At 71.9% G+C, this 55,034-nt stretch carries 51 protein-coding genes and 1 pseudogene; 26 read left to right on the top strand and 26 right to left on the bottom strand.

What is annotated here, in order from left to right; all coding sequences use genetic code 11:
• Positions 1–123 precede the first annotated feature (123 nt).
• The 8 genes from ACFVT2_RS35625 to ACFVT2_RS35590 all read right to left on the bottom strand — a co-directional run bounded on the left by ACFVT2_RS35625 (position 124) and on the right by ACFVT2_RS35590 (position 9,420).
• On the bottom strand, positions 124–1,605 hold the full coding sequence (locus ACFVT2_RS35625; protein WP_390024869.1) for an aldehyde dehydrogenase family protein: 1,482 nt from the start codon (positions 1,603–1,605) through the stop codon (positions 124–126).
• Positions 1,602–3,341, bottom strand: a complete 1,740-nt coding sequence (locus ACFVT2_RS35620; RefSeq protein ID WP_390024867.1) for an amidohydrolase family protein — start codon at positions 3,339–3,341, stop codon at positions 1,602–1,604. Before ACFVT2_RS35620 ends, ACFVT2_RS35625 begins: the two co-directional genes overlap by 4 nt.
• 203 nt (positions 3,342–3,544) lie before the next feature.
• Positions 3,545–4,678 carry an LLM class flavin-dependent oxidoreductase gene (locus tag ACFVT2_RS35615; protein WP_390024865.1) on the bottom strand — a complete coding sequence of 378 codons (1,134 nt, stop codon included), beginning with the start codon at positions 4,676–4,678 and terminating at the stop codon, positions 3,545–3,547.
• 161 nt (positions 4,679–4,839) lie between these two features.
• A complete protein-coding gene (locus tag ACFVT2_RS35610) occupies positions 4,840–5,625 on the bottom strand; it encodes an SDR family NAD(P)-dependent oxidoreductase (RefSeq protein WP_390024863.1) in 786 nt (261 codons plus the stop codon).
• A gap of 73 nt (positions 5,626–5,698) precedes the next feature.
• The gene (locus tag ACFVT2_RS35605) at positions 5,699–6,649 is read right to left on the bottom strand and encodes a TIGR03619 family F420-dependent LLM class oxidoreductase (RefSeq protein ID WP_390024861.1); all 951 of its coding nucleotides are present in this window, start codon (positions 6,647–6,649) and stop codon (positions 5,699–5,701) included.
• A gap of 263 nt (positions 6,650–6,912) precedes the next feature.
• Entirely contained in the window at positions 6,913–7,212 is a 300-nt protein-coding gene (locus ACFVT2_RS35600; RefSeq protein ID WP_390024859.1) for a hypothetical protein, read from the bottom strand.
• A 222-nt stretch (positions 7,213–7,434) separates the two neighbouring features.
• Positions 7,435–8,631 (bottom strand): helix-turn-helix domain-containing protein, encoded by a 1,197-nt coding sequence (locus ACFVT2_RS35595; RefSeq protein WP_390024875.1) that lies wholly within the window; start codon positions 8,629–8,631, stop codon positions 7,435–7,437.
• Positions 8,632–8,802: 171 nt separating this feature from the next.
• Positions 8,803–9,420: a DUF5753 domain-containing protein gene (locus tag ACFVT2_RS35590; protein WP_390024857.1), complete on the bottom strand. Its 618-nt coding sequence runs from the start codon at positions 9,418–9,420 to the stop codon at positions 8,803–8,805.
• A gap of 171 nt (positions 9,421–9,591) precedes the next feature.
• On the opposite strand from ACFVT2_RS35590, the gene ACFVT2_RS35585 reads away from it, so the two are divergent.
• The 4 genes from ACFVT2_RS35585 (at position 9,592) to ACFVT2_RS35570 (ending at position 11,661) form a co-directional block, all read left to right on the top strand.
• Positions 9,592–9,816, top strand: a complete 225-nt coding sequence (locus ACFVT2_RS35585) for a hypothetical protein (RefSeq protein WP_390024855.1) — start codon at positions 9,592–9,594, stop codon at positions 9,814–9,816.
• A gap of 43 nt (positions 9,817–9,859) precedes the next feature.
• On the top strand, positions 9,860–10,321 hold the full coding sequence (locus ACFVT2_RS35580) for a DUF6879 family protein (protein ID WP_390024873.1): 462 nt from the start codon (positions 9,860–9,862) through the stop codon (positions 10,319–10,321).
• A gap of 24 nt (positions 10,322–10,345) precedes the next feature.
• Positions 10,346–11,200 (top strand): helix-turn-helix domain-containing protein, encoded by an 855-nt coding sequence (locus ACFVT2_RS35575; protein WP_390024854.1) that lies wholly within the window; start codon positions 10,346–10,348, stop codon positions 11,198–11,200.
• Positions 11,201–11,445: 245 nt separating this feature from the next.
• Positions 11,446–11,661, top strand: coding sequence for a hypothetical protein (locus tag ACFVT2_RS35570; RefSeq protein ID WP_390024852.1), 216 nt, complete (start codon positions 11,446–11,448; stop codon positions 11,659–11,661).
• A 118-nt stretch (positions 11,662–11,779) separates the two neighbouring features.
• On the opposite strand, the gene ACFVT2_RS35565 is transcribed toward ACFVT2_RS35570, so the two are convergent.
• Positions 11,780–13,084, bottom strand: a complete 1,305-nt coding sequence (locus tag ACFVT2_RS35565) for an amidohydrolase family protein (RefSeq protein WP_390024850.1) — start codon at positions 13,082–13,084, stop codon at positions 11,780–11,782.
• A 636-nt stretch (positions 13,085–13,720) separates the two neighbouring features.
• Here ACFVT2_RS35565 and ACFVT2_RS35560 point away from each other — a divergent pair.
• From ACFVT2_RS35560 to ACFVT2_RS35540, 5 genes and pseudogenes are all read left to right on the top strand, one after another.
• Entirely contained in the window at positions 13,721–16,657 is a 2,937-nt protein-coding gene (locus tag ACFVT2_RS35560; RefSeq protein WP_390024848.1) for a BTAD domain-containing putative transcriptional regulator, read from the top strand.
• Positions 16,658–16,886: 229 nt separating this feature from the next.
• Positions 16,887–17,072 carry a hypothetical protein gene (locus ACFVT2_RS35555; protein WP_390024846.1) on the top strand — a complete coding sequence of 62 codons (186 nt, stop codon included), beginning with the start codon at positions 16,887–16,889 and terminating at the stop codon, positions 17,070–17,072.
• Between the two features lie 247 nt (positions 17,073–17,319).
• A complete protein-coding gene (locus ACFVT2_RS35550) occupies positions 17,320–17,496 on the top strand; it encodes a hypothetical protein (protein ID WP_390024844.1) in 177 nt (58 codons plus the stop codon).
• A 313-nt stretch (positions 17,497–17,809) separates the two neighbouring features.
• Positions 17,810–19,414, top strand: a complete 1,605-nt coding sequence (locus tag ACFVT2_RS35545; RefSeq protein ID WP_390024842.1) for a class I adenylate-forming enzyme family protein — start codon at positions 17,810–17,812, stop codon at positions 19,412–19,414.
• A gap of 75 nt (positions 19,415–19,489) precedes the next feature.
• Positions 19,490–19,657: pseudogene (locus ACFVT2_RS35540) on the top strand (maleylpyruvate isomerase N-terminal domain-containing protein); the annotation flags it as partial.
• 29 nt (positions 19,658–19,686) lie between these two features.
• On the opposite strand, the gene ACFVT2_RS35535 reads toward ACFVT2_RS35540, so the two are convergent.
• Positions 19,687–21,333: a FadD3 family acyl-CoA ligase gene (locus tag ACFVT2_RS35535; RefSeq protein WP_390024840.1), complete on the bottom strand. Its 1,647-nt coding sequence runs from the start codon at positions 21,331–21,333 to the stop codon at positions 19,687–19,689.
• Between the two features lie 109 nt (positions 21,334–21,442).
• Here ACFVT2_RS35535 and ACFVT2_RS35530 point away from each other — a divergent pair, with 109 nt between their 5' ends.
• From ACFVT2_RS35530 to ACFVT2_RS35520, 3 genes are all read left to right on the top strand, one after another.
• Positions 21,443–22,594 carry a lipid-transfer protein gene (locus ACFVT2_RS35530; protein WP_390024871.1) on the top strand — a complete coding sequence of 384 codons (1,152 nt, stop codon included), beginning with the start codon at positions 21,443–21,445 and terminating at the stop codon, positions 22,592–22,594.
• Between the two features lie 72 nt (positions 22,595–22,666).
• Positions 22,667–23,149 carry a Zn-ribbon domain-containing OB-fold protein gene (locus tag ACFVT2_RS35525; protein WP_390024838.1) on the top strand — a complete coding sequence of 161 codons (483 nt, stop codon included), beginning with the start codon at positions 22,667–22,669 and terminating at the stop codon, positions 23,147–23,149.
• Complete coding sequence (locus ACFVT2_RS35520) at positions 23,146–23,934, top strand: enoyl-CoA hydratase/isomerase family protein (RefSeq protein ID WP_390024836.1); 789 nt, start codon at positions 23,146–23,148, stop codon at positions 23,932–23,934. Before ACFVT2_RS35525 ends, ACFVT2_RS35520 begins: the two co-directional genes overlap by 4 nt.
• 37 nt (positions 23,935–23,971) lie before the next feature.
• Here ACFVT2_RS35520 and ACFVT2_RS35515 read toward each other — a convergent pair whose 3' ends face one another.
• Positions 23,972–24,547 (bottom strand): hypothetical protein, encoded by a 576-nt coding sequence (locus ACFVT2_RS35515; RefSeq protein WP_390024834.1) that lies wholly within the window; start codon positions 24,545–24,547, stop codon positions 23,972–23,974.
• A gap of 209 nt (positions 24,548–24,756) precedes the next feature.
• Between ACFVT2_RS35515 and ACFVT2_RS35510 the strand changes: the two genes are divergently transcribed.
• Positions 24,757–25,530: a hypothetical protein gene (locus tag ACFVT2_RS35510; protein ID WP_390024832.1), complete on the top strand. Its 774-nt coding sequence runs from the start codon at positions 24,757–24,759 to the stop codon at positions 25,528–25,530.
• A 12-nt stretch (positions 25,531–25,542) separates the two neighbouring features.
• On the opposite strand, the gene ACFVT2_RS35505 is transcribed toward ACFVT2_RS35510, so the two are convergent.
• Positions 25,543–28,056 (bottom strand): PQQ-binding-like beta-propeller repeat protein, encoded by a 2,514-nt coding sequence (locus ACFVT2_RS35505; RefSeq protein WP_390024830.1) that lies wholly within the window; start codon positions 28,054–28,056, stop codon positions 25,543–25,545.
• An 801-nt stretch (positions 28,057–28,857) separates the two neighbouring features.
• Here ACFVT2_RS35505 and ACFVT2_RS35500 point away from each other — a divergent pair.
• Positions 28,858–29,505, top strand: a complete 648-nt coding sequence (locus ACFVT2_RS35500; protein ID WP_100607574.1) for a TetR family transcriptional regulator — start codon at positions 28,858–28,860, stop codon at positions 29,503–29,505.
• Between the two features lie 334 nt (positions 29,506–29,839).
• Here the strand turns inward: ACFVT2_RS35500 and ACFVT2_RS35495 are convergent, their stop codons facing one another.
• Both ACFVT2_RS35495 and ACFVT2_RS35490 read right to left on the bottom strand, forming a co-directional pair.
• Positions 29,840–30,310, bottom strand: a complete 471-nt coding sequence (locus ACFVT2_RS35495; protein ID WP_390024828.1) for a nitroreductase family deazaflavin-dependent oxidoreductase — start codon at positions 30,308–30,310, stop codon at positions 29,840–29,842.
• A complete protein-coding gene (locus tag ACFVT2_RS35490; protein WP_390024826.1) occupies positions 30,310–31,674 on the bottom strand; it encodes an acyl-CoA dehydrogenase family protein in 1,365 nt (454 codons plus the stop codon). The genes ACFVT2_RS35495 and ACFVT2_RS35490 overlap by 1 nt, the downstream gene beginning before the upstream one ends.
• A gap of 221 nt (positions 31,675–31,895) precedes the next feature.
• On the opposite strand from ACFVT2_RS35490, the gene ACFVT2_RS35485 reads away from it, so the two are divergent.
• Together ACFVT2_RS35485 and ACFVT2_RS35480 are read left to right on the top strand one after the other, a co-directional pair.
• Positions 31,896–33,086 carry an acetyl-CoA acetyltransferase gene (locus tag ACFVT2_RS35485; protein ID WP_390024825.1) on the top strand — a complete coding sequence of 397 codons (1,191 nt, stop codon included), beginning with the start codon at positions 31,896–31,898 and terminating at the stop codon, positions 33,084–33,086.
• Between the two features lie 166 nt (positions 33,087–33,252).
• Positions 33,253–34,071 carry a pyridoxal 5'-phosphate synthase gene (locus ACFVT2_RS35480; RefSeq protein ID WP_390024823.1) on the top strand — a complete coding sequence of 273 codons (819 nt, stop codon included), beginning with the start codon at positions 33,253–33,255 and terminating at the stop codon, positions 34,069–34,071.
• 127 nt (positions 34,072–34,198) lie between these two features.
• Here the strand turns inward: ACFVT2_RS35480 and ACFVT2_RS35475 are convergent, their stop codons facing one another.
• The 3 genes from ACFVT2_RS35475 to ACFVT2_RS35465 all read right to left on the bottom strand — a co-directional run bounded on the left by ACFVT2_RS35475 (position 34,199) and on the right by ACFVT2_RS35465 (position 36,280).
• Entirely contained in the window at positions 34,199–34,687 is a 489-nt protein-coding gene (locus ACFVT2_RS35475) for a GNAT family N-acetyltransferase (RefSeq protein WP_390024821.1), read from the bottom strand.
• 162 nt (positions 34,688–34,849) lie between these two features.
• Entirely contained in the window at positions 34,850–35,362 is a 513-nt protein-coding gene (locus ACFVT2_RS35470) for a Zn-ribbon domain-containing OB-fold protein (RefSeq protein ID WP_390024819.1), read from the bottom strand.
• A 345-nt stretch (positions 35,363–35,707) separates the two neighbouring features.
• The gene (locus ACFVT2_RS35465) at positions 35,708–36,280 is read right to left on the bottom strand and encodes a TetR/AcrR family transcriptional regulator (protein ID WP_390024817.1); all 573 of its coding nucleotides are present in this window, start codon (positions 36,278–36,280) and stop codon (positions 35,708–35,710) included.
• A 71-nt stretch (positions 36,281–36,351) separates the two neighbouring features.
• Here ACFVT2_RS35465 and ACFVT2_RS35460 point away from each other — a divergent pair, with 71 nt between their 5' ends.
• The 5 genes from ACFVT2_RS35460 (at position 36,352) to ACFVT2_RS35440 (ending at position 43,046) form a co-directional block, all read left to right on the top strand.
• Complete coding sequence (locus ACFVT2_RS35460) at positions 36,352–37,245, top strand: NADP-dependent oxidoreductase (protein ID WP_390024815.1); 894 nt, start codon at positions 36,352–36,354, stop codon at positions 37,243–37,245.
• Positions 37,246–37,342: 97 nt separating this feature from the next.
• Positions 37,343–38,446, top strand: coding sequence for an FAD-dependent oxidoreductase (locus tag ACFVT2_RS35455; RefSeq protein WP_390024813.1), 1,104 nt, complete (start codon positions 37,343–37,345; stop codon positions 38,444–38,446).
• A 91-nt stretch (positions 38,447–38,537) separates the two neighbouring features.
• Positions 38,538–39,464 carry an NADP-dependent oxidoreductase gene (locus tag ACFVT2_RS35450; RefSeq protein ID WP_390024811.1) on the top strand — a complete coding sequence of 309 codons (927 nt, stop codon included), beginning with the start codon at positions 38,538–38,540 and terminating at the stop codon, positions 39,462–39,464.
• Positions 39,465–39,832: 368 nt separating this feature from the next.
• Positions 39,833–42,115 carry an acetate--CoA ligase family protein gene (locus ACFVT2_RS35445; RefSeq protein WP_390024809.1) on the top strand — a complete coding sequence of 761 codons (2,283 nt, stop codon included), beginning with the start codon at positions 39,833–39,835 and terminating at the stop codon, positions 42,113–42,115.
• A gap of 79 nt (positions 42,116–42,194) precedes the next feature.
• Entirely contained in the window at positions 42,195–43,046 is an 852-nt protein-coding gene (locus ACFVT2_RS35440) for an enoyl-CoA hydratase/isomerase family protein (RefSeq protein WP_390024807.1), read from the top strand.
• A 45-nt stretch (positions 43,047–43,091) separates the two neighbouring features.
• Here ACFVT2_RS35440 and ACFVT2_RS35435 read toward each other — a convergent pair whose 3' ends face one another.
• Both ACFVT2_RS35435 and ACFVT2_RS35430 read right to left on the bottom strand, forming a co-directional pair.
• Entirely contained in the window at positions 43,092–43,718 is a 627-nt protein-coding gene (locus ACFVT2_RS35435) for a hypothetical protein (protein ID WP_390024805.1), read from the bottom strand.
• A gap of 8 nt (positions 43,719–43,726) precedes the next feature.
• The gene (locus tag ACFVT2_RS35430) at positions 43,727–44,410 is read right to left on the bottom strand and encodes an RNA polymerase sigma factor (protein ID WP_390024803.1); all 684 of its coding nucleotides are present in this window, start codon (positions 44,408–44,410) and stop codon (positions 43,727–43,729) included.
• Positions 44,411–44,623: 213 nt separating this feature from the next.
• On the opposite strand from ACFVT2_RS35430, the gene ACFVT2_RS35425 reads away from it, so the two are divergent.
• Positions 44,624–45,241 carry a flavin reductase family protein gene (locus tag ACFVT2_RS35425; protein ID WP_390024801.1) on the top strand — a complete coding sequence of 206 codons (618 nt, stop codon included), beginning with the start codon at positions 44,624–44,626 and terminating at the stop codon, positions 45,239–45,241.
• 68 nt (positions 45,242–45,309) lie between these two features.
• Here ACFVT2_RS35425 and ACFVT2_RS35420 read toward each other — a convergent pair whose 3' ends face one another.
• From ACFVT2_RS35420 to ACFVT2_RS35410, 3 genes are all read right to left on the bottom strand, one after another.
• The gene (locus ACFVT2_RS35420) at positions 45,310–45,711 is read right to left on the bottom strand and encodes a hypothetical protein (protein WP_390024799.1); all 402 of its coding nucleotides are present in this window, start codon (positions 45,709–45,711) and stop codon (positions 45,310–45,312) included.
• Positions 45,708–45,941 carry a hypothetical protein gene (locus tag ACFVT2_RS35415; RefSeq protein WP_390024797.1) on the bottom strand — a complete coding sequence of 78 codons (234 nt, stop codon included), beginning with the start codon at positions 45,939–45,941 and terminating at the stop codon, positions 45,708–45,710. The genes ACFVT2_RS35420 and ACFVT2_RS35415 overlap by 4 nt, the downstream gene beginning before the upstream one ends.
• A 77-nt stretch (positions 45,942–46,018) precedes the next feature.
• Positions 46,019–46,513, bottom strand: a complete 495-nt coding sequence (locus tag ACFVT2_RS35410) for an ATP-binding protein (protein WP_390024795.1) — start codon at positions 46,511–46,513, stop codon at positions 46,019–46,021.
• 187 nt (positions 46,514–46,700) lie between these two features.
• Here ACFVT2_RS35410 and ACFVT2_RS35405 point away from each other — a divergent pair, with 187 nt between their 5' ends.
• Positions 46,701–47,552, top strand: coding sequence for a helix-turn-helix transcriptional regulator (locus ACFVT2_RS35405; protein WP_390024793.1), 852 nt, complete (start codon positions 46,701–46,703; stop codon positions 47,550–47,552).
• A gap of 10 nt (positions 47,553–47,562) precedes the next feature.
• Entirely contained in the window at positions 47,563–47,790 is a 228-nt protein-coding gene (locus ACFVT2_RS35400; protein WP_390024791.1) for a DUF397 domain-containing protein, read from the top strand.
• A gap of 106 nt (positions 47,791–47,896) precedes the next feature.
• On the opposite strand, the gene ACFVT2_RS35395 is transcribed toward ACFVT2_RS35400, so the two are convergent.
• Complete coding sequence (locus ACFVT2_RS35395; protein ID WP_390024789.1) at positions 47,897–49,228, bottom strand: MFS transporter; 1,332 nt, start codon at positions 49,226–49,228, stop codon at positions 47,897–47,899.
• Positions 49,229–49,349: 121 nt separating this feature from the next.
• Positions 49,350–50,078, bottom strand: coding sequence for a TetR/AcrR family transcriptional regulator (locus tag ACFVT2_RS35390; protein WP_390024787.1), 729 nt, complete (start codon positions 50,076–50,078; stop codon positions 49,350–49,352).
• Positions 50,079–50,217: 139 nt separating this feature from the next.
• On the opposite strand from ACFVT2_RS35390, the gene ACFVT2_RS35385 reads away from it, so the two are divergent.
• Positions 50,218–51,672, top strand: coding sequence for a serine hydrolase domain-containing protein (locus tag ACFVT2_RS35385; protein WP_390024785.1), 1,455 nt, complete (start codon positions 50,218–50,220; stop codon positions 51,670–51,672).
• A 137-nt stretch (positions 51,673–51,809) separates the two neighbouring features.
• Positions 51,810–52,547, top strand: coding sequence for an alpha/beta fold hydrolase (locus ACFVT2_RS35380; protein WP_390024783.1), 738 nt, complete (start codon positions 51,810–51,812; stop codon positions 52,545–52,547).
• Between the two features lie 100 nt (positions 52,548–52,647).
• Here the strand turns inward: ACFVT2_RS35380 and ACFVT2_RS35375 are convergent, their stop codons facing one another.
• Together ACFVT2_RS35375 and ACFVT2_RS35370 are read right to left on the bottom strand one after the other, a co-directional pair.
• On the bottom strand, positions 52,648–53,730 hold the full coding sequence (locus tag ACFVT2_RS35375; RefSeq protein WP_390024781.1) for a Zn-dependent alcohol dehydrogenase: 1,083 nt from the start codon (positions 53,728–53,730) through the stop codon (positions 52,648–52,650).
• The gene (locus ACFVT2_RS35370) at positions 53,727–54,926 is read right to left on the bottom strand and encodes an acyl-CoA dehydrogenase family protein (protein WP_390024779.1); all 1,200 of its coding nucleotides are present in this window, start codon (positions 54,924–54,926) and stop codon (positions 53,727–53,729) included. The genes ACFVT2_RS35375 and ACFVT2_RS35370 overlap by 4 nt, the downstream gene beginning before the upstream one ends.
• Positions 54,927–55,034: the final 108 nt, after the last annotated feature.

Here is a 55,034-nt window from a genome sequence, read left to right as displayed (position 1 = left end):
GGGGGTGTTTGTTTTTTTTTTTTTTTTTCCGCGGGGGGGGGGGGGGGGGGGGGGGGGGGGGGGGGGGGGGGGGGGGGGGGGGGCCCCCCCCCCCCCCACACCACCCGCGCGACCGCCCGCCACTCACCCCGGCCAGACGATCGCCTGGACCTCGCTGTACGCGTGCAGCGCGTACGAACCGACGTCGCGCCCCACCCCGCTGCGCTTGAAGCCGCCGAACGGCGCCTCCATGTTCCGCCCGACCGTGTTGACGCCGACCCCGCCGGCCCGCAGTCGCCCCGCCACCCGGAAGGCCCGGGCCACGTCACCGGACCAGACGTAGTCCAGCAGCCCGTAGTCGCTGTCGTTGGCCAGCTCGATGCCCTCCTCCTCGTCGTCGAAGGGGACCACCGTCACCACCGGCCCGAAGATCTCCTCGCGGACCGCCCGCATCCCGGGGGTGCAGTCCGCGAAGAGCGTCGGCGCCACGTAGAAGCCGCGCGCCGGCGCCGGACGCTCGCCCCCGGTGACCAGGCGGGCGCCCTCCTTCACCGCCAGTGCGGTGTACGCCTCGATGCGGTCCCGGTGCGCGGCCGAGATCACCGGGCCGACCACCGTGCCCGGCTCCCGCGGATCGCCGACGGTCAGCTGCTCCGCGTACCGCGCCAACCCCGCCACCAGCCGCTCGTAGATCCCGCGCTGGGCCAGTACCCGGGTCGGCGCGGTGCAGATCTGGCCGCTGTAGAAGGAGAAGGTGGTGCCGATCCCGGACACCGCCGAGGCCAGGTCGGCGTCGTCGAAGACCAGCGCCGCGCCCTTGCCGCCCAGCTCCATCAGCTGCCGCTTCATCCCGCGGCCGCACTCCTCGGCGATCCGCTGGCCGACCGCGGTGGAGCCGGTGAAGCTGACCATGTCCACACCCGCGGCCGCCACCGCCGCCTCGCCGACCTCCGGCCGCGCCCCGCTGACGACGTTGACCACCCCCGGCGGGACGCCGGCCTCCGACAGCGCCTCGGCCATCCGGTACACCGACAGCGGGTCCTGCGGGGCCGGCTTGACCACCACCGTGTTGCCCATCGCCAGCGCCGGCGCGACCTTCCCCGCCGGATTGGCCCACGGGTTGTTGTACGAGGTGATGCAGGTGACCACGCCCACCGGTCGGCGCACCGCGACCGCCCCGAAGACGCCCCCGCCGCCCATCGGCCCGGCCGCGTTGATCTGCGGCGGTATCGCGGTCTCCACCGGTTCCAGGGCCCCGCGGGCGTACCGCTCGAACCGGGCCGCGGACACCCCGACCTGGAGGGCCCGCGCCGTCCCGGTCGTCGCGCCGCTCTCCGCCTGCGCCAGCTCCGCGTAGCCGGCGGCCTCCCGGCGGATCACCCGCGCCGCCCGGTCCAGGACGGCCGCGCGCTCCTCGGGGGCGGTCCGCGACCAGCCGTCGAAGGCGTCCCGGGCCGCGTCCACGGCCGCCGCCACCTGCGCCCGGCTGGCCTCCGGGGCGGCCCCGACGGCCTCCTCGGTCGCCGGGTTGATCACGTCGTAGTGGCCGCCCTCGGGCGCCACCCACTCCCCGCCGATGAACAGCCGCTGCCCGTCCGCGCCGGCCGCGCGTCCGCCCGTGCTCACCTGGTGCTCACCGTCCTCGTGTCCCGCCCGGACCGCAGTACGGCCCCGGGCACCGCGCCGGTGACCGTGTCGTCCCGGATCGTCTCCACCCCGTTGACCCGCACGCTGACCACGCCGATCGCCCGGGAGTCCAGCCGCGGGCTGTCCCCCGGCAGGTCGTGCACCAGCGTCGCGGCCCCGGCGTCGATCCGCTCGGGGTCGAAGAGCACCAGATCGGCGTGGTAGCCCTCGGCGATCCGGCCCCGTTCGCGCAGCCCGAACAGTTGCGCCGGGTCGTCGGTCAGCATCCGCACCGCCTGCTCCAGCCCGACCAGCTTCCGCCCGCGCAGGCAGTCGCCGAGGAAGCGGGTGGTGTACGGGGCGCCGCACATCCGGTCCAGGTGAGCACCGGCGTCCGAACCGCCCAGCAGGACGTCCTCGTGCTGCCAGGTCTGTTGCCGCAGCGCCCAGCTGTCCGGGTCGTTGTCGGTCGGCATCGGCCAGAGCACCGTGCGCAGTGCGTCGTCGGCGCAGATCTCGACCAGGCAGTGGAAGGGGTCCTGTCCGCGTTCGGCGGCGATGTCGCGCACCACCCGCCCGGACAGTCCCGCGTTGGCCGGCGTGTAGGTGTCCCCGATCACGTACCGCGCGAAGTCGGTCAGTCGCCGGAACACCCCGGCTTCCTCGCTGTGCGCCCGGCGCAGCATCTCGGCCCGGACGTCGGCGTCGCGCAGCCGGGCGATCCGCTCGGGCACCGGGAGGCCGAGGACGTCGCCCCAGCCCGGGATGAGGTTGAGGGCGCAGAAGGTGCCCAGTGACATGTTCATCGGGGTGAGGATCGGCATGGTCAGGGCCACGATCCGGCCGCCGGCCCTGCGGGCCCGTTCGCTGGCGACGAGTTGCCGGGGCACCCGTTCGGGGACGGCGGCGTCGATGGTCAGCACGTTCCAGTTCAGTGGGCGTCCGGCCGCCGCCGACATCTCCACCAGCAGATCGATCTCGTCGTCGTCGAACCGGTCCAGGCAGCCGGCGACGATGGCCTCCAGCTGGGTGCCCTCGTGCTCGCCCACCGCCCGGGACAGCGCGAGCAGTTCGCCGGGGCGGGCGTGCCGGGAGGCGACCGGTTTGCCGTCGCCGTCGGAGTGGGTGGACGACTGGGTGGTGGACAGCCCCCACGCCCCGGCGGCCATCGCGTCGTGGAAGAGCTCGACCATCGCGTCGAGTTGGGCGGTGGTGGGCTGTCCGCCGATCGCGTCCGGGCCCATCACGTGGCGGCGTAGCGCGCAGTGCCCCACCATGAAGCCGGCGTTGACCGCGATCCGCCCCTCCAGCGCGTCGAGGTACTCGCCGAACGTGTGCCAGTTCCAGGGCGCGCCCTCTTCCAGCGCGACCAGCGACATCCCCTCGACCTTGCTCATCATCCGCCGGGTGTAGTCGGCGTCCTCGGGCCGGTCGGGGTGGAGCGGGGCGAGGGTGAAGCCGCAGTTGCCGCCGGCGACGGTGGTCACGCCGTGGTTGAGGGACGGGGTGGCGTACGGGTCCCAGAACAGTTGGGCGTCGTAGTGCGTGTGCGGGTCGATGAAGCCGGGGGCGAGGACCAGTCCCCGCGCGTCCTCGCTCGTCCGGGCCTCCTCGGCGACGGTGCCGGGCTCGGCGATCACGGCGATCCGCCCGTCCCGGATGCCGACGTCGGCCGCGAAGGCCGGCGCGCCCGTGCCGTCCACGACGGTCGCGGCCTGGATGAGGTGGTCGAGCATGGCGTGCGTCCTTTCTCGGGTGCGGGGCGAATGCGGGGCGCGGGCGGGGCGGGCGGGGTGCCGCGCGGCGGCGGGGCGGGCCCGGGCGTGGGGGCACGGCGGAACCAGCAGGACCGCCGCGCCACGGCCGGGGCCCGGGGACGCCCGGTTCGGCCGGCCGTTCCCGCTCGGCCGGCCGTCCCCGTTCAGCCGGCCGTTCCCGCTCAGCCGGCCGTCCCCGCGGCCCGCCGGAAGCGGGTGGTCCGGTGCACCGGATCGGTGTCGATCTTCGGGATGACGTGCTCGCCGATCAGTTTGATGGTGTTCATGGTGTCCTCGGCGGACACTCCGATCGGCAGTCCGAAGGAGAGCTGGTCGGCGCCGGCCTGCTCCCAGCGCTTGCACTGCCGCAGCACCTCGTCGGGGTCGCCGCAGATCATCAGTTCCTCGGCGATCAGCAGCTCGATGATCTCCTCGGTGTAGTCCGGGAGCAGTTCGGGCCACTGGGGGATGCCCTCCGGCCGCGGGAAGGTGTCGTGGTAGCGGAAGAGCAGCGACTGGAGGTAGTTGAGCCCGCCGCCGACCGCGATCTGCACGGCCTTCTCGTGCGTCTCCGCACAGATGGCGGTCGACGTCACCATCACGTTGTCGTTGACGAAGTCCCCGACCGGCTCGGCGTCCTTGACCGCGTTCTTGTACGAGTCGACGACCCACTCCATGTCGGCGACCTTCTGCACGCTGAAGCCGAGGACGCCCAGCCCCTTCTTCCCGGCCATCGCGTACGAGGACGGCGATCCGGCCGCGTACCACATCGCCGGGTGCGATGGCCCGTACGGCTTGGGCAGGATCTTGCGGGGCGGCAGTTGCCAGTGTTTGCCGTGGAACCCCTGGTACTCGTCCTGGAGCCACATCTTGGGGAATTCCGCGATGGTCTCTTCCCAGATCTCCTTGGTGTGGTTCATGTCGGTGATGCCCGGCAGGAACCCCAGGATCTCGTGGCTGCCGGCGCCCCGGCCTGAGCCGAACTCGAACCGCCCGGTGGAGAGGTGGTCGAGCATGGCGACCTTCTCGGCGACCTTCACCGGGTGGTTGACGGGGGCGAGCGGGTTGAAGATGCCGGAGCCCAGGTGGATCCGCTCGGTCGCGTGCGCGAGGTAGCCGAGGTAGACGTCGTTGGCGGAGAGGTGGGAGTACTCCTCCAGGAAGTGGTGCTCGGAGGCCCAGGCGTACTTGAAGCCGGACCTGTCCGCCTGGATGACGTACTCGGTCTCCTCCATCAGTGCGTGGTGCTCGGCCTCCGGGTCGGCCTGCGCTCGTGCGGCGGGCACGTAGCCCTGCACAAAGAGCCCGAATTCCAAGGGGTTCACCGTCCCTTACCCGCTGCTGCGGCTATTTCTGACGTACCGTCAGATTGGATGGCACCGACTGTTCCAGCGGCGCCGGGACCCGTCAATACCCGCAACCGCGCAAACCTGACGGCCCATCAGCTACGGGTTGGGCGCGCACCGGCCCGGCACCCTCAGAACGGGCTGACCCCGGCCAGCCACCCCCCGTCGATCACGAACGGCTGCCCGGTGATGTACGACGAGTCCTCCCCCGACAGGAACAGCGCCAGCCGGGCCACCTCCTCCGGTCGCCCGATCCGCCCCAGCGGCACCAGCTTCCGGTACAGCTCGTCCACGGCCCGCGCGCTCTCCACCGGGTCCGCCGACGGATCCAGCGCCGCCGGGTTCGTCATCGGCGTGTCCACCGCTCCCGGGCACACCGCGTTCACCCGTATCCCCTGCGCCGCCAACTCCAGTGCGGCGACCCGGGTCAACCCCACCACCGCGTGCTTGGTGGCGGCGTACGCCCCGACGAACGCCATCCCGGTCAGCCCCGCGTACGAGGCGGTGTTGACGATCGTCCCGCCGCCGGCCGCCGCGATCTGCGGCGCCACCGCCCGCATCCCCAGAAAGCAGCCCGTCTGGTTGACCGACACCACCTGCTGAAACTCCTCCAGCGGGGTGTCCACCAGCGTGTTGAACCGCAGGATCCCGGCGTTGTTCACCAGCCCGTCGATCTTCCCGAACGCCTCCCCGGCGGCCCCGACCAGCGCCGCCCAGTCCCCCTCCACCGCCACGTCCAGATGCACGAACCGGGCCCGTTCCCCGCCCAGTTCCGCGGCCAACTCCTCCCCCTGTTCGTCCAGCACGTCGCCGAGCACCACCCGCGCCCCCTCCGCCACGAAGAGCCGCGCCTCCTGCTCCCCCTGCCCGCGCGCCGCCCCGGTGATGACGATGACCCTGCCGTCGAGCTTGCCCATGCCTGCGCTCCTGTGGTGTGCGTACGGATAGCGATCTCTGCGTGCACGCTCAGCCCTCCAGCCGTTCAGCCGTTCAGTCATGCAGTAACGGCCCGACCTCGGCGCCGAAGGCCGCGATCTGATCGACCAGTTCCGCCCGCTCCCGACTGCGGAACCGCACCTGGATCTGCTGCACCCCCATCGCCCCGTACTCCCGCAGCGAGGCGGCGATCCGCTCCGGCGCCCCGACGAGCGTCCGCCGCCCGACGTCCCACCCGGGCTCCCCCACGTACACCGGCTCGACGATCGCCCCGATCTCGATCGGTTCGACCACCCCCGCTTCCTCCCGCAACCTCCGCACCTTCGCTATCTGCCGCGGAAGCCGCTCCCGCCGGTCCCCCTGCGGCAGCCACCCGTCCCCCTTCACCGCGGCCCGCCGTACGGCCGCCGGGGACGAGCCCCCCACCCACACCGGCGGGCGCGGCGTCTGCACCGGCCGCGGCGCCTGCCCCAACCCCCCGAACGCCAACCGCTCCCCCTTGAACTCGGGGAACTCCTCCTCCCCCAGCGCCACCTTCAGCGCGTCGATCGCCTCGTCGAGCACCGCTCCCCGCCGCGCGAAGTCCACCCCGAGCGCCTCGAACTCCTCCTGCACGTGCCCGGCGCCGACCCCGAGGATCAACCGCCCGCCCGACAGCCGGTCCAACGTCGCGTACTGCTTGGCGCTGAGCAGCGGGTGCTTCAACCCCACCACCGCCACATGGCTCAGCAGCCGCACGCGTTCCGTGACGGCCGCCAGATAGGAGAGCGTGGCCACCGGGTCGTACCAGACCGTCCCCATCGTCCCGGCCAGCCGCCGCGGTATCGCCACGTGCTCACAGCACGCGACGTAGGCGAACCCGGCCCGGTCCGCCGCACGCGCCACCGCCACCAGGTCCTCCGGCCCGGCCGCCGCCTCCCACCCCTCCGCGAAGATCACACTCTGCGCCTGCACGGGCAGCTGCATCCCGTACACCAACCGCCCCTGCGGCAACACCTGCACCATGCCCGCGCCCCTCACCCGACCCGACCCCTGCCGCGCCGCACTCGAAGTGCGGACATGGTGATACCTGACGGACCATCAGACAAGGGGTGCGGCCACGATGCCGGCCCCGCCCTCCCCGACCCTCGGGGCGGGCGGGGCCCACCTCCCTCACCACGCCACACCTGGCGCGGCACCCTTCAGGGGAACGCCCGGGACGCTCCCCGCAGGACGGACCGGGCCGCGGGCCGCGCCCGCCGACCCCGGTCGGGGGAGCTCCTAGCCGGCTAGCCGGGGACATCCCCCGGCTCACCCAGTCGAGCACCGCGACTCACCGCCACCCGACGAACGTCGCGCAGCGCGCACGTCAAATTCCCTGCCAGGAAACGGAGTTCCCGCTCCGACAACTTCGGCTCGCCGAGCATCCCGTCCGCATGCGCGACCAACTCATCGGCCATATCCAGCTGAACGGCCTCCACCCGATCCGCCATCCGGGACACGAACCCCTCCCCGTCCCCCAGGACGAAGCAGGTCTTCCCCTCCGGCGACACCCACGGCAGCAACCGCGGCGCACGCGCCTCGCTCACCGCCCCGCCACCTCCAGCCGGCGCCGTCCCGAGGCGGGCACCAACAACCGCAACAGCGGCTCGAAGATACGGGCGATACAGTGCGGCATGTCGACGCTCCTCTAAGGCGTTGGCCACGCCCCCGGGCCGTTCGCAGCGGTCGCGGGGGTCTTCGGTGGTCAGGTACTGAACGACCGTATGGCACCCGAGAAGGTCGAGGGGGCACAGTTTGTGCCCCCTTGCTCACGCCGCCAACATGCCGATTTTTACGGCCAGTTCGCTGGCTCGACGGCGCTGGGACGAGTTTCTGGACTCGGACTCCTCCAGGACGATGCGGCGGGCGTAGCCGTTGTAGCGGATGGTCTCCGGAGCGGCCTCGTACGCCTTGCCCAGAGTGGCCAGTGCCGCTTCCGGCTGACCGTCGAGCTGGTAGCCGCGGGCCTCCTCGATGCGGTGCCGAGCCCGGCGCGGGCGGGACGGCAGGGCGGCAGTGACGTCTGCGGCCGTTGCCTGCCGGACGCTCTCCGGGCCCGAGTGCAGCTCGACCGCGATGGTTACGGCGTGTGCGCCCATCACCGCGCGGGAGAAGGACGTCACGGGGTGGTAGTAGTCGCCGGCAAGCCGTTCGGCCACGGTGCGGGCGGTGTCCCAGTAACGCCAGGCCGTGCCCGTGTCACCGCGGCGGGCGGCGGTGTATCCGGCCTCGAACCGCAGCGCGCCCGTAATGGCGAGCACGTCCGCCCCCGCGTCCGGCAGCAGCGGTTCCAGGTAACGCAACGTCGCCAGGTTCACCGCATCCGCCGCATCGAAGTGGGCGTGCCCGCTGTCGCGGTGCGCCTGGGTCGCCAGCCATGCGGCGACACCGATGGCGTGCGGGTCCTCGGACTCCTGCGCGGCGACCATGCCGCGCTCCACCGCCCGCCACAGCAATGCCGGATCCGGCTGGTACGCGAGGAAGAACTGGCTCAGGCCGTACACCTCAGCGAGGAGTCCCTGCGCTGTGCGGCGCTCGCGGCCCGAGTCGGCCTGTAGGACCGCGAGCTGCGCGTCCTGGATGAGCTCCGGGAGGAGGACACCGATGACATCGCGGTGGTTCGGCGCGGAGTGCCGGGCCTGCCAGGCCCGCACCAGTCGCGCCCGCAGGTGCCTGGTGCTCGGCGCAGGGCGCCGCGAGGCCAGGGGGAAGGCGTCGATGGCCGCCCGCACCTGGGGCAGCCGCGGATGGCCAGGGCCGGTGAACATCGCGACGGACATGGACTGATCGCCGGTGAGGTCGGCCAGGTCACCGACGCGCAGGACCTCTGCGATCCGCAGGATCACCGGGAGCTTGGGCATCTGGAGGCGCCCGCCCTCCACCTGCTTGACCCAGCTAGGTGACTTGCCCAACAGTCCGGCGAGCACGGTCCGGCTCATACCGCGTCGGGTCCGGAGGATCTGCATGCGCTGACCGAAGACAACAGGTTCGACCACCGGGTCGGGCGGAGCATCAGATGTCACGGCCTTGCCCCTTTCTGGACAACTCGTCACTGCCAGCGTAGGGGCCTACACCGTCCGTATCGCCCCCGCGCGCAGACTGCGCACAGAGAACGGCACCGACGCACGGTCAGCCAGTCACTCCGGCCCCTCAAGTGCCGCCAACTCAAGACGAATCAGCGCCTTGGCCGCGTCACCATAGACGGCCGACCGCGCCAGGAGACTGAACGCTTCCTCATAGACCCTGACCTGCTCCGGATCGGTGTGCGTCGGAGCTCCCCCGTACAGCTCGACCTCCACGCGCTTCCCGTCGAAGATCCCGAACGAATGGCCTGGGTAGACGTGCTGCTCCGCCCGGTCGGGGGTGATGCCAAGCTTCAAGCCTGGGAGTTCGCACGATTCCAGAAGCCTGGCGAGCTGCCCTCGCATGACTTCGCACCCCCCGATGTTCGTGCGCAGCGCCTCTTGGGCGAGGACCACGTGGTACGTGCGCCCCTCCTTGCCGATAAGGCCAGCACGCGCGGTCCGGCCCTGAACGCCGGCTTCGATGTCATCGGGTGTTCCGTGGAAGTCAGCCACCAGACGCAGCATCGCCCTTACGTAGTCGGGGGTTTGGAGATTCCCCCAGATGACGTTCGTGCAATAGTGCTTCGTGTCCTTCGTGCTGCGCACCAGGTCGAGGAACGCCTGCTGCGTTGGCCCCATACCTTGACGGAGAAGGGCATCCCATCCACTGAACTCGTTGGCTGTGCTCATGTTCCAACCTTCCTTCGAGGCTTCCAGGCGCCAAGTCAACCTCAGACGGCAGCAGTGGCCTACGACGAGCGCGTTACAGGCGTGCAAGTTCGTGCAAGTCAAGTGCGAAGCGGGTCGAGTTGGGTGCAAGCTCCATCACGGAGATCCTGTTCCACAGGCGAGGAGGCCACCGTGTCGCTGCACATGCTGGGCAAAGACCCCCAGTCCAAAGAAGGTAAGTCCGCGACCGTCTACTACGACGACGTCAGGGACCGGTACCTGGTCCAGGGCCTGAAGGTGCTTGACGACGAGCGGCTGGCGCAGATGGACCTCCCGGACCATGAGACCGTCGTTGAAATCCCCAAGTACATGGTCGAATTCTTCCCGGAGGTGAACGGTGGCGGAAGCGTCGTTTGAGGACCTGTTCCGACAGGCCAAGCACTCTGCCGTACACCTGGAGATGAGGGACGGCTACATGCGGTCGGACTCTGAATTCATCTCCTGGTCGCGGGACCCCGACACCGTTCTGCCGGTGTGCGATCCGGAGTCGCGGTCCTGGCTGTCGTTGATGAACGAGATCACCGGCCGCGGCGTCGAGGTCCGCCGGGCCCGGATCTTTTCCGAGCCGATGAGCGACTACCTCCGCTTCGAGCACTATCTGACGCCACGCAACGTCGAGGCCGGCGAACAGGTCCGTTGGCTGCCACGCCGTAAGGCTTCGGATCTCGCGCTCCCCGGCAACGACTTCTGGCTGTTCGACGACAGCCTCGTTCTCTTCCTGCACTTCACCGGCGAGGGTGAGCTGTCCCCGGACGGAGACGAAGAGCGCACGACCGAGCCGTCGGTGGTGCGTCTCTGCGCCACGGCCTTCGAAGCCGTGTGGGAGCGGGCGATCGGCCACGAGGAGTACAGACCAGTTTGATCCACTGACAAGGTTGCTCACCCCGTGTCCCGTCCGTCGCCGCCATCCAGCATCCAGCAGGCCCGTGAGGCGCTGGGCAAGCGCCTACGCGAGGTCCGCCAGGACGCCGGCCTGACTGCTCGTGCTGTGGCGGCGACGGCAGGGTGGCACGAGTCGAAGAGCTCCAGGCTTGAGAACGGCAAGACAACGCCGTCAGACGAAGACATTCGCCTGTGGACTCATGTCTGCCATGCAGAAGGCAAGGCAGCGGATCTCATCGCGACGGCACGCGGCATCGACGGCATGTACGTCGAATGGCGTCGGCTGGAACGGGCCGGACTCAAGCACGTACAAGACTCCGTACTCCCCCTGTACGAGCGAACCCGCTGGTTCCGCTTCTACCAGTCCCAGGTCGTGCCGGGATTGCTACAAACACGGGAGTACACCCAGGAAATCCTCAGAACAGTTGTCGCTCTACGGGATGCCCCCGACGACATCGAGGAAGCGGTTGAGGCCCGCATGAGCCGTCAACGCATTCTCCACGGCGGTGGACGCCGTTTCGCCTTCCTCGTGGAGGAGTGGGTGCTCCGGTCGGTCATCGGCGGCCCGCACACCATGGTGAGCCAACTCGGGCATCTGATTGGCATGACTGCCACGCCGTCTTTGAGCATGGGTGTGATCCCCATGGGTGTCATACGCGGCCACGCCTGGCCGTGCGAATCCTTCTCCCTCTACGACAGCAATGAGGCTGCCTCCGAGCTGGTGTCCGCCAGCCTCACCGTCACGCAGCCAAGCGAGGTGGCCGAGTACGCCAAGACATTCGCCGAGCTGTCGACTATCGCCGTCTACGGCGCAGCAGCCAGGAAACTCATCGCGTCGGCACTCGATGCCCTCGGGTGAAGGCGCGCAAGTTCGTAGAAGTTCGTTGAGCGCGGGCTTCCGCTCTCCTTACCGTCGCAACGCCAGGCCGTTCCCCGTGCAGCGATCCGCGGCACGGACGGCCGACGTATGTCCCGCCCCGACCGCGGAAACCTGGACAGTCGAGCGGCCGGAGCGGGTGACCCAGCCGCAGGAACCCTGCGGGACCACGGGCCGTGCCTCGACGGTACGGCGGCACGGCCCTTCGGAAAAGAGGAGGTTGGTAGATGAGCGTCGCAGCGGTCGAGACGTACGAGACGCGCACGCCCGACGCCGAAGGCTGGCGCGGCACCCCGTTCCGGCACCCCCAGGACGGGCAGGTCGTCGCACAGGACGACGGCGGGAAGCACGACGGGGGCCCGATGCCCCCGGAGGCACCGCGCGACCCGCAGCCGCAGGGCGGCGACGGCGCGTGTCCCCCCGTCAGCCGTCCGCTCAGCTGAACGGGCCGAACCGGTAACTGGTTGAACCGGTCCCGTCCGTCCGCGTCGGCCGGACGGGACCCTCCCTGCGGACCGCTCACCCCCGCCGGCCCCTGCCGATGAGCCGCCCCCGCCCGGGTCAGCTTCCGCCCGCCGACGGCCCCCAGAGCCCCTCCCCCGTCAGCCCCAGCAGTTCGATCGCGTTGCCGCGGACGATGCGGTCGATGACGTCGGGGGCGAGGTGGGACATCTGGGTCTCGGCGACTTGTCGCGACTTCGGCCAAGTGGAGTCCGAGTGCGGGTAGTCCGTCTCGTAGAGGACGTTGCCGACGCCGATGGCGTCGAGGTTCTTCAGGCCGAAGGCGTCGTCGAAGAAGCAGCCGTAGACGTGGTCGGCGAAGAGTTCGGACGGGGGGCGGTGGACCTTGTCGGCGACGCCGCCCCAGGCGCGGTTCTCCTCCCACACCACGTCCGCGCGCTCCAGGATGTACGGGATCCAACCGATCTGCCCCTCGGCGTACATGATCTTGAGGTTCGGGAAGCGGTCGAACTTGCCGCTCATCAGCCAGTCGGTCATCGAGAAGCAGCAGTTGGCGAAGGTGATCGTGGAGCCGACGGCGGGCGGCGCGTCGGCCGACGTGGACGGCATCTTCGACGACGAGCCGATGTGCATGGCGACGACCGTGCCGGTCTCGTCGCAGGCGCGCAGGAACGGGTCCCAGTAGTCGGTGTGGATGCTGGGCAGCCCCAGGTGGGGCGGGATCTCGCTGAAGCAGACGGCGCGGACGCCGCGGGCCGCGTTGCGGCGGACCTCCTCGGCGGCCAGTTCCGCGTCCCAGAGGGGGATGAGGGTCAGCGGGATCAGCCGGCCGCCGGCCTGCGGGCCGCACCACTCCTCCACCATCCAGTCGTTGTACGCGCGCACCCCGAGCAGCCCCAGTGTGCGGTCCTTGGCCTCGGTGAAGGTCTGGCCGCAGAAGCGCGGGAAGGTGGGGAAGCAGAGGGCGGACTGGACGTGGTTGACGTCCATGTCGACCAGGCGTTCGGGGACCGAGTACGAGCCGGGGCGCATCTGTTCGTAGGTGATGCCCTCCAGCCTGATCTCGTCGCGGGAGTAGCCGACGGCGGTGTCCAGGCGGGTCAGCGGGCGGAGCAGGTCCTCGTAGATCCACCAGTCGGCTATCGGGCCGTCGTCGCCGGGGGCGCCCATCTTCGGGGTGAACTTGCCGCCGACGAAAGACATTTCCTTGACGGGGGCGCGGACGATGCGCGGGCCGGTGTCGTGGTACTTCGACGGGAGCCGGTCCCGCCAGACGTCGGGAGGCTCCACGGTGTGGTCGTCGACCGAGATGATCCGGGGGAAGGGCTCCTCGGGTCCCGCGGATCCCGCGGACCGCGTGGCCTCCGGGGATTCCGTGGATTCCTTGAGCTGCTGGGTCTCCATGGGCGTTACGGTAGCGTCGATCTGACGGTGCGTCAGTAATGCGGACGGAGTCGGCCGGACCGACACGGGAGGACGGGGCCGCATCACCGGACCGGCACCCGGCCCCGCACCCGACCCCGGCGCCCACCCCGCGACGAAAGCCGGCGGAAGGGCGGCCGAACGGCAGCGGAACGGCGGCCGAAGGGAGAACCGGCCCGCCCCCGTAGGACGTGTACGCAGGCGGGTCGGGCAGCCGGTACCGGGCCACCGGCAGAAACAAACCAGCCAGTCGGGGATGGCGTCCGGCACCTCGGGCAGAGGGGCCGGGGGCGTCCGGCCGGTGTACGGGGAAGGTGGCCGACACACGGCCAGTAAGGGGACGAGCGGGTGGCGGCGGGCCCGGAACACCGCGTTCAGCAGGGCAAATGCGCCGGGAAGACGCCGAGTCGGGGCCGGGGGAAGAGAACGGAAGGTTCCCCTCCGCGTCACCGGCGGAGCGCCGCTTCGCCCCATCCGCACCGCACGGGGAGGCTTTGTGCACGCTCCGGACCCCTACTGACGTAGGGGGCCGTGACAAGGCAGACTGACCGTTGCGCACAAGGTAAAGGCGCGGACGGCCAGGACAGCGCGGACGGACGGGACAAGGCAGGGGGAACCATGGACGACGGTCCGGGACAGGTGCGGGAGCGGCTCCGCTTCACCGTGCTCGGTCCCGTGCGGGCCTGGCGCGGTGAGACGCCGCTGGCTGCGGGTTCTCCGCAGCAGCGTGCCCTGCTCGCCGCGCTGCTGCTGCGCGGCGGGCGGACCGCGACCGCGCCCGAGCTCGTCGACGCCCTGTGGGGCGACGGACCGCCGCACGCCGCGCTGGCCGCACTGCGGACGTACGCCTCCCGGCTCCGCAAGGCCCTCGGTGACGACGCCGAGGCGCTGGTCAGCGAGTCCGGCGGCTACGCCCTGCGGTCCGTGGACGGCCTCCCCCTGGACCTCGACCACGACACCGCCGAGCAGTACGCCGCCGAGGCCGAGAAGGCCAGGGCCGCCGGCGACCGCGGCCGGGCCCGCGAACTCCTCGACGCCGCACTGGACCTGTGGGACGGCGAACCGCTCGCCCGGGTGCCCGGCCCGTACGCCGAGAACCAGCGGACCCGCCTCCAGGAGTGGCAGCTGTCGCTGACCGAGACCCGCCTCGACCTGCGCCTGGAGGCCGGCTGCCATGCCGAGGCGGTCTCCGAACTCACCGCCCTGACCGCCGCGCATCCACTGCGCGAGCGGCTCCGGGAGCTGCTGATGCTGGCCCTCTACCGCAGTGGGCGCCAGGCCGAGGCGCTCGCGGTGTACGCCGACACCCGCCGGCTGCTCGCCGACGAGCTGGGCGTGGACCCGTGCGCCTCGCTCTCCGAACTCCAGCAGCGGATCCTGCGGGCCGACGCCGAACTGGAAGCCCCGGCCGTCACCGACCCCGGCTCGCCCGAGGCCACCTTCGTCCGCCCCCGCCAACTCCCCGCCACCGTGGCCGACTTCACCGGTCGCGCCGCCTTCGTCACCGAACTCAGCGATCAGCTGGCGACGGCCGAGGGCAGTGTGATGGCGGTCTCCGCGGTCGCCGGTATCGGCGGCGTCGGGAAGACCACCCTGGCGGTGCACGTGGCGCACGCCGCGCGGGAGCACTTCCCGGACGGCCAGCTCTACGTCGACCTCCAGGGGGCGGGACACAACCCGGTCGAACCGGAGGCGGTGCTCGGCGCCTTCCTGCGCGCCCTGGGGACGCCGGACTCCGCCATTCCGGACGGGCTGGAGGAGCGGGCGGCCTTCTTCCGCTCCACTCTGGCCGGGCGTCGCGTACTCACGCTCCTGGACAACGCCCGCGACGCGGCGCAGGTCCGGCCGCTGCTCCCGGGGACCGAGGGCTGCGCGGCATTGGTCACCAGCCGCTCCCGGATGATCGACCTGGCCGGCGCGCACCTGATCGACCTCGACGTGATGAGCCCGGAGGAGGCCCTGCGGCTCTTCACCCGCATCGTCGGCGAGGAACGCGTCACCTCCGAGCGGCAGGCCGCCATGGCGGTCGTCGGCGCGTGCGGCTTCCTGCCGCTGGCCATCCGCATCGCCGCGTCCCGGCTGGCCGCCCGCCGGACCTGGACGGTCTCCACGCTGGCCAGCAAGCTCGTCGACGAACGCCGCCGGCTGGACGAACTCCGCGCCGGCGACCTGGCCGTGAAGGCCACCTTCGAACTGGGCTACAAGCAGCTGGAGCCCGCCCAGGCCCGCGCCTTCCGCCTGCTGGGCCTGGCCGACGGCCCGGACATCTCGCTGGCGGCCGCGGCGGCCCTCCTCGACCTGGACCTCGACGACGCCGAGGACCTGGTCGAATCCCTCGTCGACGCCTCCCTGTTGGAGTCCGCCGCACCCGGCCGTTACCGCTTCCACGACCTGGTCCGCCTGTACGCACGGGCCTGCGCGGAACGCGACGAGCACCCGCCGTCCGAGCGGGGCGCGGCGCTGTCCCGACTGCTGGACTTCTATCTGGCCACGGCCGCCCACATGTACGCCATGGAGCGGCCCGGGGACCGGCTGGTGGACCACATGGAGCGCCCCGACTACCCGGGCCTGGTCTTCGCGGACCGGCCCGCGGCGCTCCAGTGGCTGTTCGGCGAGGCGCGCTGCCTCCTCGCCTGTGCCCAACAGTCGAATTCCGAGGGAACGTTGCGCCGGTCCGTGGACCTCCTCCTGCTGACGCTGGACCTCGCCGAGTCCAGCGCGGACTCGCACCAGTACGAGCAGGCCAACGTGGCCCTGTTGGCCGCCGCCCAGGAACTCGGCGACCAGCGCGCCGAGGCCCGCCTGCACACCTCGCTCACCAACGTCCGCACCCTGGCGGGCCGACTCGACGAAGCCGACGCGCACGCCCAGTCGGCCATGCTGCTGGGCCTGGCCACCGGTGACGCGTTCTCGTCGTCGAACGCACCCAACGACCGGGGCATCATCGCCATCGTCCAGCAGCGCTACGCCGACGCCGAGCCCTACCTCAGCCAGGCGCGCACCGCCTTCCGCGACGACCACAACCCGCAGTCCGAGGCCAGTGCGCTGTGCAACCTCGCCCGCGTACACCTGGAGACGGGGCGTTTGGACAGCGCCATACAGCTCGCGGAAGAAGGCATCGCCATCTATCGAGAGCTCGGTGCCACGCGCCGGCTGGCCAATGGGATGTACACCCTCGGCCTCGCCTTCAAGCGCGCGGGCCGGCTGGGCGATGCCACCGGGCAACTCAGCGGGGCGCTGGCCATCTTCCAGGACAACCGTCAGCGGTTCTGGGAGGGCATGACCTTCTTCCGGCTGGGTGAGGTCAACCTGGAGAACGACCGCCCGGCCCAGGCCGCCAACCACGCCGAACAGGCCCTCGCGGCGCTGCGCGGGGTCGGCGGGGAGTGGTGGCGGGCCAACGCCCTCACACTGCTCGGTCGCGCGCTGAACGACATAGGGCACACCGGTCGGGCCCGGGTCTGTTGGCAAGAGGCGTTGCCCGTCTACGAGAAGCTGGGCGCGCAGGAGGGCCGTGAGGTGCAATCCCTGCTCACGCTGCCCGTCATCGCCTGACCTCAGCCCGCCCGTTTCCGCACGGCGCAGCAGGTGAGCGCGGCGTTTATCGATCGTTCATCGCGGCGGGCCATTCTCTGTCATGTCGATCCGCCGCCTCGGGGGGCAAGCGGCTCGGCTGCCAGGCCCCATCGTTAAGGTGAGCGGCCATGGAACGTCCGTCCGGCGGCCAACGGGGGAGTCGCCGGCCGGGCCTTCCGAAAGCGCCCACACACAGGAGTTGATTGTTGTGACGAACGAACAGGCACCGGCACGCAACGAGCGCGACATCATCAAGCCGATGGACAAGCACGCGCCGATCGCCACGCCCGGCCTCGGCAAGAAGGCACCCGTCAAGCCCGTGAACGCCGAGGCGGCACCGTCCGGCACCGTCACCGCACAGGACAAGCACGCCCCGCTGGGCGAGCCGCGCTGAACCAGACTGTTTCGGGGGAATCTCAGGAAATTCCGGGGGGGATTTTCCAGGGATTTCGGGGGACGGCAGGGGCCGGTCCCGATGGCATGGAGGGGAGCCATCGGGACCGGCCCCTGCTGCTTGTCCGGACACGGCCGCACATTCGGTCGCACTCCATCGCTTTCCGGCCACACCACCGAACATCTGTCCGGTCATGGTTAGCCTCACTTGGCAAGTGGCCATCCCATCTTCAGAAAAGGAGACCAGAGTGACCCGCACCTTTCACGCTGTAGCCCTTGCCACCGTCACCGTCGCCCTGCTCGGCACCGCCACCGCGCCGGCGCTGGCCGAGGCACCGCACACCCGGCCCACCCTCGTGCAGCCCTACGATCGCCACGCGCCCATCACCAGTGCCGTCACCCCGCAGGACCGCCACACACCCTGATCCGGGCACCCGGGACCGCAGGCCGGCCGCCCGGCCGCCCGACGCTCCCAGAGCACACCTCTTGTCCACCGCTCACCCGTCGCCCTCTTCGGCGCTTCCCGCCCGTTTCTCCGCTCTTTGTCTCCTTCGTTTCTCCGCCCTTGTAGACGACTTGTTCACACCACGCCGGCGGGGCCATGCGACCGCATGCCCCCGCCGGCGTCGTTCTTCACCTCCGCACTATCTGATGTTCCGTCAGATTGCGGTACAGTCACGCGACTTGGATCTGGTACGCCGGCGGCACCGCCCGCCCATCCACCCCAGGAGGCGCGCCGTGTTCGAACCCGCCCGTATACGCACGCTGTGGGAACTGGTCGAGTACCGGGCGCGGGCCTCCGGGGACGCGCCGATGTTCTTCGACGGGGACGGCGGGCGGACCGTGACCTTCGGTGCGGTCCGGGAGGCGGCGCTGCGTGCGGCGGCCGGGTTCCGGGAGCTGGGGATCGGGGCCGGTACGCGGGTGATGTGGCAGCTGCCGACCCGCGTCGACACGGTGGTCGCGTCGCTCGCGCTGGCCCGGCTCGGGGCCGTGCAGACTCCGGTGCTCCATCTGCACCGGGCGCGGGAGGTCGGGTTCGTCCTGGCCGAGTCGGCGGCGGAGTTCGTCCTCGTGCCCGGGGTGTGGCGGGGGTTCGACTATCCGGCGATGGTGCGCGGCGCGGTCGGGGAGCGCACCGGAGTGCGGGTGGTCCCGGTCGCGGACGGGCTGCCCGACGGGGATCCTGGCGCGTTGCCGGAACCCCCGGCAGGAGGGGACGACCACACGCGCTGGATCTACTACACGTCCGGAACGACCTCCGCGCCCAAGGGAGTCGAGCACACCGACGCCTCACTCATCGCCGGCGGTGTCGGGCTGGCCACCGCACTGGGGATGTCGGCCGACGACATCGGCTCGATCGCGTTCCCGTACGCGCACATCGCCGGGCCTGACTACGTCATCGCCATGCTGGTCAGCGGGTTTCCGGCGGTGGTGCTGGAGACGTTCGACGCGGCGCGGGCGGCCGAAGTCTACCGGCGCCACGGGGTGACCATGGCGGGCGGCAGCACCGCGTTCTACCAGGCGTTCCACGAGGCGTCGCGACGCCGCCGGGCGGCCACGCCGGACGCCGGCCGGCTGATCCCCTCGCTTCGGCTGCTGTCCGGCGGCGGTGCGCCGCTGCCGGCCGAGCTGTACCGGGCGGCCGGGCGGGAGTTGGGCTGCGCGATCGTGCACGGGTACGGGATGACGGAGTGCCCGATGATCGCGATGGGAACGCCGTACGACAGCGACGAGCAACTGACGCACACCGTCGGCAGGCCGGTGGCCGGCGCGCAGGTGCGGATCGTCCGGCCCGACGGGAGCGCGGCCGCGCCCGGCGAGACGGGTGAGGTGACGGTCACCGGGCCGATGGTCTTCCGGCGGTACACCGATCCCGCGCTGACGGCCGAGGCGTTCGCGGCGGACGGCTCCTTCCGCACCGGCGACCTGGGGCGGCTGCGCGCCGACGGCCACCTGGTGCTCACCGGGCGGCTCAAGGACATCATCATCCGCAAGGGCGAGAACATCTCCGCGCAGGAGATCGAGGACCTGGTGCACACCCACCCGGCGGTGGCGGAGGCGGCGGTGATCGGGCTGCCGGACCGGGAGCGGGGCGAGCGGGTCTGCGCGGTGGTCACGCTGGCCGGGGCGGGGGACGGCGGCGGTACGGGTACGCCCCGGCTCACCCTGGCCGACCTCACCGCGCATCTGCGGGCGGCCGGGCTGATGACGCAGAAGCTGCCGGAGCAGTTGGAGATCACCGATGCGCTGCCGCGCGGCGGACCGCTGAACAAGGTGGCGAAGGCGGCACTGCGGGAGCGCTACGGGAACGCTACGGACCGCAGCCGGGCGCGCCGATGAGTTCGCGGAGGGCCGGGGGTCTTCACTGGTGAGACCGGCCGCGGTGGCCGGTCCGGTGTGGAGAGGGCCCGGACCATGACCGAGAAGGCAGCGCGGACCGCGGTGATCGACTTCGCGGCGCAGACGCAGGAGGTGGCACGGCTCGCCGCGGGCACCACGGAGGAGCAACTGGCGGCGCCCACCCCGTGCTCCGCATACGCGGTACGGCACCTGCTGGGCCATCTGGTCGTGCTGGCCGCCGGACCGTTGCGGTCCGGATCTCCCGGGGGGACTCAGCCGGGCACGCCCCGGCCGGCGCCCGCAGCCCCGCTCCGCAGCAGCCCCTTGACCACCTTCCCGCTCGCATTGCGCGGGAGTCCGGCGACGAACTCCACCTCCCTGGGGACCTTGTAGTTCGCCATTTCGCGGCGGGACCAGGCGATCAGGTCGTCGGCGGTGAGGTGGGCCCCGGGGCGGCGGACCGCGTACGCCTTGCCGACCTCGCCGAGACGACGGTCGGGGATGCCGATGACGGCGGCCTCGGTGATGTCCGGGTGGCGGAGCAGGAGTTGCTCTATCTCGGCGGGATAGGCGTTGAAGCCGCCGACGATGAACATGTCCTTGATGCGGTCGGTGATCCGGAGGTTGCCGGCCGGGTCGAGGACGCCGACGTCGCCGGTGCGCAGCCAGCCGTCGGGGGTGATCGCGGCGGCGGTGGCGGCCGGGTCCTCGAAGTAGCCGGACATGACGTGGTAGCCGCGGACCAGGATTTCGCCGGGTTCGCCGGGCGGCTGCGGGCGGCCGGTGGGGTCCACGACCCGGACCTCGGTGTCCGGTATGGCCCGGCCCGAGGTCGACGCGATCGCCTCGGGCGGGTCGCCGCGGCGGCACATGGTGACCACGCCGGTGCTCTCCGACAGGCCGTAGGCCGTCAGGACGGTGGCCACCTTCAGCTCGCCGCGCAACCGTTCCACCAGCTCCAACGGGACGACGGCGGCGCCGGTGACGACCAGGCGCAGCGCCGAGAGGTCGTGCAGGGCGCGGTCGGGGTGGTCGAGGAGCTGCTGGTGGAGGGTGGGCGGGCCGGGGAGGACGGAGATCTGCTCGGCGGCGATGTTGGCGAGCGCGGTCTCCACGCTGAAGACCGGCTGTGGAACCATCGTGGCGCCGCGCAGCAGGCAGGCGATGATGCCGGCCTTGTAGCCGAAGGTGTGGAAGAAGGGGTTGACGATGAGGTAGCGGTCGCCCTCCTCCAGACCGGCCAGTTCGCTCCAGACGTCGTACGCGCGCAGGGTCTGGCCGTGGGTGATCACGGCGCCCTTGGGATGACCGGTGGTGCCGGAGGTGAAGATGATGTCCGAGGGGTCGTCGGGGCCGAGGGCGTCGGCCCGGGCGCGGACCGTGCCGGACGGCACCGCCGCACCGGCGGCGAGGAAGTCGCGCCAGGTGGTGAAGTCGGCGGGGGCGTCGTCGGCGAGCACCACGACCCGCTCCAGGTGCGGCAGTCCGGGCAGCGGGCCGCGGCCGTCGCCCTGTTCGGCGGCGCGGCGCAGCGAGGCGACGTAGGACGTGCCGAGGAAGGTGCCGGTGACGAAGAGGAGCTTGGCGCGGGTGCGGCGCAGGATGCCGGCCGTCTCGGCGCCCTTGAAGCGGGTGTTGACCGGGACGAGGACCGCGCCGGAGGTCACCGCGCCGAGGGCGGAGACGATCCATTCGAGGGTGTTGGGTGCCCAGACCGCGACCCGGTCGCCGGGGACGACACCGGCCGCGACGCAGGCCGCGGCGGCCCGCTCCACCCGCGCGCCCAGTTCGGCGTAGGACACCCGGGTGCGGCCCTCGACGACGGCCTCGCGGGGGCCGTACCGCGCGGCCGCCGCACGCACCAGGTGGGCCAGCGAACCGTACGCCATGTCCGCCCGCGCATCGAGCTGTTCGCCCATCGCTGCCTCCCGCTCCCGGCAAAAGACCCCGTACCGCATAGCTGACTGTCCGTCAGATTAGCGGTAGCCTCCTCCGCTGTCAGCAGTGACGCCGACCACGGAGGTGGCGATGGGGGCGACCCTCAAGGACGCTACGGCGATCGTCGGTATCGGACAGACACCCTTTGCCAAACAACTCCAGGAATCCGAGAAGACCTTGGCGTGCCGGGCGATCGTCGCGGCCCTGGACGACGCCGGGATCGCCCCGTCGGAGGTGGACGCCTTCGCCTCGTACACCATGGAGGAGACCGACGAGGTCGAGGTCGCCAAGTCCATCGGCGCCGGGGACGTCACCCACTTCTCCAAGGTCGGCTACGGCGGCGGCGGTTCCTGCGCCACGGTGGCGCACCTGGCCGCCGCCATCGCCACCGGGCAGGCGAGCGTCGGCGTCGCCTGGCGGTCCCGCAAACGCGGCTCCGGACCGCGGCCGTGGACCAACACCCGCGCCCAACTCCCCACCCCGGGACAGTGGACCCGGCCCTTCGGCCTGCTCCGCCCCGCCGACGAGATCGGCATGCTGGCCCGGCGCTACATGCACGAATACGGCGCCACCCGCGACCACTTCTTCAACGTCGCCCTCGCCTGCCGCAACCGCGCCAACCAGAACCCGGCCGCGATGATGTACGACCGCCCGCTGACCCGCGAGATGTACATGACCGCCCGCTGGATCAGCGAACCGCTCTGCCTCTTCGACAACTGCCTGGAGACCGACGGCGCGCTGGCCTGCGTCGTGGTCTCCGCCGAACGGGCCCGCGACTGCCGCCAGCGCCCCGCCTATGTCCACGCCGCCGCCCAGGGCCTGCCCGCCCAGCACCACGGCATGGTCAACTACTGGAACGACGACCCGCTCACCGGCCCGGCCTGGACCGCCGCCCGCCACCTCTGGAAGGGCGCCGACCTGGGACCGCAGGACGTGGACGTGGCGCAGATCTATGACGCGTTCACCCCCCTGATACCCCTCTCCCTGGAGGGCTACGGCTTCTGCGGACGCGGCGAGGGCGCGGCCTTCACCGAGGGCGGCGCCCTGGAGATCGGCGGCCGACTCCCCCTCAACACCGGCGGCGGCGGCCTCTCCGAGGCGTATGTGCACGGCTTCAACCTCATCACCGAAGGCGTCCGCCAGCTGCGCGGCACCAGCACCGCACAGGTCCCGGACGCCGCCACCTGCCTCGTCACCGCGGGCGAGGGCGTGCCCACCTCCGCACTGCTGCTGAGGAGTTGATACGCGATGCGCGCAGACCACTCCCCGGGCGGGACCGCCGCCGGGACCGGATCCGTAACCGTCCGTGATTCCATGACCACAAGCCTGCCACCCGCCACTGACAATCCCCCGGACCCCGGCGCTGACCTGCTACTTCCCGTCCCCGACGAGGACGGGGCGCCGTTCTGGGAGTACGCGGCCCGCGGCGAACTCCGCGTGCAGACCTGCACCGACTGCGACGAACCGCGCTTCCCGCCCCGCCCCTGCTGCCCGCACTGCCAGTCGTTCACCGCCCACTGGCAGCGGATGAGCGGCCGCGGCCGGATCTGGTCGTACGTCATGCCCCACCCGCCACTGCTGCCCGCCTACGCCGCCCAGGCCCCCTACAACGCGATCATCGTGGAGCTGGCCGAGGCCCCGCGGATCCGCCTGGTGGGCAACCTCGTCACCACCCCGGACGCCGCCCTGAACTCCGTCGACCCGGCCCGGCTGCGCATCGGCGCCCCGGTGAAGGCGGTCTTCCACCCAATGCCCGGCGGGGTGACCGTCCCCCGCTGGGTCCTGGAGCGGCCGTGACGTCCCCCGGGGTCCGCACCGAGACCGCCGACGGGGTCGCCCTGGTCACCCTGGACCGCCCCGCCCGGCACAACGCCCTCGACCTCGCCACCGCCGCCGAACTCGCCTCCCTCTGGCGGGAGTTCCGCTTCGACGACACGGTACGGGCGGCGGTGATCACCGGCGCCGGCGGCCGCGCCTTCTGCACCGGCATCGACCGCACCGCCGACGTGCCCCAGCCGTCCTCCCCGTTCTCCCTCGACGACCCGCTGCTCCGGATCGGCCCGAAGGCCAACGACCTGTGGAAACCGGTGCTCGCCGCGGTCGAGGGGATGGCCTGCGGCGGCGCCTTCTACCTCCTGGGCGAGGCGGAGTTCATCATCGCCGCCGAGCACGCCACCTTCTTCGACCCGCACACCACCTACGGGATGGTCAGCGCCTACGAGTCCATCCTCATGGCACAGCGCATGCCCTACGGGGAGATCGCCCGGCTCGCCCTGATGGGCAGCGCGGAACGGCTCGGGGCCCGGCGCGCCCACGCCATCGGCCTGGTCTCCGAGCTGACCCCGCCCGGCGCCGCCGCGGAGACCGCGCTGCGCCGCGCCGCGGTGCTGGCCGCTCAGCCCACCGAGGCCGTCCAGGGCACCGTCCGCGCCCTGTGGGCCGCCAAGGAAGCCACCCGGGCGCAGGCCCTGGCGCACGCCCCGCAGCTGATCGCGCTGGGCAACCTGCCGCCGGACCGCCAGACCGCCCTGTTCACCGCCCGCCCACGGAACACCGGGGACGCCCCGCCACCCGTCAGATGACCCGCCGCGCACCGGGCACGTCACCGCCGGACCGGCCTCACATCTTGGTCTTCTGCGCCCGGGTGATCTGGCAGGTGTACGAGAACGCCTGCCAGGACGACTGGTTCAGCGTGTACTTGGCGGTGTAGGTCTCGGTCGCGCCGGGCGCCACCACGACGCTGCGCTGGTGCTCCCCGTAGGTCGAGCCGTCCGCCGGCCGGTCCTTCATCCAGTCGATCCGCATGTCGTAGGAGTACGAGCTGGTCGTGGACGGGTTGGTGATGGAGAGCGTGTAGGTGAACTGGCGCAGCGAGGAGGAGAAGTCGCAGCCGCTGCCGCGGACGTCGGACCGCCCGTCCGGGTCGAAGGTCTCCTCCGTCGGCGACGGCGAGTAGCTGTCGTAGCCGGGCGTGTCCGTCGGCGTCGGGTGCAACGGGTCGTAGCTACTGGAGGAGGGCGACGCCGTCGCCCAGTCCGGCGGCGGCACGTTGACCTTGGGCCGGCCGAACGCACAGCCGGCGACCGTGGCGAGCGTGACCGCCGCCACCGCGACCGCGAGCCCCGCCCTGACCCCCCTCCGGACCCGGTCCGCGGTGCCTCCGGCGGCCGTGCCCGTATGCGTGCGCTGCTCCATGTTCTTCGCCCATCCCCCGTTGCTACGTTCAAGACCCGCCACCCTCAGGGTTGACGCGTGCACGGCACCCTAGCAAGAGCAGGGGACGCCCCGTACGGGCCCCTCAGCGGACTCGGGCCGCATCCGGCCGTGCTTGTCTAGCGGGGGCAGACGGGCAGGCGTAGCGTCGGTCACGGGACGACGGGACGAGTCGAAACGAGGCGACGCCGGTGGTGCGCAACGTTCTCGGCTCCCTGATCGCCCTCATCGGAGCGACGGCCGCCGTCTGGAGCCCCTTCCGTCCCTGGTACGACGGCCGTCACGGCAGCGACGTCCGGATCGAGGACCTCTTCAACGGCCTCACGGACAACGGCGCCACGCTCTTCGGCTCCCTGGTGCTCCCGATGGTCTTCGCCGGGCTGCTGACGCTGATCGGCGTGGCGCTGCGCTCCCGATGGGTCATCACCCTCGCCGGGCTGGTGGTCCTCGGCTTCACCATCCTGTGGATGGTCCGCCAGGGCCAGAGCGCGGGCGAACTCACCGCCGGCACACACGGGCTGGGCGTCGGCGTCGCCAACGCCATGGGCGGCGGCGCCCTGCTGATCCTGAGCGCCCTCGTCATGCGCGGGCGCACCCGCCGGGTCCCCGCGGACGAGGACGAGGACTACGAGGACTATGGGGGCTACGGGGACTACGGGGACCAAGCCGCGCCCCATCGCCCGCCGCCCGACACCTGGGACCCCGGCCACCAGCCCACCCAGGAGTGGCACCCGGAGCCCTACCGCCCCGCACCCCCCGCCGCGGCACCGACCGGGCCGACCCGACCGATCCGGCCGCATGCGCCGACGCCGCCCGTGGAGTGGGGCCGCAACCAGCGCCCACCGGGACCCGAGCACGGCCAGGACGACCGGCCGACCCAACCGACCCGACCGGACTGGCCGACCCCGCCCGACGGGCCGGAGGCACCGGGCGACCCCGGACCGACCGGTCCGCACCGGCCCTGAGGCCACGAGGCCCTACGGGCGCCGGGCCAGGCCCGTCCCCTTGGCGGCGTCCAGCGCGTACACACAGCGGTCCTTGCTGCAGGCGTAGACCACTCCGCCGACCGCCACCGGCGAACCGGTGATCTCACCACCGGTGGCCAGCTTCCAGCGCAGCTGACCGCCCATCGCGTCGAGGGTGTACAGACAGTGGTCGGCGGAGCCGAAGTGCACCCGGCCCTCGGCGACGACCGGGGAGCCCACCACCTCGGCGCCCGCCTGGAAGCGCCAGCGCGGGGTGCCGGTCACCGCGTCGAGGGTGTAGAGCGCCTTGCCGCTGCCCAGGTGGACGGCGCCGTGCGCGACCAGGACCGGTTCGCTGGACTGGCGGGCCTCGGTGGCGATCCGCCAGCGGTCCCGGCCGTCCGCCGCGTCGAGGGCGTAGACCGTGCCCAGATAGTCGGCGAGGTAGAGGCCGCCGCCGGTGACGGCGGGGCCGGGCGCGAAGGCAGGCGGGCTCAGGAAGACCGCGGGCGCCTCGAAGTGCCAGCGCACATCGCCGCGGGCGGCGTCGAGGGCCAGCACCCGGGTGCCGGCGACCACGTACACCATGCCGTCCGACGCCGGCAGCAGCCGCATCGGGACGCCGCCGCAGGACGCCGCGTCGCCCACCGGGTACGACCAGCGCTCGACGCCGGTGCGCGCCTCCAGCGCCTTCAGCCGGGCGTCGGCCCAGACGTAGACCGTGCCGTCGTGCTGCACGGGCGCGGCCTCGGGGCTCTCGAAGTCGGTCTGGGCGCCGGTGAGCTCCCACAGCAGCTCACCGGTGGTGGCCTCCCACGCCTGGATGCCGCCGCCCCGGGTGCTGGTGACGACGGTGCCGCGGTCGGCGGTCAGGGCGTAGATCCACCCCTCGCTGCTCAGCCGCCAGCGCTCGCTGCCGTCGTCGGCGTCCAGGGCGTAGAGGGTGGGGCCGTCCGAGGCGTGGATCCGGCCGTCGGCGACCGCCATCGCCCAGGCGACGTCGCGGGTCTTGAACTTCCGCCGGCCGCTCGCCACATCGAGGGCGTGCACCTCGAACGAGGTGACGTAGAGCAGCTCACCGGCGACCACCGGGGTGCCCCAGACGTCGTTCGACATCCGGAACCGCCAGGGGCGCCAACGGCCCGGCTCGGCGGGCGGTGCCTCCGGCGGGGCGGCCGGGGCGAGGTCACCTTGGCCACCGCTGCCCGTGGCCGCGCCCTGCTGCGGCACCCCGCCCGGCGGAGCGCCGGCCGGCGGCCGGACCCAGTTCGTCGCGGCGGCCGCTCCGCGCTGCTGCTGCGGGGTGTCGGTGGCGCGCGGTCCGGGCCCTATCGGGGCGGGCGAGCCGCCGAGCCGTACGGGACCGCCGGAGCCCTCCAGGGGCGGCGCACCCCCCAGGCCGGCGGCCTGCGGCACCGGGGCCGCCGCGCCGCGGGGGTCGGCGGCGCGGTGCGCACCGGGACCGGCACCGATCCGGCCGGGCCAGCCGTCGGCGGCCGGCCGGCCGCTCTCGGCCCGCTGCGCCACGGGCTGCGGCGGGGCCTGCGGCACGGGCGGCGCGGGCTCCGGGCGGCCGGCGTCGCGGGGCGCGGCGGCGGACCGCGGGGTGCTCGGCGCCACGGCGCCCCGGCCGCCGCCGCGCCGCCGCTCGATGAGCGCCACGGCGCCGGGCGGCAGCCAGGCCGACGCGGTGCCGCTGTCGTCGCTGCCGGAGCTGAAGAGGTGCGGTGCCAGTTGGGACTGGAGATCGGCCGGGGACGGCCGGTGGGCCGCCTCCATCTGCATACAGGAGTCCATGAGCGGCCGGAGGTCGTCCGGCAGTCCGGCCAGGTCGGGGCCTTCCCGCAGCAGCATGAAGACCGTCTCGACGGGGTTGGCGCCGTGGAACGGCGCGTGCCCGGTGGCGGCGAAGACCAGGGTGGAGCCGAGCGAGAAGACGTCGCTGGCGCCGGTGACGCTGCGGGAGTCGCGGGCCTGCTCCGGCGACATGTACGCGGGCGTGCCGACGGCCACGTTGGTCATCGTCAGCCGGGTGTTGGACACCCCGGAGGCGATGCCGAAGTCGATCACCCGGGGGCCGTCCTCGACCACCAGGACGTTCGACGGCTTCAGGTCGCGGTGGACGAGGCCGGCGCCGTGGATGGACTGGAGCGCCTCCGCGATGCCGGCGGCGAGCCAGCGCACCGCCTGGACCGGCAGCGGCCCGCACTCATTGACTATCTCTTCCAGGGAGGGCGCGGGCACGTACGCGGTCGCGAGCCACGGCACGGCAGCCCTCGGGTCGGCGTCGACCACGGCCGCGGTGTAGAAGCCGCTGACCGCGCGGGCCGCCTCCACCTCGCGGGTGAACCGGACCCGGAACAGCTGGTCCTCGGCGAGTTCGGTACGGACCGTCTTGATCGCCACTCGCCGGCCGGACGCCGACCGCGCCAGATAGACCAGGCCCATGCCGCCGGCCCCGAGACGGCCAAGGACCTCGAACGGGCCGATCCGCCGGGGATCGTGCTGCGTCAGCTGCTCCACCACTTGCCTGCCACCTCCCCGTGGGGCATAAAACGAGACTCTCAATAGCCACGAGCCGCCGAGAGCCACCGCCCCGCGCAGCGTCTCACCGCCTGGCCGAAACGGCCGTACGCACCCTGATTCTTCCTGGCCGGCCGGGCGGTTGCGAACCCGGGGCCTGTCGGCCGTGTCCCGACTCACCCCCTGCGGTACGCAACAAGGCCATTACCCGGCGTATTCCACCCCGCCCTGACGTGCTCCGATACGTCCGGGGACGGGCGATTGCCGCAGGGTTACCGGCCAGTTGCGGCCCGCCTAAGGGCGAGGTTCGCGGAATTTCCGCCGCTCATCGCCCCATCCGGACGGACGGATTCCGCCCGGGCGGTCGAGCGGCAGGACCCCCGTCGCCGCACCGGCACCGGTCGGACGTCCACACCGGCGACCGGTCCCCCGTGGCCGAAATCGTTCCATTTCCCCGCCCGTATCCGTACGCATGCCTTCCCCCGCGGCTCACTCTGCGTCAATGGATCAATTCTGCGCCGCCGACGGCGATTTCGCGGCTGTGACACCGCGCACGACGCAAGGATTCCCGCCCGACGGCCACCGGACGCCCGACACCCCCGCACCGACCTCTTATCCACCGAAGTTGTCCACAGCCTGTTGATAACAGCATTCACTGGATCGGACCAATGGTCGTGCACCTGGTTCCGGCGGCGACCAGGCCCGCAACCAGGGCGGGAACAGGCACCGGACGCCCCGAACTCCCCCGTCCCCATTTGCAGGCAGCCAAATCGCGCTCCGATCACCCCTCGGTAAGCTGACGGCATGACAGGACAAGTTCGAACCGTCGACGGCAGAGTTGCCGGCCGCCGCGGACAGGCGACGCGGCAAAAGCTTCTCGACTGCCTCAGTGAAATGCTCAGTTCGTCCCCCTATCGGGACGTCAAAGTCATCGATGTGGCCCGAAAAGCGGGCACTTCACCCGCGACGTTCTATCAGTACTTCCCGGATGTCGAAGGCGCGGTCCTCGAAATCGCCGAAGAGATGGCGAAAGAGGGCGCGAGCCTGACCAATCTGGTCGCCGAACGCTCCTGGGTGGGCAAGTCCGGTTGGCAGGCCGCCGAGGAACTGGTCGACGGCTTCCTCTCCTTCTGGCGCAAGCACGACGCGATCCTGCGCGTCGTCGACCTGGGTGCCGCCGAGGGCGACAAGCGGTTCTACAAGATCCGCATGAAGATCCTCAACGCGGTCACCAACTCCCTTACGGAGTCCATCCAGGAGCTCCAGGCCAAGAACAAGGTCGACAAGGACGTGAGCGCGGCGGCCATGGCCGGCTCCATCGTCGCCATGTTGGCGGCGGTCGCCGGCCACCAGAAGGGCTTCCAGAGCTGGGGCGTCAAGCAGGCCGACCTCAAGCCCAACCTGGCGCTGCTGGTGCACTTCGGCGTCACCGGCAAGAAGCCCACCAAGTAACGGGCCACCCGCACGCCCGGGCCCAGCGGGTCCGCGTCGGGATCACCGCACCACAGCACCACCGCGCAACAGCACCACCGAGATCGCCGCACCACCGGGATCGCCGTCACGCCGCTCCCATCGAGCCGAGCGCTGAGCCGCAACGCCGCGCCTCAGTCGCCGCTCCGCCGCCGAGGAAGCCACGGCCTCCTCGATGTCCCGGCGTTTCCGGGACAGTTCACGCTCCGTCCTGTGTCCGTCCTGCCATAGCCGTATCCCACACGCAGCGGGTGCCGACCGCCCTCCAGGGGCCGTACGGCACCCGCGCGTGCGTCACGGCCCGGGTCCGACCTGGTCAGCGCCGGTCCAGCCGGAACAGCCGGATCTCCCGTTCCACCCGCGCCTGATAGGCCGCGTACGGCGGCCAGAACTCCAGCGCCGCCCGCCAGGCCCGCTCGCGCTCCTCCCCGGTGAGCAGCCGGGCCCGTACCGGGATGTCCCGCCCCCGCCAACTGACCTCCGCCTCCGGATTCTTGAGGAGGTTCCCGGTCCAGGCCGGATGCCCCGGGCGGCCGAAGTTGCTGCCGATCAGCAGCCAACCCCCGTCGTCCTGCGGCATACAGGCCAACGGGGTGCTCCGCGGCAGCCCGCTCCGGGCACCGGTCGCGGTCAGTACGACGCCGGGCAGCATCCGGGTGCTGAGCAGTGTCTTCCCGCCGGACAGCCGGTGGACGGCGCGGTCCAGCACGGGGATGACGTGCGGCGCGATCCGCGCGAACGTCCGGGTCGAGGAGATCTTCTGCACCAGGCGGGTACGCCGGTCCATCAGGCACCGACCGCCGCTCGCACCGCCGGGCCGGCGAGGGCGTCCGCGCCCACCCCGGTGGCCGTCCCGTTCCCCGCCCCGAACAGGCCCGCCTGTTCGGCCGCCCGGGCCCGCAGCCGGTGCACCGGCCCCAGCAGCAGCTCGTCGCAGGCCGCCCGCTTGAAGTAGAGGTGCGCCGCGTGCTCCCAGGTGAAGCCGAGCCCGCCGTGCAGCTGCACCGCCTCGGCGGCCACCGCGCGCAGTGTCTCCAGCGCCTGGGCCAGCGCCAGTGCGCCCACCCCTGGTTCGGGGCGTCCGCCGCCGGCCGCCCAGGCCGCGTAGTACGCCGCCGAGCGCGCCGCCTGCACCGCCACGTACAGGTCGGCGAGCCGGTGCTGCACCGCCTGGAAGGAGCCGATCGGCCGGCCGAACTGGGTGCGCTCCTTGACGTAGCCGACCGTACGGGACAGCGCCGCGTCGGCCGCGCCGACCGCCTCGGCCGCCAGGCACGCGGCCGCCGTCGCCCCGGTGGCGGCCAGCGCCGCGGCCACCGCGTCCGCGGCGCCGTCACCCCCGGACGGGTCCTCCCCCAGCAACTCGGCTTCCACTTCGCGGAGTTCGATACGGGCCTGCGGCCGGGTCTCGTCCATCGCGGTCTGCCGGGTCCGCAGCAGCCCGGGCGCCTCTTTGCCGTCCGGCCCCGTCGCCCGGACGGTGAAGAGCAGGGTGCGACTGCGCGCGAAGCCGCCGGTGTGCGCGGCGACCACCAGGACGTCCGCGGTGTGCCCGTCGAGGACCTGCCCGGCCTCCCCGTAGAGCCGCCAGGCACCGCCCGCCCGTCGCCCACCACCACCGTTCGGCGACGACTCCCCCGGACTCTGTCCGCGGGTACCCCCATCGCGCTCCTGTGAGAACCGTGCCTGGATTCCGCCGGCCCGGCCGCCGCCGGCCCAGTCGCCGTCGTTGGGCCCGGTCAGCGCCAGCGCGGTGGCCAGTTGCCCGCCCGGTACGACGAGGGTGGCGGTCGACTCCCCGGCGGCGAGGGCCGGCAGCAGTGCGGCGCGCCGGCGCTCCCCGCCCAGCGCCAGGATCAGCGGTGCGGCGAGCACCGCGGTGCCGATCAGTGGGGCGGGGAGCACGGCGCGGCCGGTCTCCTCGCAGGCCAGGGCGAGTTCGGTGGGTCCGCAGCCGGCCCCGCCGTACGCGGTGGGCAGGGCGAGGCCGGGCAGTCCCAGCTGCCCGGCGAGCTGCCGCCACAGCGCCTCGTCATAGCCCGCCGGGGTGCGGACCGCCGCCCTGACCTCGTCCGGGCCGCAGCGTTTGTCCAGCAGTGCGCGCAGGGTGCGGCGGATCTCGTCCTGCTCCTCGGTGAACGCGGCATCCATCGGCGGGCTCCTCCCGGCCGTGCGGCGACGCCCGTCCGCTCGGACGGGGTCCGATCTGACGGGTCGTCATGTTAGGGGGGAGGGTGCCACTTTCCTAGAGAAGGGCGCCCGAAGCATCCCACTGGAGTACGCGCCTTCGGGGCATCTGCCAGGGCCGAGCGCCTTCCGTCGCCCCCTGCCCGCCCTGCCCGCCCCGCCAAATCTGATGTACCGTCAGATTCATGAGGCTGACGCCAGGGACCCCTTCCCGGAACCGCAAGGTCGCCGTCGCCGGAGTCGCACTGTCCGACTGCGGACGGGTGGACGAGGCCACCCCCTACGCCCTGCACGCCCAGGCCGCCCGCCGGGCGCTCGCCGACTCCGGACTCGACCGGTCGGTGATCGACGGCTTCGCCTCGGCCGGGCTCGGCACCCTCGCCCCCGTCGAGGTCGCGGAATACCTGGGACTGCGCCCCACCTGGGTGGACTCCACCTCGGTCGGCGGCGCCACCTGGGAGGTGATGGCCGCACACGCCGCCGACGCCATCGCGGCCGGCCACGCCAACGCCGTCCTCCTGGTCTACGGCTCCACCGCCCGCGCCGACATCAAGGCGAAGCGCCGCACCGCCAACCTCTCCTTCGGCGCCCGCGGCCCGCTCCAGTTCGAAGTCCCCTACGGACACACCCTGATCGCCAAATACGCCATGGCCGCCCGCCGCCATCAGCACCAGTACGGGACGACCCTGGAACAGCTCGCCCAGATAGCCGTCCAGGCACGGGCCAACGCGGCCACCAACCCGGACGCCATGTACCGCGAGCCGATCACCGTGGACGAGGTGCTGTCCGGGCCGATGATCGCCGACCCGTTCACCAAACTGCACTGCTGCATCCGCTCCGACGGCGGCTGCGCGGTGCTGCTCGTCGCCGAGGACTACGTGCCCGACCTCGCCAAACGCCCCGTCTGGGTACTCGGTTCCGGCACCGCCGCCTCGCACACCACCATGGCGGAGTGGGCGGACTTCACCGTCTCCCCCGCCGCCGTCTCCGGCCGGCTCGCCTTCCAACGGGCCGGCGTCCGCCCCGCCGAGATCGACCTCGCCGAGATCTACGACGCCTTCACCTACATGACCCTGGTGACCCTGGAGGACCTGGGTTTCTGCGCCAAGGGGGAGGGCGGGGCGTTCGTCGAGAAGGGGCGGCTGCTGCGGGACGGCGAACTGCCGGTCAACACCGACGGCGGCGGACTGGCCGCCTGCCACCCCGGCATGCGGGGGCTGTTCCTCCTGGTCGAGGCGGTCCGGCAGCTGCGCGGCGAGGCCGGCCCGGACCGCCAGGTCCGCAAACCGGACGGCGCCCTGCCGCAGCTCGCCGTGGCGTCCGGCACCGGCGGCTGGTTCTGCTCGTCGGGGACGGTGGTGTTGGGGCGGGGGTAGGCCCCGCCCCTGCCCTCTTACCTGCCGGAGGCCGGGGCGGCCCGCGCGATCACGCCCAAGGGCTGCCCCGCACCGGCGGCGGCTCCCGGTACGGCCGCGCCGGGCCCCACCGCCGCCTCCGGCCCGCGCCCCGGGCACCGCGGGCGCCCCGCGTACGCTGCCTGACATGCCCGATCACACGGATCACCGCGCCGCCGGGGCCACTCCGGAACCCGTCCCGTCATCGGACCCCGCCCGGTCAGCGGCCCCCGAGCCGGCACCGGAAGTCGACGCCCGGGCCGACGCCGACGCCAAGGCCGACAACGTCGACGCCAACGCCGACGCCGACACCCGTGCCTTCCGTACCCTGCTGCGCGGCCTGCGGGTCTGGGAGAGCGAGCTGCCGTCCTTCGCGGCTCGGCGGGCGCCCGCCGAGCCGTTGCCGCTCTTCCGACAGTGGCTGTCCGAGGCCGCCGAGGCCGGCGTTCCCGAGCCGCACACCATGTCCCTGGCCACGGCGGACGCGGCCGGCGACCCGTCCGTGCGGATCGTGATGCTGCACGATGCGGACGAGCACGGCTGGCACTTCGGCACCCACCGCGACAGCCGCAAGGGCCGCGAACTGGCCGCCCGCCCGCGGGCCGCGCTGGCCTTCTACTGGCCGGCGGTCGGCCGCCAGGTACGGGTCCGGGGCACGGTGACCGCGGCCGGCCCGGAGGAGAGCGCGGCCGATCTGCACCACCGCTCCACGGGCGCGCTGGCCGCCGCCCTGGTGGGCCGCCAGAGCGAGGTGCTCGGCTCGGCCGAGGAACTGGCCCGCGCCGCGGACGCCGCCTGGGAGCGCGCCGCGCGCGAACCGGACGCCCCGGTCCCGAGTTGGACGCTCTACGTGCTGCGCGCCGACGAGGTCGAGTTCTTCCAGGGCGATCCGCACCGGCGTCAGCACGTACGGCTCAACTACCGCCGTACGGAGGGTGGTTGGGAGAAGGAACTGCTCTGGCCGTGAGGTCGGCACACACCCCGGGCCGACAGGATGCGGCGGCGCGGTGGCGACGGGCGCGGTGGCGACACCTCGGGGCGTCGCCACCTCGGGGCGTCGCCACCTGCGGCTACGGGGACGTCGCCACCTGCGGCTACAACCGCTGGTACATGATGTGCAGCCCCACATAGCCCTGAGTGGGGTGATGGAAGCCCTCGGGGATGGTGGTCATGATCCGGAAGCCGAGGGACTGCCAGAGGGCGACCGCGCCGGTGTTGGCCGCCACCACCGCGTTGAACTGCATCCCCCGGTAGCCCTCGGCGCGGGCCCAGGCCAGTGCGTGCTCGCCCAGGGCCCGCCCGATGCCGCGCCGGCGGTACTGCGGGTCGACCATGAAACTGGCGCTGGCGATGTGCGCGGCGTTGCCCATCTGGTTGGGGTTCATCTTGGCCGAGCCGAGCACCGCCCCGGAGTCGTCTACGGCGACCACCGTGCGGCCGGGCGGTCGGAGCATCCAGAGGTCGCGGGCCGTCGGCTCGTCGATGTCCACGGGATAGCTGAAGGTCTCGCCGGCTCGTACGACGGACCGGAAGAAGGGCCAGATCGCCGGCCAGTCGGCCGCATTTGCCTCTCGGATCAGCACCGGGACAGCCTCCCCGAGACACCCCCGGGCCGCCACTCAATTACCCGACGCCCACCACCCGACGGGCATCGACACCCGGCTGTCGGCAACCGACGGGCGCCGACCGCCACCGGGCACCGACCGCCGGCGAGGCGCACCCCGGGCGGCCGCACCGGCGCGCCCTCACACCGGCCGGAACACCGGAATCGCGCACCCGCCGTCCCCCGCCGGACCGCCACCGCCCCCCACCCCGGACCCGGCGCGGAAGTGCACCGCGAGCGGCATCCCGATCCGCAGGTCCGGCTCCGCGCAGTCCGTGACCTCGGTCATCATCCGTGGCCCCTCGGCGAGTTCGACGACGGCCGCGACGTACGGGACCCGGTCGCCGAACGGCGGGAGGTCGTTGCGGTGCACGACGGACCAGGTGTAGAGGGTCGCGCGGCCGGTGGCCGGCTCCCAGGTGACGTCCTCGCTCCAGCAGTGCGGACAGAACTCGCGCGGGTAGTGGTGCACGGCCCCGCACCCCTCGGCCCGGCACCGGCGCAGCAGCAGCCGCCCTTCGGCCGCCGCGGCCCAGTACGGCCGGGTGAAGGCGTCCACCTCCGGCAGATCGAACCGCACCTCCGCGCGCCCCACCGCGCCCGCGCCCTGCGACCGCCCCGCGTCCCCGGCACGCGCCGTCTCCCGCGCAGTCATCCGGCCACCCCCCTCCACGCCCAACCCCTGAATCCTGACGGTACGTCAGTTCAGCCCATCGCCCGCCCGACCGCAAGGGGGCCGGCACGCCGACCCCCATCCCCACCCCGCCCGTGCAGGGTCTCGCGGCTGGTGTCGGAGATCGCCCTCGTGACCTGCAGGTTCTTCCGCAGTCTCACGTCGTGCCGGACGTCGGAGTCTCAACTTCGCATCGTTTCATCGACGGTCCGTCTTGATCGGATCGGATGTCATTCCGAGACGAGTTGGCTCGTGCGGAACCAGAGTTCGTGCTGAGGCCCCGTCCGGCTCTGGAATCACTGCTCGCCAGCAGCCTCACCTAGAAGGTCAGGTGACTTCCCAGGCCGCCTCGATCATCTGAAAGATCTCGTCCAGCGCGGCGTCCGGGTCGGCCGCCTCGTGGGCCAGCGCATAGGCGTCGATCACGAACCTCGCGATCGTCCGGCAGGCCGTTGCGCTCTGTGACAGGTCGGGATCGGCGACGAGGGCCGTGGCCAGCGACTCCGCGTAGCGCAGCCGCATCGACTCCTCGTACTCCCGCAGGGCACGTGACGCGTCGATCATGCGGTATATCGGGGCGGCGCCGTCCCCCGTGCAGTGCCGGACCATGGCCTGGATCTCGCGGCGCAGCGCGGGGATGAGTGGCTCGTGCGGCCTCCGGCCGGTGACCACCTGCGTGAGGCGCTGCTCGAAGTTCTCGTCCTGCTCGAAGACCAGGGCCTCTTTCGAGGCGAAGTGGGAGAAGAGCGTGGTGACGGCCACGTCGGCCTCGGCGGCCACGTCACGGATGCCCACCGCGTCGTACCCGCGCTCCAGGAAGAGCCGCAGGGCGGTATCGGCGATCTTCTGGCGGGTCGCGGCCTTCTTGCGTTCACGGCGTCCGGTCGTCGGCACGGTCATGCCGCTGACACTACCAAATCCAAAGGAGTAGCAGTTTCTAAACCATAACCGTTAGTGTTACGGTCGGCCGCATGAAGAGAGTGAGCTTCGCCGAGTTCGGCGGTCCCGACGTTCTCCACCTCGAAGACGCCGAGGAGCCCCACGCGGGCCCCGGCCAGATACGCGTCGCCGTGCGGGCGGCGGGCGTGAACCCGGTCGACTGGCGGATCCGTGAAGGCCAGTTCCAGAAGGTCCGCCCGGTCGAGTTGCCCGCCGGAGTCGGGCAGGACGCCTCCGGGGTGGTGGACGAGGTCGGCGAGGGCGTCGAAGGGGTCGAGGTCGGTGACCGCGTGTTCGGGCGAGGCTCAAGTACGTATGCCGAGTTCGCCGTCCTCGCGGCCTGGGCCCGGATGCCCGAGAGCCTGACCTTCGAAGAGGCGGCCGGGTACCCCTCCGTCGTGGAGACCGCGCTGCGCATCATCGGTCAGGCCGGTGTGCGGTCCGGGCAAACGCTGCTGGTCAGCGGCGCGTCCGGGGGAGTTGGATCGGCGGTCCTCCAGATCACCCACGAGCGCGGCATCACGGTGATCGGCACGGCCGGAGCCGCGAACCAGGAGTATCTGCGGAGCCTGGGCGCCCTCGCCACGACGTACGGCGAGGGCTGGGTCGAGCGGGTGCGGCGGCTGGGACAGGTCGACGCGGCGCTCGATCTGGCCGGGTCAGGCGTGATCCGCGAGCTCGTCGAGCTGACCGGGGATCCGCGGAGGGTGGTCTCCATCGCCGACCTGGGTGCGCCGGAACTCGGTGCCCGGTACTCCGGCGTGACCGGGAACGTTCCGCAAGCCCTCGCCGAGGCCGTCCGTCTCATCACGCGGGGAAAGCTCCACATACCGGTCGAGAAGTCGTACCCGCTCGCCGAGGCCCCGGCGGCACACATCGACAGCCAGGCCGGTCACACGCGCGGGCGCCGGGTCATCGTCGTCTGAGCCGTTCCCTGCCCGGTCGCACGGCCCGGCGAGCTGCCTTCCTTCCAGCGACCCTGCCGGGGCCCACCCGGCAGGTGTGCGACACGCAAGGAGCCCCATGCACACTCCTGTCACGATCATCGGCGCCGGACTCGGCGGCCTCGTCCTGGCCCGCGTCCTGCACCTCCACGGCATCCCGGTCACGGTCTACGAGGCGGAGTCCTCCCCGACGGCGCGTTCGCAGGGCGGGATGCTCGACATCCACGACCACAACGGCCAACTCGCCCTCAAGGCAGCCGGACTGATGGACGAGTTCCGCGGCCTCACCCTGGAGGGCCGCCAAGCGATACGGCTCCTGGACCACAACGGAACCGTCCTGTTCGACAAGGCCGACGACGGCACGGGCGAAAGCCCCGAGGTACAGCGCGGCGAGCTGCGACAGATCCTGCTGGACGCACTCCCCGACGGCACCGTCCGATGGGGCCACAAGGCCACTGGCGTCCGCGCCCTCACCGAGGGCCGCCACGAGGTGACCTTCGCAGGCGCCGCCGCCGTCGTCACGAACCTGCTGGTCGGCGCGGACGGCGCATGGTCACGAGTCCGACCGCTGCTCTCCGACGCCACACCCGAATATGTCGGCCGGTCCTTCGTCGAGACCTACCTGCACGACGCCGACACCCGGCACCCGGCCGCCGCGAAAGCGGTCGGCGGCGGGACACTCGTCGCGCTCGACCCGGACGGGAACGGGAAGTGGCTCGTGGCTCACCGGGAGAAGAGCGGGGTCCTCCGCACCTACATCACACTGGCCAAGCCGCAGGACTGGTTCGCAACCATCGATTTCACCGATGCCGCCGCAGCCGCCGAGCGGATCGCGGAGGAGTACGACGGCTGGGCACCGGAACTCACCGCCCTGATCACCGCCGGCCAGACCGCACCGGTCCTGCGCCCCCTCCACGCCCTGCCGGTCGGGCACCGCTGGGACCGGGTGCCGGGAGTGACCCTGCTCGGCGACGCCGCCCACCTCTCAACCCCCAACGGTGAAGGCGCCAACCTGGCCATGCAGGACGGTGCCGAACTCGGAAAGGCCCTAGCCGCACACCCCGACGACATCGAGACCGCCCTCACCTCATACGAACAAGCGCTGTTCCCCCGCAGCGCCGCGGGCCGCCGCCGAAGTCGCCCACAACCCCACGCCCCAGGACGTGATCAATTTCTTCACTGACCGGGACCAAGCGGGAATCTGACGGTCCCGCAGAGGTGAGCGACTGCAAGCTCTCCTGCTGAACGACTGACTACGCGTATGGAGGTTGTCCGTGTTTGCTATGCAATACCACCGCTACGGCGGTTCCGAAGTCCTCTGCATGGAGGAGGTCGAAGAGCCGCACGCCGGGCCCGGTCAGGTCCGCATCGCGGTGCGTGCCACCGGCGTCACCCCCGCTGACTGGTACCTGCGTTCAGGGACGCTGCGGGACATCGCCACCCTGGACTTCCCCCACATCCCCGGCATGGATGCCGCCGGAATAGTCGACGAGGTGGGAGAGGGGGTGACCGGCACCGCCGTGGGGGACGAGGTCTTCGGCCTCGTCCCCTTCGTGGATCAGGGAGGCGCCGCGGCCCAGTACGCCGTCCTTGAGGCATGGGCACCCAAGCCTCAGTCATGGTCTTTCGAGGAAGCGGGTGGCGCCGCGGGCAACATCGACACAGCCATGCGTGTACTGGAGGCCCTGGCAGCCGCCGAGGGCATGACCTTGCTGATCGATGGTGCCGCCGGAGGCGTCGGCACCATCACCGCGCAACTCGCCCAGGCTCGCGGCCTCGACGTGATCGGCACCGCGAGCGAAGGCAACCACGGCTTCCTCGACCAGCTCGGCGTCGTTCCGGTCACCTACGGGGCGGGGCTGGCCGATCGCCTTGCCCCACTGGCTCCGCACGGGGTCGACGTGGTTCTGGACGCGGCCGGTAAGGGCTCTCTTGGCGAACTGGTGGCCATCGCCGGCGACCCGCACCGCGTGGTGACCATCGCAGACTTCGACGCCGACCGACACGGAGTGCGGTACTCCCGCTCCCAAGCAGGAGAGTCGCCGGGCTGGGCAGGACTGCCACTGGCGGCCGATCTCGCCGACCGCGGACGCCTCACCGTCCCGCTGCACGCCGTGTTCCCGTTGAAGGAGACCGCCACAGCTCACGACGCCAGCGCCACCGGCCACGCGCGCGGCAAGATCGTCATCACCGTGCCCTGACAGCCGTGGGCCTGGTCGCGCTCGCCGCCTACCGCCTGGCGACCGGGTATGTCCCGTCGCAGCGCACCTGTCAGGTGGTGGTCCGCCGACCTGCCGGGGACACGAGAAGGTGCTTTCACTCGAACGAGGTACGGCAACGGCCTGCGAATCTCACGGCCAATGTCGGATCCGACTTGGATCCGACATTGGCCGTGAGATTCCGACACGAAATTTGAGACCCTACAGCCCGACCGCCGCCCCGAAGCTTTACCGCGCACACCCATTCCTGACACGACGTCAGTTCAGTAATCTGACTATGCGTCAGCTACTGCTGAGCGCGGTACGGCGCGCAGTCCACGAGAGCCGTCACACAGGAGCGGGCGTCTGCGATGCTTGGATCGACTCACGGCACCCTCACCACGCACTCCCGGCCGGCCCGCGTCGTGGCCTGCGGGGAGCACCCACCCCACACCGTCCACGGCATCAGCGACCCCGGCATCGCCGACGGCCCGCGGCTCGCCGGCGACGACGGCACCACCACCGGCCCGGCCGGCGCCGACCAGGACGTCAGCGGCCGCCCGTTGTACGCACCCGTACCCGACCTGGACCGCTTCTTCCGGCCCGAGTCGGTGGCCGTGATCGGCGCCTCGGACAGCGAGGGCCGACCCAACACCGGCATCACCCGCCAACTGATCGCCTGGGCGGAACGGGTCGGCGCCCGGCTCCACCCCGTCAACCCCGGACGCGAGCAGGTCTTCGGCCTGCCCTGCTACGCCGGTGTCGCCGACCTGCCGGAGACCGTCGACCTCGCGGTGCTGCTGGTCGGCGACCCGCTGCCGGTCATCGGGCAACTGGCCGAGGCCAAGGTGAAGTTCGCGGTCGCCTTCGCCTCCGGATTCGCCGAGACCGGCGAGGACGGCGCGGCCGCCCAGGCCCGGCTGGCCGACGCCGTGGCCCGTTCCGGCCTGCGGCTGCTCGGGCCCAACACCAACCTCAACGCCTTCGAGAAGTTCCGGCAGGACCTCGACGGTCCGGCCATCGCCCTGATCACCCAGTCAGGCCACCAGGGCCGGCCGGTCTTCACCCTCCAGGAACTGGGCATCCGCCTCTCGCACTGGGCCCCGACCGGCAACGAGGCCGATCTGGAGACCGCCGACTTCCTCTCCTACTTCGCCTCCCGCCCCGAGGTCGGCGCGATCGCCGCGTATGTGGAAGGGCTCAAGGACGGCCGCAGCTTCCTGCTCGCCGCCGACCGCGCCGCCCGCAACAAGGTGCCGGTGGTCGTCGTCAAGGTCGGCCGCACCGAGACCGGCGCCCGGACCGCCGCCTCCCACACCGGCAAGCTCACCGGCGCGGACGAGGTGGTGGACGCCGCGCTGCGGCAGTTCGGCGTGATCCGGGTGGACGGGCTCGACGAGCTCCAGGACACCGCGGCGCTGCTGGCCCGCGCCAAGAAACCCACCGCCGAGGGCGTCGCGGTCTATTCGATCTCCGGCGGCACCGGCGCCCACTTCGCCGACCTGGCGACCGCGGCGGGCCTGGCCCTGCCCACCCTGTCCGACGCCAAGCAGACCGAACTCCACCAGTGGATACCGGACTACCTCAACGTCACCAACCCGATCGACAACGGCGGGCACCCGGTGGGCGACTGGCGCGGCCGCAAGATCATCGACGCGATCCTCGCCGACCCGTCCGTCGGCGTCCTGATCTGCCCGATCACCGGCCCCTTCCCGCCCATGAGCGACAAGCTGGCGCAGGACCTCGTCGACGCGGCGGAGGAGTCGGACAAGCTGGTGTGCGTCGTCTGGGGCTCGCCGGTCGGCACCGAGGACGCCTATCGCCGCACCCTCCTCGGTTCCTCCCGCGTGGCGACCTTCCGCACCTTCGCCAACTGCATCACCGCCGTCCGCGCCTATCTGGACCACCACCGCTTCACCGCCCACTACCGCTCGCCCTTCGACGACGCCCCCCGCGTGCTCTCCCCCTCGGCCCGCAAGGCCCAGGCCCTGCTGCGCCCCGGCCAGCAGCTCAGCGAGCACGCGGCGAAGCAGCTGCTGCGCGCCTACGGCATCCGCGTACCGCGGGAACAGCTGGTGACCAGCGCGGCGGCGGCCGTCCGGGCGGCGAGCCTGGTGGGCTATCCGGTGGTGATGAAGGGCTCCGGTCCGGAACTGGCCCACAAGACCGAACTCGGGCTGGTCAAGGTCGGGTTGACCTCGGCCAGCCAGGTCCGGGACGCCTACCGCGAACTGACCGACATCGCGCGCTACGAGGACCTGCCGCTGGACGGCGTCCTCGTCTGCCAGATGATCGAACGGGGCGTCGAGATGGTCGTCGGCGTCACCCCCGACCCGCTCTTCGGGCCGACCGTCTCCGTCGGCCTCGGCGGGGTGCTCGTGGAGGTCCTCCAGGACCTCGCGGTCGGCGTCCCGCCCTTCGGAGAGGAACACGCCCGCACCATGCTCCGCGGACTGCGCGGCCACGCCCTCCTGGAGGGCGTCCGCGGGATGCCGCCCGCGGACACCGACGCACTGGTCGAAACCGTCCTGCGGGTACAGCGGATGGCCCTCGAACTCGACGGCGAACTGGCCGAGTTGGACATCAACCCCCTGGTCGTCCTGCCCCGCGGCCAGGGCGCGGTGGCACTGGACGCCCTCGCGGTGTGCCACTGACCGCAGGACCGCCGACGCCGGTACCGCTCCCGGCCCCGGCCGCGCCCCCGTCCACCCACTCCCCCGGAGCCACTCCCCCATGACACCCGCACCGTCCCCCCGTTCCGATCCCGCCTCCGAACCGACCGAACCTGCCGAACCCGCTGACTCCTTGATACTCCACGCCACTGACAACGGCGTCGCCCAGCTCACCCTCAACCGCCCCGCCGCCCTCAACGCCCTCACCTGGGACATGCGCGAACGCCTCATCGCCCTGCTCGCCGACGCCTCCGCCGATCCGGACGTCCGCGTCGTCGTGCTCACCGCGACCGGCAAGGGCTTCTGCGCCGGCGCCGACCTGCGCGGCGCGCCGGCCACCGGCGACCGGGTCGCAGGCGATGTCGCACGGATGATCCGCGGCGGCGCCCAACGCTTCATCGCCGCCGTACTGGACTGCGAGAAACCGGTGATCGCCGCCGTCAACGGCACCGCCGCCGGGATCGGCGCCCACCTCGCGTTCGCCTGCGACCTGGTACTGGCCGCCGAATCGGCCCGCTTCATCGAGGTGTTCGTCCGCCGCGGCCTGGTCCCGGACGGCGGCGGCGCCTACCTGCTGCCGCGGCTCATCGGCCCCCAGCGCGCCAAGGAGCTGATGTTCTTCGGGGACGCCGTACCGGCCGCCGACGCCGCACGGCTCGGCCTGGTCAACCGGGTCGTCCCCGACGGGGAGCTGGCGAAGACCGCCCGGGAGTGGGCCGAACGCCTCGCCGCCGGCCCCACCCGCGCCCTCGCCCTCACCAAAGCGCTGGTCAACGCCTCGCTCGACGGCGGCCGTGGGGCGTCCTTCGCGGCCGAGGCCACCGCCCAGGAGATCAACATGACGACGGCGGACGCCCAGGAAGGCGTCGCCTCCTTCGTCGAACGCCGCCGGCCTACGTACCGGGGCAGTTGACGCCCGCCCCAGTTCCCCCGCGCACCCGGCTCCCGCCCGTCGACCTCATCCGCCGTCCGCCGGACACTCCGGCACCTCCCGGGTATTACGGGTGCGCACCCCCGGCAGCCACCCCTCCGCCCCCTCCCCCGTGCGCACCCGGTACCAGCGGGAGGAGGTGACCCCCTCCTCGTCCCGCACCAACTGCCCGTCCGTCACCACGCACCGGGCCGCCAGCACCTCGCCGTGCCACACCCGCCCCGCGGTGTTGCCGCGCGCCGCGTACGCCCGGTGCGGGTCCTTGGCCAGCCGCAGCGCGCACTCCATGGTGTGCGGGGTACGGCACGCCGCCTCGCTGTTGTAGACCGTGAGCGGCACCGTCAGGGGCGGCCCGGCCGGCCTGACGTCCGCGGCCCCGGGTCGTAGCAGCACCCACCAGACGCCGAGGACGACCGCCGCCACGGCTGCCGCGACCGCCACCACGACGGCATACGGGTGCCACTGCGGCAACCACGCCACGACGAGCCGCCCCCTGGACTCCGAAGTGGCCGCCGAACTCCCGATCTCCGCCGGCTCCTTGACCCGCTCCCACAGCCCCCCGGGCGTCTCGATCTCCTCGTCGGCCGCCCGCAGCTTCGCCCGCAGCAGCGCCTCGACCTCGCCGTCCCCGCCGTACCGTGGCCCCGCGCCCATCGTGCCGCTCACCTCCCGGCCTGCCCGTGCTCCGATTCAACGAGGTACGCGCGCAGCCTGTCCAGGGCACGGGCCCGATGCCTGGCGGCGGTGCCGCGATGCACCTTCATGATCTTCGCGGCCTGGTCGATCGTGTACCCGTCCAGATCGACGAGGATCACGATCCCCGCCTGCCGGTGCGACAGCCGTCCCAGCAGCCGCACCGCCTCCAGCTCCGCGTGCCGCCGCCCCACCCCGCCGTCCCACCCGCCGAACCCGCCCCCGCCCCCCGGCACCGCACCGGCACCGTCCGCCTCGGCCACCTCCTCCACTCCCTCCACCAGAACCTGCCGCCGCTCCTTGCGGTAGGCGTCCCGGGCGACACTGAGGACGGCGGTGAAGGCGTAGGCGTACGGCTCCGGGTGGGCGAGGAAGCGCTGCGGGCGGGCGGCGAGCTTGAGGTACGCCTCGTGCACCACGTCCTCCGCCGACTGCCGCGTCCCGGCGAGCATCACGGCCCGCCGATAGAGCCGCGGCAGCAGTCCGCAGAAGACCTCGTCGAACGCCGCAGCCTCGCCGGGCCCGGCCCCGGCGCCCGGCGGTCCGGACGCACCGGACGGCGTCGACAGCGCGGACGGACCGACCGGCCCCTCCGGACGGGCCTCCCGGGGCCCGGTGGCCGACCAGGAGGTCGGCGGTGTCGCATCGGCCATGACCGGAACACTCCCCCGTGCTTGGCTACGGCGCGGCCGAGGTGGAAGTACCCGAGCGCTCGGCAGCCAATCAGGAACGCGGCCACCAATCTCCCCCGAACCACCATGATCCAGCCTGCGTTTCCCGACCAAACCACCCATGCGGGTGGCGCCCACCCCTTCCGATCTGACGCTCCATCAGTTTCAATGGGCGGCATGATGGGACACGCCGGAATGGCGGCCACAGCCATCCGCTACCTCCGCTCCGTCGGCGCCCCCACCACCGCCGCGCCGCCGGCCACCCCCGCCCGCGCCACCGCCGCGCGCCCCCCGTTGCGCGCCGTACGCGACGACGAGCGCGCCCCCTTGGACCCGGCCGAATTCCGCTCCGTACTGGGCCACTTCGCGAGCGGCGTCACGATCATCACGGCCCCCGGAGAGGCAGGCCCGGCCGGTTTCGCCTGCCAGTCCTTCGCCTCCCTCTCCCTGGACCCGCCCCTGGTGGCGTTCATGGTGGGCCGCACCTCGACGACCTGGCCGCGCCTCGCGCAGGCCGGCGTCTTCTGCGTGAACGTCCTCGGCGCCGCACAGGGCGACCTCTGCCGCGGGTTCGCCGTCAGCGGCGCCGACAAGTTCGCCGGCGTCCACCACACCCCGGCCCCGGCCACCGGCTCCCCCCGCCTCGCGGACGTCCCCGCCTGGATCGACTGCACGATCCACGCCGTCCACACCGGCGGCGACCACCACATCGTCGTCGGCCGCGTCGAGGCCCTCGGCACCGACCCGACCGCCGCGACGAACGGCCCACTGCTGTTCCACCGGGGGACGTTCGGACGGTTCACCACCCCGTAGGCCACCGGTAGCCCCCTCGGCCTACGGAGTCGGCAGCCCACAGGCCGCCTACCGGAACCCCGCGCCCGTCACCGACAGAACGTCGAAGCTGCCGGCGCCCGTTCACCCGCTCCCACACACCGCGGCCCCGTACGACTGACGACGGGCAGGAAGAGCACCGGCCGGGCCGACCACTCCACCCACACCCCGCCGCAGTCGAGCGCCAACCCGCACGACTCGCCCCGGTACAGCGCGGCAACCGCCCCCACCTGCCCGCCACCGTCGCCCGCCACCCGGCGCAACGCCCGCCACCGCGCCCGCCCACCGGCCACCCCGCCGACCAACCGCCGCGCATCCGCACGGATCGCCCGCACGGCACGCACCGGATCGGCGACGGCCCACGCCGACCACGACGCGACCTCCTCCGCGCGCACCGACCGGTACACCACCCGCTCGCACCACACTCCCGCCGCACCGAACCCCCCGCTCACGCCGCCAGCCACGCCGACCCCCGCACGTCCACCCAGGACACCCCCTCGCGCCGGGCGACCAGGTCATAGGCGCACCCGTCCCCGTCAACGACCGTCAGCCGTACCGGGCTTCCGTACTCCAGCGCACTCACCGCCGCCGCGAACTCCACCCCTTCCCCGAGCCACGCCGGCACCCCACCCTCGTACGGCGCGCCTAACTGCTGCGCCACCTGCCGCGCCCGCGTCCGCATCCACCCCACGGCCCGACGAGGCGAGGACGACGCCCACCCGCCGAGCCGGATCGTCGCCCCGTCCGGGCACCGCACCGTCACCTCCGCCCGATACCTGGCCACGCCCCCGATACGGCCAACTCCGCCCACACGATCTTTCCGATGCCGTCCGGCTCCACGCCCCAGCCACTTGCCAAGGCATCCACGAGCACCAACCCACGACCACATTCCGCGGCCTCCCTTCCCGTCTCTTCTGCCTCTTCCGCCTGCTTGCCGCTGCTCACGGGACGGCCGCCACTCCCGTCCCGCACCTCCAGCCGCACCCGCCGCCCACCGCCCTCCCACGCGAACCGGACGCCGACCCAGGTACCGCCGCCGGCCGCCTGTGCCCGCACGGCATTGGTCACCAGCTCCGACACCAACAGCTCGGCAGATCCGACCAGTTCACCGGGAAACCCCCACTGCTCCAGCTGCCGCCGCAGCTCTCTACGGACCCAGCCGACGCTGCGGGGTTCGCTCGGTAAGCGGTAGGCAACTGAGGTCGGCGTGGCAGATGCGACGCGTGATGCGGCTGGCCGAGCGCGTGTGGACATGGCTATCCCCTTGCTGCGCATGACGGAGCGACGAGCATTTCGAGCGGTCACCGAACGGACACGCTCTGCAACTGGGCACTAGAGTGCTCGGCGCTCACGGTTTTGGCAAGTGCGCCATTGTCACTAGTGCCAGTTACTTGGCCGACCGCTAGTGTTCGGGTAACGAGCCGCTCAGGAGGGGTACTTCATGGCCGGAACGCGTCCGACGGTCCGACGACGACGCCTTGCAGCAAAGCTGGTCGAGTTCCGGGAGCAGGCAGGAAAGTCTCCACAGGAGGCAGCCGAACGCATCGGATGCCACCGCACGAAGATCAACAAGATTGAGAACGCCCGACTGGGGATTTCGCTGGGCGAACTGCGCGATCTGCTGCGGTTCTACGAAGTGGACGATGCCGCCCAGGTCGACGACATGGTGGAGCTGGCCCGTCGGAAGAGGGAGCCCGACTGGGTCCAACGTGCGGCCCTCATCCGACCATCCATCGCGGACCTCATTCATTACGAGCAGACGGCCGCCTGCATCCGTTCGTTCCACAACACCCTCATCACCGGGCTCTTGCAAACCCCCGATTACGCACATGCCGTGCTTTCCACTCGGCCGACGACCCTTGGGGACGACGGGATAGAGGCATTGCTGGAGGCCCGCATGAAGCGGCAAGAGGTCTTGCAGCGAGCCGAACCACCTCGCCTGATCGTGATCGAGAACGAATCGGCGCTCCGCGTCGAAGTGGGCGGCAGCCAAGTCATGCGTAAGCAGTTGGAACATCTGGAGGGCATGGCTGATCACCCAGCAGTTGAGCTCCGGGTCATCCCTGATCGCGCAGGAGCTCATGCGGGCCTGAACAGCGCATTCGTGCTCTTCAGCTTTCGGAATCCGACCTATGCCGAGGTTACTTCCGTGGAGCACCGTACGGGAATGCTCTACATGGAGGACCAGGCAGAGACGTCCCAATACGCGGCCATCTTCGTTGAGCTCCAAGCGATCGCATTGAGCCCCGCGGACACACTCGACCTGATCGCGCGACTACGACGGGCACGATAACCACAGTTCCGTGAGAGAGGCAGCAATGCTGAACGTCCCCGATCTTGCCGGCATCACATGGCACAAGAGCAGCTACAGCTCTGATGGCGGAGACTGCGTCGAGGTCGCCGACGGCATCCCCGGCGTCATACCCGTACGCGACAGCAAGGACCCCATAGTTCCCCATCTCGCCTTCGGCGTTGCCGCCTGGGCCTCCTTCGTCGACGACGTGAAGCGCAGCGCGGCGACGGTCGGCTGAGGCGCCGGAGTGCCCCGCACCACCGAGCCCCGGTCCCTCTCGGACCGGGGCTCGCTGACGTGCGTGACCGGCAAAGACAAGGCGCGGCAGCCCAGATGACGCGCGCTCAGACTGTGACGGCCGCCGTCCTCCCCCGCAACACCAATGCCATCAGTGCCGCCACCGCGCACAGGGCGCCCGAGGCGTACCAGACCGGGTCGTAGGTGCCGAGGGCGTCGCGGGCCAGGCCGCCCAGGAAGGCGATGAGGGCGGCGCCGACCTGGTGGGCGGCGAGGACCCAGCCGAAGACGATGGCGCTGTCGTCGCCGTAGTGGGCGCGGCAGAGGGCGAGGGTCGGCGGGACGGTGGCGACCCAGTCCAGGCCGTAGAAGACGATGAAGAAGACCATCGGGGGATGGACGGTGGCGGAGAGGAGGAAGGGGAGGAAGAGGAGGGAGAGGCCGCGGAGGGCGTAGTAGACGGCGAGGAGGCGGCGGGTGTCGAAGCGGTCGGTGAGCCAGCCGGAGCCGATGGTGCCGGCGATGTCGAAGACGCCGATCACGGCGAGGAGCGAGGCGGCCGCCGTCATGGGCATGCCGTGGTCGTGGGCGGCGGGCACGAAGTGGGTCTTGACCAGGCCGTTCGTGGTGGCGCCGCAGATCGCGAAGGTGCCGGACAGCAGCCAGAAGGGGGTCGTGCGGGCCGCCGAGAAGAGGGCGCTCAGGGCGCGGCGGGCGGCGCCGCGCTGCGGGGGCGGCTTGGGGACGAACTCCTCGGAGCCGTAGGGGGTGGTGCCGACGTCGGCGGGGTGGTCGCGCAGCAGGAGCCACACCAGGGGGACGACGGCGAGGGCGGCGAGGGCGACGGTCACGGCGGCCGGACGCCAGGAGTGGCGCTCGACGATCATCGACAGGAGCGGCAGGAAGACCAGCTGGCCGGAGGCGCCGGCCGCGGTCAGGATGCCGGTGACCAGGCCGCGGCGGGCGATGAACCAGCGGTTGGTGACGGTCGCGGCGAAGGCCAGGGCCATCGAGCCGCTCCCCAGGCCGACCAACACGCCCCACAGCAGGATGAGTTGCCAGCTGGTGGTCATGAAGACGGTGAGGCCGGCGCCGGCCGCGATCACGGTCAGCGCGGCGGTCACCACCCGGCGGATGCCGAAGCGGTCCATCAGGGCGGCGGCGAACGGCGCGGTCAGCCCGTAGAGGGCGAGGTTGACCGAGATCGCGAGGCCGATGGTGCCGCGCGACCAGTGGAACTCCTCGTGCAGCGGGTCGATCAGCAGGCCGGGCAGGGAGGCGAAGCCGGCCGCGCCGATGAGGGTGAGGAAGGTGACGGCGGCGACCGACCAGGCGCGGTGCGGACGCCGCCGGGCGGGGGCCGGACCGGGCGGCGGCGTCGCGCTCACGGGGGCGGCGGCGTCGGTGTGTACGGGTGGCTCGGGCGATATGCGGGTCACCCGAGCAGCTTCGGGGAGCCGGCCCGGCCGAACGAGTGGCCTAAGGGTCAGCCATCGTAAGGATCGGGCCAGCCGCCCACGCTTCCGGTGCTGCCGCCCGGCCCTGGTACCGCAACCGCAACTAGGGCGCGAGTCGGGCCGCCAGGCCATCGAGGACGCGGTCGAGCCCGTACGCGAAGCTGTCGTCGCGGATCCGCTGCGGGTGCACGTCCTGCTGGGCGGAGCTTCCCGCGCGCAGCCGCGGGTGCTCCTGCGCGGCCTCGTCGAAGGCCGGCCGCAGGCCCGCCACCCACTCCTGCTCGGTCTTGCCGCTGCGGGCGATCAGCGAGAGGTACGCGGCCTCGGCGGTCGCGATCCCGATGACGTACGCCATGAGTGTGCCCATGGCCTGGTCCATCTCGTCCGCGGGGAAGCCCGCCGCCTCGAACTGCGCGAGCAGCGCCGACGACATCCGCATGGCGTTCGGGCCGATGTGGACGAGGCCGACCTGGCCCAGTTCGGGGGCGATCCACGGGTGGCGCAGGGTCATCGCCCGCAGTTCGGTGGCGGTGCGGGTGACGGCCGCGCGCCACCGGGTCCCGTCGACGGCGGTGGGTACGTCCGGTTCGCCGTAGACGTCGTCCACGACCAGCTCGATCAGCTCGTCCTTGTTGGCCACGTGCCGGTACAGGGAGGTGGCCGCCGTACCCAGGCGGGTGCCGAGCTTGCGCATGCTGAGCTCCTCGACGCCCTCCGCGTCCAGCAGGCGGATCGCTTCGGCGACGATCTGCTCGCGGGTCAGGTGTTCCCGCTGCCGGGGGCGGGACCGGGTCCACACCGAGGCGGTCGGCTTCTTCTCGTCGGCTGGCATGCGGCCCCTCATCTCTACTCGTCCCACGTCTGTCGTCCCCACCACGCTAGCGCACGCCGTACGCATCTTGCGTACAGCGTTATTCCATGCGTACAGTGTTCACATCGAGAGAACGTCGTACGCACCAGATGGGGCTGACATGTCGAAGAACGTGAGCTGGGACGCGCAGGGCAACTGGGATGCCAAGGGCGCCTGGGGGACCAGGGACTCGGCGGGCAAGAAGCTGGACCTCGTCCACTGGCAGAACCGCCTCGACGCACTGCGCGCCAAGCACCACGTCCCGGCCGCGTCCCTCGCGGTCCTCGTGGACGGGACCGTCCACGAGTTGGCCAGTGGCGTGCTCCACCGCGGCACGGGCGTGACGGCGACGACCGACTCGGTCTTCCAGATGGGCTCGATCGCCAAGATCTACACCGCCACCCTGATCATGCGGCTCGTCGAAGCGGGCCGACTGGACCTGGACGCGCCGGTCGTGGACGTGCTGCCGGAGTTCTCGGTCGCCGACCCCGAGGCGACCAGGACGATCACCACACGCCAGCTGCTCAGCCACACAAGCGGTCTCACCTGCGACTTCACCTACGACAGCGGGCGCGGCGACGACTGCCTCGCCAAGTACGTCGAGGCCGCCAAGGACGTGGCGCTCGACTGCCCGCCCGGCACCGCGATCTCCTACAGCGGCATCGGGTACAACGTGCTCGGCCGGATCATCGAGGTGATCACGGGCCAGGTCTGGGACGAGGCCCTCAAGGACCTGCTCCTCACCCCGCTCGGCCTCACGCACACGATGACGCTTCCCGAGGAGGCGCTGCGGTTCCGCGCGGCGATGGGGCACCTGGGCGAAGCGGGCCAGGACCCGGACCCGGCGCCGTCCTGGGACCTGATGCCGCGCTCGGCCGGCCCCTACGGCAGGGTCATCGCCACGGCCGGGGACGTCGCGCGGCTCGCGCAGATGCACCTCAACGGCGGCGTGGCGCAGGACGGCACGCGCGTGCTCTCCGAGGAGACGGTCGCGCTGATGCAGCGGCGCGTGGTCGACTCCCCCGACAAGTGGACCGTCAGCGCGGACGGTTGGGGCCTGGGCTGGACCCTGTACGACTGGAACGGCGTCCAGGGATACGGGCACGACGGCGCCTCGATCGGGCAGTACGGCTATCTGCGCGTGGTGCCCTCGGCGGGCGTCGCGGTCGCGCTGCTCACCAACGGCGGCGGTGCGCGCGAACTGTACGCGGCGCTCTACCGGGAACTCCTCGCCGAGTTGGCCGAGGTGACGATGCCGGAGCCCTTCGCCCCGCCGGCCCAGCCGCCCGTGGTCGACTTCACGCCGTTCGTCGGCACGTACCGGCGCGAGGGCGTGGTCATCACCGTGACCGAGCGGGACGGTGCGGGCCACGCGGTGTACGAGTTCGTAGACGGTATGAAGGACTTCTCCGAGCCCCTGGACATAGACCTGGTACCGGTGACGGAGACGGTCTTCGCGGGGACCGGGGTGGGCGCGGCGTTCAGCGAGGACTACATGCCCGTGGTCTTCTCCACCCTGGAGGACGGCACGGCCTGCGTCTACATCGGTATGCGCTGCGGCCCCAAGGTCGCCTAGGTCGCCTAAGTCGCCTAGGTCGCCGGGAAGACGCCGTCGGCCGCCCGGAATCTAGGACAGCCGGTGTCCGCCATCATGGCTAGCCTGGCGTCCAACGCAGCAGGGCAAGCACAGGGCAAGCACACAGGGGGGCGGCCATGGCAGAGATCGTTCTGGTTCCCGGGTTCTGGCTCGGAGCGTGGGCATGGGACGAAGTGACACCGGAGCTGAGGGCGGCGGGCCATGACGTCCACCCGCTCACGCTGACCGGCCTGGCCGACCGCGCAGCCGAGGCCACCCCCGATGTGGACGTCTACACACACGTGGACGACATCGTCCGTCTCATCGACGACAACGGTCTGCGGGATGTGGTTCTGGTCGGGCACAGCGGAGCGAACCTGCCGGTTACCGGCGCCGCGGACCGGATCCCGGATCGGATCGCACGGATCGTGTATGTGGACGCGGGACCGTTGCCCGGCGGCATGGCCGTGATCGACTTCAACGAGCCCCAGACGCAGGAAGAGTGGCGCAAGCAGGTCGCGGAGACGGGGGGCGGCTGGCAGCTGCCGGTACCACCGTTCGACCCGGCAGGGGATCCGGACAACCTGGCAGGACTCACCAGCGAACACCTCGCGCGCATAGCCGAGTTGGCCACACCTCAGCCGTTCGCGACCGCCACTCGCCCCCTGGACCGCCCCCTGGTGCCGCCGGACATGCACTGCTCGGTGATCGCCTCGACATTCACCCCCGAACAGGTGCGCATGCTGGCCGGCAGCGGCAACCCGGTCTTCGAGCCGATGGCCGGCATGGACCTGCGCCACCTGCCGACCGGGCACTGGCCGATGTTCTCCCGACCGATCGAACTGGCCTCACTGCTCGACGAGATCGCCCGCTGACCAGCGGCCACCCTCACCAGGACCCCACCCCGAGGCTCCTCGCCGCCGATTCACGCCAGGATCACCAGGCCGTCCACACGACCCGTCGGACACTGCCTAGCTAGCCCGCTCCCCCGCCGAAGACCAGTACCGCCCGCGCCACCCGCCCGTGATGTGCGTCGTCCGCCGCCTTGGCGAAGTCCGTCACCCCGTACGTCGCGGTCACCAACTCGTCCAGCAGCAGCCGCCCTTCGCGGTACAGCCGGGCGTAGAGGGCGATGTCCCGTTGCGGGCGGGCGGAGCCGTAGCGGCAGCCGAGGATGGACTTGTCCAGGTACATGGACGAGACCAGGAAGGACGCCTCGGCGGTGGCCGGCGGGACGCCCAGCAGCACCGCCTGCCCGTGCCGGTCCAGCAGGTCGATCGCCTGCCGGATCAGCCGCGTACTGCCCACGCACTCGAAGGTGTGGTCGGCGCCGGTCGGCAGGATTTCCTTCACCGCCTTGACGCCGTCCGGCACGGCCGACGCGTCGACGAAGTGCGTCGCCCCGAACTGTCGCGCCGCCGCCTCCTTCTCGGGATTGGCGTCCACCGCCACGATCACCGAGGCACCCGCGATCCGCGCGCCCTGGAGCACGTTGAGGCCGATGCCGCCGGCGCCGATCACCACCACCGAGTCCCCGCGGTCCACCCGCGCCCGGTTCAGGACCGCGCCCACACCGGTCAGCACCCCGCACCCGATCAGCGCGGCCGACGTCAGCGGGATCTCCTTCGGGATCTTCACCGCCTGCACCGCCTTGACGACCGTCCGCTCCGCGAACGCCGAGTTCGACGCGAAGTTGTACAGCTCCGCACCGCCCCGCCGGAACGGTGTGCCGGGCATCCCGATCGCCTTGCGGCACATCGTCGGCCGCCCCCGGTCGCACTCCGCGCACGCCCCGCAGTTCGCCAGCGTCGACAGCGCCACATGGTCACCGGGCACCACATGGTTCACGCCCGCCCCTACGGCCTCGACCACCCCCGCGCCCTCGTGCCCCAACACCACCGGCACCGGAAACGGAATCGTCCCGTCGATCACCGACAGGTCGCTGTGGCACAACCCGGCCGCCCGGATCCCCACCAGCACCTCGCCCGGCCCCGGATCCCGCACCTCCAGATCGTCCACGACCCGGACCTGCTCACCATCGAATATGACGCCTTTCATCCCCGCTCCGCTCTGGGCAGGCCGAGCACCCGCTCGGCGATGATGTTGCGCTGGATCTCGTCCGAGCCGCCGTAGATCGTGTCGGCCCGGGTGAACAGGAACAACCTTTGCCACGCGTCGAGTTCGTACGGCGCCGCCGCGGACCACTCACCGGGACCCACGGCGGCGACCGCGCCCCGCACCCGCATCGCCAACTCCCCCAACCGCCGGTGCCACCCGCCCCACAACAGCTTCGCCACGCTCGGCGCCCCCGCATCGCCCGCCGCCCCCAGCGTCCGCAACGCGTTCCACCGCATGACCCTCAACTCGGCCCACTGACGAACGAGTTGCTCATGCAGTACGGGATCGCGCACCGCCCCACCGCGCACCGCCGCAGCAACCACGTCCGCCAACTCCCGTGCGAACCCGATCTGCTGGACGAGCGTCGACACCCCGCGTTCCAGGGCCAGCAGCCCCATCGCCACCCGCCAGCCGGCGCCCTCGCCGCCCACCACGTGGTCGGCACGCGCCACCGCCCCGTCGAAGAACACCTCGTTGAACTCCGCGGTCCCCGACATCTGCCGGATCGGCCGCACCTCGATCCGTCCGGGCTGGTCCATCGGCACCAGCAGGAACGACAGCCCCCGGTGCCGCCGCTCCCCCGGATCCGTCCGCGCCAGGACGAAGCACCAGTCGGCCTCCGCGGCCAACGAGGTCCACACCTTCTGCCCGCTGATCCGGTACCCGGCCCCGTCCCGGACCGCCGCCGTCCGCAGCCCCGCCAGGTCCGACCCCGCCTCCGGCTCGCTGTAGCCCTGGCACCACAGCTCCTCGCCCCGCGCCACGGCCGGCAGGAACCGCTTCCGCTGCGCCTCGTCCCCGTACGCGATCAGGGTCGGCGCCAGCAGGTTCTCCCCGATGTGCCCCACCCGGCCCGGCGCCCCGGCCCGCGCGTACTCCTCCGCCCACACCACCTGCTGCGTCAGCGACCCGGCCCGGTTCCCGTACCCCCCGTACGCCCGGTCCCACCCCAGCCCGATCCACCCCCCACACCCCAACTCCCGCTCCCAGCCCCGCCGGACCCCGACCCCCACATGCTCACTCCCGGGCCCACCCCCCGCCCCCAACGAGGCGAAGGCCCCCACAAGACGAGCCTCCAGCCAAGCCCGCACCTCCCCCCGAAACGCCTCATCCTCGTCACCGAACCCGAACTCCACCGAAACCCTCCCACTCACACCAGCCCCAACGCTCCCCGAACCCACCCACCAACGGGAGGGGACGGGTCTGCGGGGTGGGGGTGAGCCGGACGTAAAGCGAAGCAGTCC

The sequence above is a fragment of the Streptomyces sp. NPDC058000 genome (assembly GCF_042886435.1).
Classification (GTDB): domain Bacteria; phylum Actinomycetota; class Actinomycetes; order Streptomycetales; family Streptomycetaceae; genus Streptomyces.
Note: the sequence above shows the minus strand (reverse complement) of the source record. Positions and strands in the feature narration are given on the sequence as shown.

What these genes read in the sequence shown, in the direction of transcription:
- ACFVT2_RS35620 (WP_390024867.1), bottom strand. Translation starts at nt 3,341, where the DNA reads ATGCTCGACCACCTCATCCAGGCCGCGACCGTCGTGGACGGCACGGGC.
- ACFVT2_RS35610 (WP_390024863.1), bottom strand. Translation starts at nt 5,625, where the DNA reads ATGGGCAAGCTCGACGGCAGGGTCATCGTCATCACCGGGGCGGCGCGC.
- ACFVT2_RS35605 (WP_390024861.1), bottom strand. Translation starts at nt 6,649, where the DNA reads ATGGTGCAGGTGTTGCCGCAGGGGCGGTTGGTGTACGGGATGCAGCTG.
- ACFVT2_RS35595 (WP_390024875.1), bottom strand. Translation starts at nt 8,631, where the DNA reads ATGCAGATCCTCCGGACCCGACGCGGTATGAGCCGGACCGTGCTCGCC.
- ACFVT2_RS35590 (WP_390024857.1), bottom strand. Translation starts at nt 9,420, where the DNA reads ATGAGCACAGCCAACGAGTTCAGTGGATGGGATGCCCTTCTCCGTCAA.
- ACFVT2_RS35580 (WP_390024873.1), top strand. Translation starts at nt 9,860, where the DNA reads ATGAGGGACGGCTACATGCGGTCGGACTCTGAATTCATCTCCTGGTCG.
- ACFVT2_RS35570 (WP_390024852.1), top strand. Translation starts at nt 11,446, where the DNA reads ATGAGCGTCGCAGCGGTCGAGACGTACGAGACGCGCACGCCCGACGCC.
- ACFVT2_RS35565 (WP_390024850.1), bottom strand. Translation starts at nt 13,084, where the DNA reads ATGGAGACCCAGCAGCTCAAGGAATCCACGGAATCCCCGGAGGCCACG.
- ACFVT2_RS35560 (WP_390024848.1), top strand. Translation starts at nt 13,721, where the DNA reads ATGGACGACGGTCCGGGACAGGTGCGGGAGCGGCTCCGCTTCACCGTG.
- ACFVT2_RS35535 (WP_390024840.1), bottom strand. Translation starts at nt 21,333, where the DNA reads ATGGGCGAACAGCTCGATGCGCGGGCGGACATGGCGTACGGTTCGCTG.
- ACFVT2_RS35530 (WP_390024871.1), top strand. Translation starts at nt 21,443, where the DNA reads ATGGGGGCGACCCTCAAGGACGCTACGGCGATCGTCGGTATCGGACAG.
- ACFVT2_RS35525 (WP_390024838.1), top strand. Translation starts at nt 22,667, where the DNA reads ATGACCACAAGCCTGCCACCCGCCACTGACAATCCCCCGGACCCCGGC.
- ACFVT2_RS35515 (WP_390024834.1), bottom strand. Translation starts at nt 24,547, where the DNA reads ATGGAGCAGCGCACGCATACGGGCACGGCCGCCGGAGGCACCGCGGAC.
- ACFVT2_RS35500 (WP_100607574.1), top strand. Translation starts at nt 28,858, where the DNA reads ATGACAGGACAAGTTCGAACCGTCGACGGCAGAGTTGCCGGCCGCCGC.
- ACFVT2_RS35495 (WP_390024828.1), bottom strand. Translation starts at nt 30,310, where the DNA reads ATGGACCGGCGTACCCGCCTGGTGCAGAAGATCTCCTCGACCCGGACG.
- ACFVT2_RS35490 (WP_390024826.1), bottom strand. Translation starts at nt 31,674, where the DNA reads ATGGATGCCGCGTTCACCGAGGAGCAGGACGAGATCCGCCGCACCCTG.
- ACFVT2_RS35485 (WP_390024825.1), top strand. Translation starts at nt 31,896, where the DNA reads ATGAGGCTGACGCCAGGGACCCCTTCCCGGAACCGCAAGGTCGCCGTC.
- ACFVT2_RS35480 (WP_390024823.1), top strand. Translation starts at nt 33,253, where the DNA reads ATGCCCGATCACACGGATCACCGCGCCGCCGGGGCCACTCCGGAACCC.
- ACFVT2_RS35470 (WP_390024819.1), bottom strand. Translation starts at nt 35,362, where the DNA reads ATGACTGCGCGGGAGACGGCGCGTGCCGGGGACGCGGGGCGGTCGCAG.
- ACFVT2_RS35465 (WP_390024817.1), bottom strand. Translation starts at nt 36,280, where the DNA reads ATGACCGTGCCGACGACCGGACGCCGTGAACGCAAGAAGGCCGCGACC.
- ACFVT2_RS35460 (WP_390024815.1), top strand. Translation starts at nt 36,352, where the DNA reads ATGAAGAGAGTGAGCTTCGCCGAGTTCGGCGGTCCCGACGTTCTCCAC.
- ACFVT2_RS35455 (WP_390024813.1), top strand. Translation starts at nt 37,343, where the DNA reads ATGCACACTCCTGTCACGATCATCGGCGCCGGACTCGGCGGCCTCGTC.
- ACFVT2_RS35445 (WP_390024809.1), top strand. Translation starts at nt 39,833, where the DNA reads ATGCTTGGATCGACTCACGGCACCCTCACCACGCACTCCCGGCCGGCC.
- ACFVT2_RS35440 (WP_390024807.1), top strand. Translation starts at nt 42,195, where the DNA reads ATGACACCCGCACCGTCCCCCCGTTCCGATCCCGCCTCCGAACCGACC.
- ACFVT2_RS35435 (WP_390024805.1), bottom strand. Translation starts at nt 43,718, where the DNA reads ATGGGCGCGGGGCCACGGTACGGCGGGGACGGCGAGGTCGAGGCGCTG.
- ACFVT2_RS35430 (WP_390024803.1), bottom strand. Translation starts at nt 44,410, where the DNA reads ATGGCCGATGCGACACCGCCGACCTCCTGGTCGGCCACCGGGCCCCGG.
- ACFVT2_RS35425 (WP_390024801.1), top strand. Translation starts at nt 44,624, where the DNA reads ATGGCGGCCACAGCCATCCGCTACCTCCGCTCCGTCGGCGCCCCCACC.
- ACFVT2_RS35415 (WP_390024797.1), bottom strand. Translation starts at nt 45,941, where the DNA reads ATGCGGACGCGGGCGCGGCAGGTGGCGCAGCAGTTAGGCGCGCCGTAC.
- ACFVT2_RS35410 (WP_390024795.1), bottom strand. Translation starts at nt 46,513, where the DNA reads ATGTCCACACGCGCTCGGCCAGCCGCATCACGCGTCGCATCTGCCACG.
- ACFVT2_RS35405 (WP_390024793.1), top strand. Translation starts at nt 46,701, where the DNA reads ATGGCCGGAACGCGTCCGACGGTCCGACGACGACGCCTTGCAGCAAAG.
- ACFVT2_RS35390 (WP_390024787.1), bottom strand. Translation starts at nt 50,078, where the DNA reads ATGCCAGCCGACGAGAAGAAGCCGACCGCCTCGGTGTGGACCCGGTCC.
- ACFVT2_RS35385 (WP_390024785.1), top strand. Translation starts at nt 50,218, where the DNA reads ATGTCGAAGAACGTGAGCTGGGACGCGCAGGGCAACTGGGATGCCAAG.
- ACFVT2_RS35380 (WP_390024783.1), top strand. Translation starts at nt 51,810, where the DNA reads ATGGCAGAGATCGTTCTGGTTCCCGGGTTCTGGCTCGGAGCGTGGGCA.
- ACFVT2_RS35375 (WP_390024781.1), bottom strand. Translation starts at nt 53,730, where the DNA reads ATGAAAGGCGTCATATTCGATGGTGAGCAGGTCCGGGTCGTGGACGAT.